General features: G+C 56.6%; 49 protein-coding genes and 1 tRNA gene. 29 read left to right on the forward strand and 21 right to left on the reverse strand.

Going from position 1 to position 56,496, the window contains the following annotated elements; genetic code table 11:
- Positions 1–17: 17 nt before the first annotated feature.
- The 10 genes from B9A24_RS08940 to B9A24_RS08985 form a co-directional block, all read right to left on the reverse strand.
- On the reverse strand, positions 18–1,382 hold the full coding sequence (locus B9A24_RS08940; protein WP_084444871.1) for a M20/M25/M40 family metallo-hydrolase: 1,365 nt from the start codon (positions 1,380–1,382) through the stop codon (positions 18–20).
- 104 nt (positions 1,383–1,486) lie between these two features.
- Complete coding sequence (locus B9A24_RS08945) at positions 1,487–2,695, reverse strand: beta-ketoacyl synthase N-terminal-like domain-containing protein (protein ID WP_084444830.1); 1,209 nt, start codon at positions 2,693–2,695, stop codon at positions 1,487–1,489.
- A 57-nt stretch (positions 2,696–2,752) separates the two neighbouring features.
- Positions 2,753–4,063, reverse strand: coding sequence for an adenosylmethionine--8-amino-7-oxononanoate transaminase (gene bioA, locus B9A24_RS08950; protein ID WP_084444831.1), 1,311 nt, complete (start codon positions 4,061–4,063; stop codon positions 2,753–2,755).
- A 362-nt stretch (positions 4,064–4,425) separates the two neighbouring features.
- Positions 4,426–5,046, reverse strand: a complete 621-nt coding sequence (gene bioD / locus B9A24_RS08955; protein WP_084444832.1) for a dethiobiotin synthase — start codon at positions 5,044–5,046, stop codon at positions 4,426–4,428.
- 317 nt (positions 5,047–5,363) lie between these two features.
- Positions 5,364–6,182, reverse strand: coding sequence for a GIY-YIG nuclease family protein (locus B9A24_RS08960; protein WP_084444833.1), 819 nt, complete (start codon positions 6,180–6,182; stop codon positions 5,364–5,366).
- Positions 6,183–6,432: 250 nt separating this feature from the next.
- On the reverse strand, positions 6,433–7,587 hold the full coding sequence (locus B9A24_RS08965) for an aminotransferase class I/II-fold pyridoxal phosphate-dependent enzyme (RefSeq protein ID WP_084444834.1): 1,155 nt from the start codon (positions 7,585–7,587) through the stop codon (positions 6,433–6,435).
- A 157-nt stretch (positions 7,588–7,744) separates the two neighbouring features.
- A complete protein-coding gene (gene bioB / locus B9A24_RS08970) occupies positions 7,745–8,728 on the reverse strand; it encodes a biotin synthase BioB (RefSeq protein WP_084444835.1) in 984 nt (327 codons plus the stop codon).
- 192 nt (positions 8,729–8,920) lie between these two features.
- The gene (rluF, locus tag B9A24_RS08975; RefSeq protein ID WP_084444836.1) at positions 8,921–9,979 is read right to left on the reverse strand and encodes a 23S rRNA pseudouridine(2604) synthase RluF; all 1,059 of its coding nucleotides are present in this window, start codon (positions 9,977–9,979) and stop codon (positions 8,921–8,923) included.
- 109 nt (positions 9,980–10,088) lie between these two features.
- Positions 10,089–11,141: a proline iminopeptidase-family hydrolase gene (locus B9A24_RS08980; RefSeq protein WP_084444837.1), complete on the reverse strand. Its 1,053-nt coding sequence runs from the start codon at positions 11,139–11,141 to the stop codon at positions 10,089–10,091.
- 617 nt (positions 11,142–11,758) lie between these two features.
- A complete protein-coding gene (locus tag B9A24_RS08985; protein ID WP_084444838.1) occupies positions 11,759–12,493 on the reverse strand; it encodes a YebC/PmpR family DNA-binding transcriptional regulator in 735 nt (244 codons plus the stop codon).
- A 341-nt stretch (positions 12,494–12,834) separates the two neighbouring features.
- On the opposite strand from B9A24_RS08985, the gene B9A24_RS08990 reads away from it, so the two are divergent.
- The 3 genes from B9A24_RS08990 to B9A24_RS09000 all read left to right on the forward strand — a co-directional run bounded on the left by B9A24_RS08990 (position 12,835) and on the right by B9A24_RS09000 (position 16,330).
- The gene (locus B9A24_RS08990) at positions 12,835–14,238 is read left to right on the forward strand and encodes an amidohydrolase family protein (protein WP_143434860.1); all 1,404 of its coding nucleotides are present in this window, start codon (positions 12,835–12,837) and stop codon (positions 14,236–14,238) included.
- Between the two features lie 86 nt (positions 14,239–14,324).
- Complete coding sequence (locus tag B9A24_RS08995) at positions 14,325–15,479, forward strand: sensor histidine kinase (protein ID WP_234997136.1); 1,155 nt, start codon at positions 14,325–14,327, stop codon at positions 15,477–15,479.
- 89 nt (positions 15,480–15,568) lie between these two features.
- Positions 15,569–16,330, forward strand: coding sequence for a LytR/AlgR family response regulator transcription factor (locus tag B9A24_RS09000; RefSeq protein WP_084444841.1), 762 nt, complete (start codon positions 15,569–15,571; stop codon positions 16,328–16,330).
- Positions 16,331–16,501: 171 nt separating this feature from the next.
- Here the strand turns inward: B9A24_RS09000 and B9A24_RS09005 are convergent, their stop codons facing one another.
- Complete coding sequence (locus B9A24_RS09005) at positions 16,502–17,512, reverse strand: MBL fold metallo-hydrolase (protein ID WP_084444842.1); 1,011 nt, start codon at positions 17,510–17,512, stop codon at positions 16,502–16,504.
- 235 nt (positions 17,513–17,747) lie between these two features.
- Here B9A24_RS09005 and B9A24_RS09010 point away from each other — a divergent pair, with 235 nt between their 5' ends.
- From B9A24_RS09010 to B9A24_RS09035, 6 genes are all read left to right on the forward strand, one after another.
- The gene (locus B9A24_RS09010) at positions 17,748–18,695 is read left to right on the forward strand and encodes an NmrA family NAD(P)-binding protein (protein ID WP_234997139.1); all 948 of its coding nucleotides are present in this window, start codon (positions 17,748–17,750) and stop codon (positions 18,693–18,695) included.
- Between the two features lie 207 nt (positions 18,696–18,902).
- Positions 18,903–19,667, forward strand: coding sequence for a hypothetical protein (locus tag B9A24_RS09015; RefSeq protein ID WP_084444843.1), 765 nt, complete (start codon positions 18,903–18,905; stop codon positions 19,665–19,667).
- Positions 19,668–19,996: 329 nt separating this feature from the next.
- On the forward strand, positions 19,997–20,626 hold the full coding sequence (locus B9A24_RS09020) for a class I SAM-dependent methyltransferase (protein WP_084444844.1): 630 nt from the start codon (positions 19,997–19,999) through the stop codon (positions 20,624–20,626).
- A 99-nt stretch (positions 20,627–20,725) separates the two neighbouring features.
- Complete coding sequence (ctlX, locus tag B9A24_RS09025) at positions 20,726–21,649, forward strand: citrulline utilization hydrolase CtlX (protein WP_084444845.1); 924 nt, start codon at positions 20,726–20,728, stop codon at positions 21,647–21,649.
- Positions 21,650–21,701: 52 nt separating this feature from the next.
- Complete coding sequence (locus B9A24_RS09030; RefSeq protein WP_143434861.1) at positions 21,702–22,511, forward strand: alpha/beta hydrolase; 810 nt, start codon at positions 21,702–21,704, stop codon at positions 22,509–22,511.
- A 25-nt stretch (positions 22,512–22,536) separates the two neighbouring features.
- Positions 22,537–23,730: an acetyltransferase domain-containing protein gene (locus B9A24_RS09035; RefSeq protein ID WP_084444847.1), complete on the forward strand. Its 1,194-nt coding sequence runs from the start codon at positions 22,537–22,539 to the stop codon at positions 23,728–23,730.
- On the opposite strand, the gene B9A24_RS09040 is transcribed toward B9A24_RS09035, so the two are convergent.
- The 5 genes from B9A24_RS09040 to pncA form a co-directional block, all read right to left on the reverse strand.
- Positions 23,690–24,283 (reverse strand): GNAT family N-acetyltransferase, encoded by a 594-nt coding sequence (locus B9A24_RS09040; RefSeq protein WP_084444848.1) that lies wholly within the window; start codon positions 24,281–24,283, stop codon positions 23,690–23,692. The genes B9A24_RS09035 and B9A24_RS09040 overlap by 41 nt on opposite strands.
- A 271-nt stretch (positions 24,284–24,554) precedes the next feature.
- Entirely contained in the window at positions 24,555–26,075 is a 1,521-nt protein-coding gene (locus B9A24_RS09045) for a malate:quinone oxidoreductase (RefSeq protein WP_084444849.1), read from the reverse strand.
- A gap of 224 nt (positions 26,076–26,299) precedes the next feature.
- Positions 26,300–27,412: a mechanosensitive ion channel family protein gene (locus B9A24_RS09050; RefSeq protein ID WP_234997141.1), complete on the reverse strand. Its 1,113-nt coding sequence runs from the start codon at positions 27,410–27,412 to the stop codon at positions 26,300–26,302.
- A gap of 42 nt (positions 27,413–27,454) precedes the next feature.
- Positions 27,455–27,973, reverse strand: coding sequence for a 2'-5' RNA ligase family protein (locus B9A24_RS09055; protein WP_084444850.1), 519 nt, complete (start codon positions 27,971–27,973; stop codon positions 27,455–27,457).
- Positions 27,970–28,611 (reverse strand): bifunctional nicotinamidase/pyrazinamidase, encoded by a 642-nt coding sequence (gene pncA, locus B9A24_RS09060; RefSeq protein WP_084444851.1) that lies wholly within the window; start codon positions 28,609–28,611, stop codon positions 27,970–27,972. The genes B9A24_RS09055 and pncA overlap by 4 nt, the downstream gene beginning before the upstream one ends.
- Before the next feature lie 206 nt (positions 28,612–28,817).
- Between pncA and B9A24_RS09065 the strand changes: the two genes are divergently transcribed.
- Together B9A24_RS09065 and B9A24_RS09070 are read left to right on the forward strand one after the other, a co-directional pair.
- Positions 28,818–29,636 carry a class I SAM-dependent methyltransferase gene (locus B9A24_RS09065; protein ID WP_200813897.1) on the forward strand — a complete coding sequence of 273 codons (819 nt, stop codon included), beginning with the start codon at positions 28,818–28,820 and terminating at the stop codon, positions 29,634–29,636.
- A gap of 225 nt (positions 29,637–29,861) precedes the next feature.
- Positions 29,862–30,989, forward strand: coding sequence for a spore photoproduct lyase family protein (locus B9A24_RS09070; RefSeq protein WP_234997144.1), 1,128 nt, complete (start codon positions 29,862–29,864; stop codon positions 30,987–30,989).
- Between the two features lie 53 nt (positions 30,990–31,042).
- Here the strand turns inward: B9A24_RS09070 and B9A24_RS09075 are convergent, their stop codons facing one another.
- Positions 31,043–32,569: a T9SS type A sorting domain-containing protein gene (locus B9A24_RS09075; RefSeq protein ID WP_084444852.1), complete on the reverse strand. Its 1,527-nt coding sequence runs from the start codon at positions 32,567–32,569 to the stop codon at positions 31,043–31,045.
- A 236-nt stretch (positions 32,570–32,805) separates the two neighbouring features.
- On the opposite strand from B9A24_RS09075, the gene B9A24_RS09080 reads away from it, so the two are divergent.
- Positions 32,806–33,609: a PhzF family phenazine biosynthesis protein gene (locus B9A24_RS09080; RefSeq protein ID WP_084444853.1), complete on the forward strand. Its 804-nt coding sequence runs from the start codon at positions 32,806–32,808 to the stop codon at positions 33,607–33,609.
- 185 nt (positions 33,610–33,794) lie between these two features.
- The gene (locus tag B9A24_RS09085) at positions 33,795–34,508 is read left to right on the forward strand and encodes a TlpA family protein disulfide reductase (protein ID WP_084444854.1); all 714 of its coding nucleotides are present in this window, start codon (positions 33,795–33,797) and stop codon (positions 34,506–34,508) included.
- 207 nt (positions 34,509–34,715) lie between these two features.
- On the opposite strand, the gene B9A24_RS09090 is transcribed toward B9A24_RS09085, so the two are convergent.
- Together B9A24_RS09090 and ruvC are read right to left on the reverse strand one after the other, a co-directional pair.
- Entirely contained in the window at positions 34,716–34,931 is a 216-nt protein-coding gene (locus B9A24_RS09090; RefSeq protein WP_084444855.1) for a KTSC domain-containing protein, read from the reverse strand.
- A 17-nt stretch (positions 34,932–34,948) separates the two neighbouring features.
- On the reverse strand, positions 34,949–35,572 hold the full coding sequence (ruvC, locus tag B9A24_RS09095; RefSeq protein WP_084444856.1) for a crossover junction endodeoxyribonuclease RuvC: 624 nt from the start codon (positions 35,570–35,572) through the stop codon (positions 34,949–34,951).
- A gap of 95 nt (positions 35,573–35,667) precedes the next feature.
- On the opposite strand from ruvC, the gene B9A24_RS09100 reads away from it, so the two are divergent.
- From B9A24_RS09100 to B9A24_RS09125, 6 genes are all read left to right on the forward strand, one after another.
- Positions 35,668–36,714, forward strand: a complete 1,047-nt coding sequence (locus tag B9A24_RS09100; RefSeq protein WP_234997146.1) for a lysylphosphatidylglycerol synthase transmembrane domain-containing protein — start codon at positions 35,668–35,670, stop codon at positions 36,712–36,714.
- A 26-nt stretch (positions 36,715–36,740) separates the two neighbouring features.
- Complete coding sequence (locus tag B9A24_RS09105) at positions 36,741–37,868, forward strand: glycosyltransferase (RefSeq protein ID WP_159452001.1); 1,128 nt, start codon at positions 36,741–36,743, stop codon at positions 37,866–37,868.
- An 82-nt stretch (positions 37,869–37,950) separates the two neighbouring features.
- Complete coding sequence (locus tag B9A24_RS09110) at positions 37,951–38,472, forward strand: c-type cytochrome (protein ID WP_084444859.1); 522 nt, start codon at positions 37,951–37,953, stop codon at positions 38,470–38,472.
- Positions 38,473–38,560: 88 nt separating this feature from the next.
- Positions 38,561–38,818, forward strand: coding sequence for a hypothetical protein (locus B9A24_RS09115; RefSeq protein WP_084444876.1), 258 nt, complete (start codon positions 38,561–38,563; stop codon positions 38,816–38,818).
- A complete protein-coding gene (locus B9A24_RS09120) occupies positions 38,818–40,014 on the forward strand; it encodes an ABC transporter permease (protein ID WP_084444860.1) in 1,197 nt (398 codons plus the stop codon). The genes B9A24_RS09115 and B9A24_RS09120 overlap by 1 nt, the downstream gene beginning before the upstream one ends.
- 103 nt (positions 40,015–40,117) lie before the next feature.
- Positions 40,118–41,356 carry a PP2C family protein-serine/threonine phosphatase gene (locus tag B9A24_RS09125; RefSeq protein ID WP_084444861.1) on the forward strand — a complete coding sequence of 413 codons (1,239 nt, stop codon included), beginning with the start codon at positions 40,118–40,120 and terminating at the stop codon, positions 41,354–41,356.
- Positions 41,357–41,415: 59 nt separating this feature from the next.
- On the opposite strand, the gene B9A24_RS09130 is transcribed toward B9A24_RS09125, so the two are convergent.
- Both B9A24_RS09130 and B9A24_RS09135 read right to left on the reverse strand, forming a co-directional pair.
- Entirely contained in the window at positions 41,416–42,891 is a 1,476-nt protein-coding gene (locus B9A24_RS09130) for an O-antigen ligase family protein (RefSeq protein ID WP_084444862.1), read from the reverse strand.
- Between the two features lie 76 nt (positions 42,892–42,967).
- The gene (locus B9A24_RS09135) at positions 42,968–44,083 is read right to left on the reverse strand and encodes a GumC domain-containing protein (RefSeq protein WP_084444863.1); all 1,116 of its coding nucleotides are present in this window, start codon (positions 44,081–44,083) and stop codon (positions 42,968–42,970) included.
- A 190-nt stretch (positions 44,084–44,273) separates the two neighbouring features.
- Here B9A24_RS09135 and B9A24_RS09140 point away from each other — a divergent pair, with 190 nt between their 5' ends.
- The 10 genes from B9A24_RS09140 to B9A24_RS09185 form a co-directional block, all read left to right on the forward strand.
- Positions 44,274–45,764, forward strand: a complete 1,491-nt coding sequence (locus B9A24_RS09140; RefSeq protein WP_159452002.1) for an oligosaccharide flippase family protein — start codon at positions 44,274–44,276, stop codon at positions 45,762–45,764.
- Between the two features lie 51 nt (positions 45,765–45,815).
- Complete coding sequence (locus B9A24_RS09145; RefSeq protein ID WP_084444865.1) at positions 45,816–46,724, forward strand: FkbM family methyltransferase; 909 nt, start codon at positions 45,816–45,818, stop codon at positions 46,722–46,724.
- A gap of 175 nt (positions 46,725–46,899) precedes the next feature.
- Entirely contained in the window at positions 46,900–48,054 is a 1,155-nt protein-coding gene (locus B9A24_RS09150; RefSeq protein ID WP_084444866.1) for a glycosyltransferase family 4 protein, read from the forward strand.
- A gap of 277 nt (positions 48,055–48,331) precedes the next feature.
- The gene (locus B9A24_RS09155; RefSeq protein WP_084444867.1) at positions 48,332–48,964 is read left to right on the forward strand and encodes a polysaccharide deacetylase family protein; all 633 of its coding nucleotides are present in this window, start codon (positions 48,332–48,334) and stop codon (positions 48,962–48,964) included.
- 134 nt (positions 48,965–49,098) lie between these two features.
- Positions 49,099–50,202, forward strand: coding sequence for a glycosyltransferase (locus tag B9A24_RS09160; RefSeq protein WP_084444868.1), 1,104 nt, complete (start codon positions 49,099–49,101; stop codon positions 50,200–50,202).
- Between the two features lie 346 nt (positions 50,203–50,548).
- The gene (locus tag B9A24_RS09165; RefSeq protein ID WP_084444869.1) at positions 50,549–51,316 is read left to right on the forward strand and encodes a TatD family hydrolase; all 768 of its coding nucleotides are present in this window, start codon (positions 50,549–50,551) and stop codon (positions 51,314–51,316) included.
- Between the two features lie 11 nt (positions 51,317–51,327).
- Entirely contained in the window at positions 51,328–52,398 is a 1,071-nt protein-coding gene (locus B9A24_RS09170) for a type I asparaginase (RefSeq protein ID WP_234997148.1), read from the forward strand.
- Between the two features lie 91 nt (positions 52,399–52,489).
- Positions 52,490–52,577, forward strand: a tRNA-Ser gene (locus B9A24_RS09175).
- Positions 52,578–53,192: 615 nt separating this feature from the next.
- Positions 53,193–53,729, forward strand: coding sequence for a class I SAM-dependent methyltransferase (locus tag B9A24_RS09180; RefSeq protein ID WP_143434862.1), 537 nt, complete (start codon positions 53,193–53,195; stop codon positions 53,727–53,729).
- 895 nt (positions 53,730–54,624) lie between these two features.
- On the forward strand, positions 54,625–56,496 hold a 1,872-nt coding region (locus B9A24_RS09185; RefSeq protein ID WP_159452003.1), incomplete at its 3' end, for an LTA synthase family protein.

Here is a 56,496-nt window from a genome sequence, read left to right on the forward strand (position 1 = left end):
ATATTTTATCCACTGATTTACCGCACCACTTTCGGCGTTACAGGCAGGCTCTCATGGCCCTCGGCATCAACGGAAGCCACGGCGAAAATGAAGTTGTCTTTGCTGTGGGGCAAATTGGCGGTGGTGGTGGTCACGAAGAATTTCTGCTGCCACACGGGGCTGCTGGTTTCGCGCATGAGCACGTAGTAGCCGGCTGGCTTTTCGCCGGCGGCGGGAGTTTCCCACTTCAGCTCGGTGCGGTTAGTCAGGTTGGCGGTGAGCACGCCCACGTTCTGGGGCGCGGCAGGCGCCCAGGCCAGGCTGGCCATCGTAGCCAGGTTGACGCCCGTGTTTTTACGCAGGTACTCGTAGTCCACGAACTCAGGCTTGTCGCCGTACTCGATGCCGTTTTCGGTGCGCAGATCCTGGTGCTGGTGGTTGAAGTTCTCGTTTACCTCCGTGAAGCGCACGGCCGTGAAGCCCTGCTGGTTGAAGGGCGTGTGGTCGCCGCCGCGCAGGAAGCGGTCGGGGCGGTACTCGATAAGTACGCCGAAGTCATTTACATACTGTTCGCCGGTGGTTTTGATGTAGCGGGCGAGCTGGCGGCTGGGCGAGTCGTTTTCGCTGCTGAGCTGGCGGCGCACCTTGGCCTCGTCGGCGGTTTCGGTGGCCGGCACGCCCTCGCTGAAGATGCGCACGTGCTTGGGGTCTTTAATCTCGGGGTCGAAGCCGGTGGAGTTGCCCACGATGTCATTATTCAGCATCCCCACGATGTTCCAGCCTTCGGCTTTGGCGCGCTTGGCCATGTGCGTCGAGCCGTAAAGACCCTGCTCTTCGCCCTGTACGGCCACGAAGATAAGCGTGCAGGGAAACTGCTTGGAGGCCATTACGCGGGCCATTTCCATCACCAGGGCCACGCCGGAAGCGTCGTCGTTGGCGCCGGGCGCATCGGCGGTGGCATTCATCACATCGGTTACGCGCGAGTCGAGGTGGCCACTGACGATGATGATGCGCTTGTCGTTGGGGTCGGTGCCTTTAAGGGTCGCCATGACGTTGGCCATCACCACGGGCTTATCAATGCGCCGGCCGTCGGGCTTCACCGTGAAGGTATCCTGCTCCACTTTCATGCGGCCATTGCTGGCTTTGGCGTACTTCTTAAACTCTGATTCCACCCAGCTGCGCGCCGCCCCGATGCCGCGCTTTTTGCTCTTGGTGTCGCTCAGCGTATGGCGGGTGCCGAAGGAGACCATCTTGCGAATGTCTTCCTCCAGCGTTTTCGCCGAAATGGCTTCCACCATTTGCTTGATAGCCAGATCAGGGGTGGAGGGAGGAGCGGTTTGGGCGCGCAGCGTGGTGAAGCTGCCGAGCGCGGCAAGCAAGAGAGTAGAGCGAAGAAAGGTCATGGGGGGCATTTTGGGGTGGTTTGGACGATGGTGTTTTTGAGAAAAGGCGCTTCTGAGTGGCGTAAAATACGGGGTAAGAGGGAATAAATACTAAACGCGGCACCTTACACCAACGACACCAAAGCGCTGGCCGCGTTGCCGCCAAAGCCGGCCGCGTTCACCAGTACGCGCCGAATCGGGCGGGTAGGCGCGGTGGCCAGATAGGTGGTGAAAGGTGGGGCGGGCCAGGTTTGGTGAGTTAGAATCTGCAAGGCAAACTCCAGACTGAGAGCTGCCGATGCGCCGAGGGTGTGGCCTGCCAGCCACTTGTTGGATACGAGCTGGGGGGCATTTTCTGACTGAAAAACCGCTTCCACCGCCCGCCGCTCGGCCGCGTCGCCGGCGGGGGTGCCAGGGCTGTGCAGCACGAGGGTATCTACGGCAGCTGGGGGGCAATTTGCCTGCCGGAGCGCCTGGCGCATGGCCGTCTGAAAATGCTGGCCGTCGGGCGAGAGACCGGTTTTGCTTGGGATGGGCTCGAAGCCAAAGCCTACACTTTCCAGCTGAAACTGCGGCGACGTATCGCCCGCCGCTCGCGCCGCGGCGAGGGCCGCCCGACTGATTTTTTCTAAGGCAAAAACCGCCGCGCCCTCGCCCAGTACAAACGTGGAGGGCGCACCAGCACCGGGGCGACAGGGCCACTGCTGGGGGGCAAAAGTGGAGTAGATGCCCAAAGCCTGCATTTGGGCCAGAGTGAAATCAGTTAGCGGCGCTTCGGCACCGCCGGCCAGAAAACGGCCGGCGAGGCCGGCGCGCAGCCAGGCTACCGCGTTGCCCAGGGCCTGAAAAGCGCTGCTGCACGTGCTGGAATGGCTCAGAGCCGCGCCGCCGTGGGCACCCGCATCATAAGCCACCCAGCTGGCCACGTTGCCCAGGGTAGTAAGCGGGGAAGCAGCCGCAGCAACCACGCCATCGGCCAGGAAATCGGCGTGAAACTGCTCCAGCCGGCCCGTAGCCCCCCGCGACGAGCCGATGCTGACGCCCAGGCCACCGTCAGCATTAGGGGTCCAGCCGGCCTGAGTTGTGGCCTGGCGGGCGGCGAGCAAGGCGAGCAGCACCGTGCGGTCGAACTGGCGGTAAGTGGCGTGGGCGTGGCGCAACGCAGTTACTGCTTCTTCCGCGGCGGCGGGTAAACCAGCAACGGGCAGCGCTCGGCTTCCTACGCTACGACTGGAAAAAGCCGGCAGGGGCGAGGAAGCCGAAAAATTGCCCCCCAGGCCCAGGGCAGATATGCTGCCCCGGCCACGAATCAGAATCAGGTTGTCGTCGGACATAGTAGGGGCGCGTGGCACGCGCCCGTCGTTGTTTGGTTGTTTAGGAGGGTCGTTCAATTAAACAACCACGGGCGCCTGCAAGGCACCCCTACGGCACACTAGCTCACGCATGGCCCGCACGGTGTCGTAGAGCAAGGTTAGCTCAGCGTCGGTGGTGCAGTAGGGGGGCATGAGGTAGATGATGTTGCCCAGGGGCCGCAGAATCACGCGGCGCTGAAGGGCCAGCTGGTACAGCTCGTCGCGGAGGCTGCTGAAGTAGGACGTGGTGGCTGGCTCCTCAAACTCCACAGCCAGCACCGTACCCAGCCGGCGCACGGCGCGTACGCCGGGCTGGCCGGTTATTTCCTGCTCGAAAGCCTGATGAGCCGCCCCGATACGGGCCAGATGCGCCGCGCAGGCTAGCTCGCGCAGCAGCTCCAGACTCGCCAACCCCGCCGCGCAGGCAACAGGATTGGCCGTGTAAGAGTGGCCGTGGAAGAAAGTTTTGAGCTTGTCATCACTCAAAAACGCCTCATATACCGCCCCCGCGCAGCTCGTGACACCCAGCGCCATGGTGCCGCCGGTCAGGCCTTTAGACAGGCACACCATATCGGGCTGCTCGGTGAGGTAGTCGCAGGCGAAAAGCCGGCCGGTGCGCCCGAAGCCGGTCATCACCTCGTCGGCAATAGCCAGAATGCCGTGGCGGTGGCAGCAGGCAATCAGCTGGTCGAGGACCTCGGCTAGGTACGTAATCATGCCGGCCGTGCCCAGCAGCAGGGGCTCGAAAATGAACGCGGCCACGTCGCCCTGGGCCGCTACGGCTTCCAGCTGAGTCAGCGCTTCGGCCTCGCGGCCCGGCACGGGCACGTCGATAAAGGCCACATCGAAGAGCAGGGGCGCGAAGGGCGCGGTAAAAGCTCCCCGGCTGCTCACGGCCATGGCTCCGAAGGTGTCGCCGTGGTAGCTGTCGCGGAAAGCCACGATGGTGCGGCGCGGCCGGGCGCGGTTGTGGTGGTACTGGAGGGCCATTTTCAGGGCCACTTCCACGGCCGTCGAGCCGTTATCGGAATAGAAGATGCGCCGCTGGTTGGGGGGTAAAATCTCCAGTAATCCTTCGGCCAGCTCTACGGCGGGCGGGTGGGTGAAGCCGGCAAACAGGACGTGCTCCAGGGTCTGGAGCTGCTGGGCTACCCGTGCCGCGATGCGCGGGTGGGCGTGGCCGTGCAGATTCACCCACCAGGAGGAAATGCCGTCGAGGTAGGCGGTGCCGTCGTCGGCAAAGAGCCAGCTGCCCTCGCCCCGCACGATGGGAATAGGCAGGGGCGCGGTTTGCATTTGGGTGTAGGGGTGCCAGAGTACGGCGTGGTCGCGGGCGGCTAGGGAAGGCATGAGGGCAAAGGTAAGGGAGGAGGCCGTTCAATGGGGGCCTCACCGCCTAACGAGTGGCCTCACCCCCCGGCCCACTCTCCAAGGGGAGAGGGGGAGCCAAGCGCTCAGCCAACGCAGCACCTTCCGCTTTCGCTCCAAGTACGGTTATCATTGTGGCCATACAGTTGTCAGTCAATTGAGTAAAAAAGCCAGTGCCTAGTGGTCGCTGGCTTTTCGTTTTAAGAATACATGGAATGGGTAACGGTTACGGAGGCGGCAGCCAACGTGGCCGCGTAGGTCAAACGGCTGGCTCCCCCTCTTTTTGGGACTTCGCGCTTTAAGCGAACCGGGGCCGGGGGGTGAGGCCACTCGTTGAACAGCTACTACTTCTCAAACCACGCCCGATACACTTCCGCATAGTGGCTTACCACGGCCGCATCTATCACCGCCTCCGGCCGCAACGGGGGCAGCACCGGAACGCCGGTATGCTGAAGAATAAACTCCTCCGTGGCCGGGTTGGGTTCGCCATTGAACACCAGCCCCCGAACCGGCAACCCCCGCCGATGCAGGGCCTCCAACGTGAGTAAGGTATGATTGATGCTGCCCAGATAATGCCGCGACACCACCACCGTAGCCAGCCCTAGCTGGGCCAGCAGGTCAACCAGTAAAAACCCCGGCGCCAGCGGCACAAAAAGCCCCCCAGCGCCCTCCACGATAAGGTGATTGGCCGTAATAGGCAGTTGAAACGCCTCGGGCTGAATGCGAATGTTCTCGGCGGCGGCGGCGGCGTGGGGCGAGGCAGGCAGCCGGAGGCGGTAAGCTTCGGGGTGAAACAGGGAAACCGGATTCCGCACCAGCCGGCGCACTTCGGCCGTGTCGGTGGTGGGGGTGAGGCCGGCCTGCACGGGCTTCCAATAGTCGGCTTGCAGGGCCTCGGTGAGGATGGCGGCTACCAGGGTTTTGCCTACGTCAGTGCCAATGCCGGTGACGAAAAGTTGTTCCAAAAAAGCAGTTTGTTAGAAAGGCGCGGTGCGATTAATAATGGCCTGTAACGGGTGGTGCCGAGATGCTTAAGCTTCGGCGGGTGCGGTAGGAATTAGGGAGATTTGGGAAGGCTAACGTTTTGGGGCTTTGCGTTTGGGCTGGACCTCTGTGTTCGGTCAGCCTACAACCAGAGCCGAATGATTTACTGATGATGAAGATAATTACTAAAGCCAAATAGTGAACGTCGTGTCCGAACAAAAGCTAATAAGGGGTTTGCCGCTGATTGCTCTTCCGTCTGCCAGCCTATTGCAAAACCGATGTTAGCAGTAGCCGTTCTTCATTCAACCAGTAACAAATCTCTGAACGTGATGTCAAATTGTTTTTCTAAAAATTCTATTGTCTTGGGTTGTCCTTGCAATGATGCTTTTACTAATTGAGATGAAAATAAGCCGCTGTTGCTTTTCCATTTTGCGTCTTTGCTATCAGCTGTTTTTATCCATTCAATTTTTACCGGGTACTCTGATTTATCGTTATCGCAATTATCAAAAATGTCTGTCACTTTGATAGGATGTTGATGTAATGATTTATTGTCTACCTTAAAATCATTTACGTTAACTGCTTTTTCAATTACCCGACCTATTCCAACATAACCATGTTTTTTTAAATAGGCGGCTACAATGTCACCTTGCTCTAATGTTCTGATAGGGTCGCTATACTTTTTGTCTTGTCCAGCAGATAAGAAACCAAAAGTTCTGCAATCGTCCCAACAGCGATGTATGCCTTCTCCGACGTTTACATAATAAAGCCCGTTTTTAAAATCAAACCCTGAAAGGTCTAAATGAAATGTATGGTGGGGTCTAAACTTTTCTGCAAAGTGCCCTGATGAGATGTTTGTCAGGTTTTTGCCAAGTTTCCATATTAAAGTTTTTTCAATAAAGAAAGCTTCTCTTTCTGTGAGGTCTTTTGCAATTACTTTGATGATAGGATCAAGCCCAGCAGCTTTTATTGCTTTAATTCTTTTTGCTTTCTCTGTATCGCTACTGTCACTTAAGTGTGCAGACTTTCTGCTTCCAATCCCTTTTCCATAGTAAAACTCTTCAAAGTTTCTTGGGTCGATATATACATAAACGTAATAGTCTGTTTTAAGGTCGGTCATATGGTTACTGCTAACATCTGTATTGCCGCAACTGGCTGAAGGCATGAGTTGCGGCAATCTCCGCTTAGCCCGCAGCTATCTTTCGTAAACCCAACCAACATCGGGTGGATAGCCGCAAGTGTTAGACTGTGACAACAATATAAGGAGTTATGGGATGCAGGAAGGGAGTGCTCACATCTTTCAGCAGCCAAAGAGGATAGTCTTGCTTCTGCTGCGGCAGTATGAGCTTAGAAAGGATGGCCTGAAAATTTTATATCGCACTAACACGCCTCAATACCGCCGCTAGCCCCTCAATCTCCGCCTCCGTATTATAGCTGTGCACAATCAACCGCAGGCGCTCGGTGCCAGCGGGCACGGTGGGGGGCAAAATGGCGCGTACATCAAAGCCCTGCGCCTGTGCGGCCTGGGCTACTGCTTTCATGTGCGCCGGTCCCGCGTGTTCTGGATAAAAGACGGGATGAATAACGTGGCTGGCCTCCGGCACATGCAGGCCAGGCACTGCGTTTAGCCTTGTTTTCAGCAAATCAGAAAGGGCAAATAGCCGCTGCCGCTCCGCCTGCATGGTAGGCAACACCTGATACGCAGCGGCCAGCGTAGCAATAGCCAGCGGGGGCAACGCGGTAGTATAAATAAAGGGCCGGCTGAAATTCAGCAGATACTCGCGCAGCACCTGGGGGCCGGCAATAATTGCCCCCTGACTGCCCAGGGCTTTGCCAAAAGTGAGAATGCGGGCAAAAACCTGCTCTTCCAGCCCCAACTCCACCACCAACCCTTCCCCTCGCGGCCCATAAATACCGTTGGTATGTGCCTCATCCACCACCAGATACAAGCCGCGCTGCTGGCAAAAAGCCGCCAGCTCGCGCAGCGGTGCCTGGTCGCCATCCATGGAGTACAGAGCCTCTACGGCCACAAAAACGGCCCCCGTAGCCCGACTCAGCCGCCGCTCCAGGTCGGCCAGGTCGTTGTGCCGGAAGCCGTAGGCCGTGGCGAAGCTGCCCCGGATGCCGTCCTTGACGGAGGCGTGGCTGGCTTCGTCGTAGAATATAGTGTCGCCGCGTCGGGGCGCGGCGGCGAAAAAGCCCAGGTTGGCGGTGTAGCCGGAATTGAAAAGTAGTGTAGCCTCCGCGCGGTGGAAATGGGCTAGCTGAACTTCCAAAGCTTCGGCGGCGGCGGAGTTCCCGGTGAGCAGGCGCGAGCCGGTGCTACCGGCGGCTAGGGGGCTTTTTTCGGCTATTGCCTGCTGAGCAGCGGCATAGAGGGCGGCGTTGTGGGCCAGACCGAGGTAGTCGTTGGAGCTGAAGTCAATTTGATTTGGCCCCGCGATTGTCAGGCGGCGGCGGGTGCCTTCGGCTTCGCGTTTGGCTAGCTGCTGGGTGAGGCGGTGGAGGAGGGGATTGACGGACATGAGTGCTTGTTCTGGCGGGGCACCTCAACCCCTAACCCCTTCTCCTCGGGGAGAAGGGGACTAGCTCTAAAAAGTAGACTTTTAGCCTAGCCTAGCAGCTGGAATAACTAAATGCTAGTTCCCCTTCTCCCCGAGGGGAAGGGGTTAGGGGTTGAGGTTAACCCAACACCGTAGCGCCCTGCGGCATGTCTTTGAACGACTTGCGCGGCTTCAAGCCCAGCGTTGCGAACATCTGCTTATCCGCGTCAAAATCCGGGTTAGGCGTGGTCAACAATTTCTCCCCCGAGAAGATAGAATTGGCCCCCGCCAAAAAGCAGAGCGCCTGCTCACTCACCGGCATTTCCTGCCGACCGGCCGAGAGGCGTACCATCGTGCGGGGCATCAGGATGCGGGCCGTGGCAATCATGCGCAGCATCTCCCACACGCTCACGCGGGGCTGCTCGGCCAGGGGTGTGCCGGCCACGGGCACCAGCGCATTCACCGGCACCGACTCGGGGTGGGCGGGCAATGTGGCCAGAGTATGTAGCATGGCAATACGATCTTCGTCGGTTTCGCCGAGACCGATAATGCCCCCCGAACAGACGGAAATACCAGCCTGCCGCACGTTTTCGAGCGTGTTCAGGCGGTCGTCGTAGGTGCGAGTGGTGATGATTTCGGAATAGTGCTCGGCGCTGGTGTCGAGGTTGTGATTGTAGGCGTAGAGGCCGGCTTGCTTGAGGCGCTCGGCCTGGTATTCGTTGATCATGCCCAGGGTGCAGCACACTTCCAGGCCCATGTCGTTTACCTGCGTCACCATGCCCAGCACGCGGTCGAAGTCGCGGTTGTCGCGCACCTCGCGCCAAGCCGCGCCCATACAGAAGCGAGTGCTGCCGGAGTCTTTGGCGCGGCGGGCGGCCTCCAGCACCACTTCATCTTTCAGTAGCGCGTGTACTTCCACGCCGGTATGGTAGCGCGCGGCCTGGGGGCAGTAGGAGCAGTCTTCGGGGCAGCCGCCGGTCTTTACCGACAGCAGCGTACATACCTGCACTTCGCCGGTCGATTGATTGGCCTGGTGTACGGCGGCGGCCTGAGTCACGAGTTCCAGCACGGGCTGGTGGTAGAGGGCTTTTACTTCGTCGAGGGTCCAGTCGGTGCGGAGCATGAAGGGGGTGGTTGAGGGTTGCTGGTTGTCAGTTGAGGGCCTGAAATGCAGCCCGCCCGCCGGAGCCTGAAGCTACGCGGCGGGCCGCAAGATACGCGGGAAGCGCAGTTTCGCTACTGTTGGACCACCCGAATCATGCGGCACGGATAGCCCACAGCTATCATGCTAGCCGGAATACCAGCGATTACGAAGCTACCGGCTGCTGCCCCGGCGTCCGGCGTTGCCCTTTGGCGCACGGTTCAGGGTCTTGGCGGCGGGCTTGCGCTTGGAGCCGGCGCTGGTGGGGCGTCCTGGCTTCCTGGGGGGCTTTTCGGCGCCAAAAGGTGGCACCGCGCCCGCTGGCTTAGGCTTGCCCGGAGCGGTTTTACCGGCGGGTTTAGCGCTGCCTGGGGCAGTGCGAGTCGAGGGCTTTCCGCCAGCCCCACCCGGTTTGCGGGCAGGTTTATCCTCACCGCCTTCCTCGCTGAACCGGGCCGGGCGGCTGCTCCATGCGGTGGTAGGCAGACCCACGCGACGCTTCGGCAGCGAGGCTTCCTTGGTGCCCGAAGAGGTTTCGGTCATTTTCATAATGCCTTCCAATTCCTTTTCAGTCAGCTCGCGCCAGTCGCCCACGCCTATGCCCTTGAGCGTGATATTCATCACCCGAATACGCTCCAGCTGCACTACTTCGTAACCAAAATGCTCGCACATCTTCCTGATCTGACGGTTCATGCCCTGAATGAGCGTGATGCGGAAAATGTAGTTGGTTTCCTTCTTTACCTCGCATTTCTGGGTCATAATGCCCATGATGGGCACCCCGCCGCGCATGCCTTCAATGAAGCTGTCAGTGATGGGCTTATCCACCATCACGATGTACTCCTTCTCGTGCTTGTTGCCGGCCCGCAGGATCTTGTTGACGATGTCACCATTGCTGGTCAGCAAAATCAGGCCCTGCGAATCCTTATCCAGGCGGCCGATGGGGAAAATCCGCTCACTATGCTTGATATAGCGGATGATGTTGTCCTTGACGCTGGTTTCGGTGGTGCTGGTGATGCCGGGGGGCTTATTGAAGGCAATGTAAATGGCATCCTCGGGGGCGCGGGGCTCAATGAGGTTGCCGTTCACCACTACGCGGTCCTTGTCGGCCACTTGGTCGCCGATATTAGCCCGCTTGCCGTTCACAAACACGCTGCCCTGCTCAATGAATTTGTCGGCTTCGCGCCGGGAGCAGACGCCGCTTTCGCTGATATATTTATTGAGACGGGTAGACATGGGAGGCAAATTTGAAGGCCAGAAAAACGAACGGCCCGCCGGAGCTACCAGCGGGCCGCAAAGATACGGGGAAGTGAGGCGGCAGAGTTGTCCTGAGCTTTGTTGCTACTTATAGCGCCACTTTTTTCTCTCCCTTATCCACGCCCTTCATAAACTTAATCAGACCAGTCATATACGTCTGCTGGTCGTCATAGAGGCTCATGTGGCTTCCATTGAGGCAGATGAGGGCGGTGCCGTTCTGCACCTGGGTAGCAATGCGGCGCATGTGTTCGGGGTCCATCGTGTCATATTTGCCCCCTATGGAGAGGACGGGCACGGTGAGCTTGGGTAGGTCCGGGGTGCGGTCCCAATTCAGCAGCTTGCCCGACACACCAAACTCACTGGGGCCCTGCATAGTCACGTAGAGCGACTGGTTCATTTTGGCGAAGGAGCGGTTTACGGGCTCGGGCCACTGGTCGAGGGGCAGGCGCAGGATGTGCTCCACGTAGAAATTGGGCAGCAACAGCTCCATATAGCGCGGGTTTTGGAAGTCCTTGCGGGCCTCGATCTGCCGGATTTCTTTCAGCACTTCGGGCTTCATTTGCTTGGCCAGCACGTTGTCGGCGTATTTGCCGTATTCAGGTATGCTCATCATCATGTTGGAAATGACGAGACCTTTTAGGTTATTCTGGTATTTGAAGGCGTATTCGGCGGCCAAAATGCCCCCCCAGGAGTGGCCCAGTAGGTAGAAGTTGTCTTTGGTCAGGTTCAGTGCCTGGCGCACCTGCTCCACTTCCTCCACGTAGCGCGGCAGGCTCCACAGAGCGGTATCCTTGGGGTTGTCGGAGTTGCCGCAGCCGAGCTGGTCGTAGTAAATAAACTCGATGCCTTCGGCGGGCAGGAAGCTTTCCATGCACTCAAAATACTCGTGGGTAGCGCCGGGGCCACCATTGAGCAGCAGCACCTTCATCCTGGGGTTATTACCAACGCGTTTCGTCCAGACGTTGAACTTGCCCTTGGGCGTGGTAATCGGAATCATGCGCACGCCGCCGTCCTGCACGCCCGTTTCCTGGCTCTGGAAGTAGCTAGTAGCTGCTGCCGAAGCTGTTTCCGTTTCCTTGGCCGGCGAGGAGCAGGCAGTAGCTAATAGCACCGCAGTACAAAAGCAGAGAAACCTAATCATAGTGTTAAAATTCGTTCAAGTTAGTTTCGTGAAATATAGAATGTACAGAGAACACTAAGGAGAAATTTATCCACATTTTCCGGTTTCGCAGGCCCGGCAAAGTGACAACTGTATGTTTTAAATAATTGAAATTAAGTTGTTTATAATCAAGATTCGAATCCATAAAATGTTTGAGCCTTGTAAAGGATGATTTATTCTGCAGAGCATTGCTTTATCTTCGTTGCACTTGCACGGTTGTCATCCCGCCAACGCATCGTCTGAAAAGACGAAGCCCCGGCTGTTGGCGCAACCGGGGCTTCAGGAAGTGGGTGGATAGCACACCCAACAACCTGAGAAGTTATGGGTAAGCGTGCAAACGAGAAACCTACTGACGAGGTCGGTTGGTTTCGCATCTCCCTAGAGATGGTGAAGGCCGCACTAGGGGGAGTCATCCGAGCTATAGTAAGTCATTGGCTCGGACATCCGTAGGATGGACGGCGGTCAGGGTTTCGACCTTGGCCGCCGCTTGTTTTACGGATGCAATATAATACTTGTTAGCATGACAAGCTGTACAAACACACAAACCGCCTCCTGAAAAAGATAAGGCTGTAATGAAGTGTTTTGGGTAGAGAATAACCTTACCCTAAGGTGTGGTACACGGCCTGCACGTCGTCATCTTCCTCAAACTTCTCAATCAGATTCATTACCTCTTCCAGCTCGTCGCCTTCCAGCGTAACGGTGGTGTTGGGAATGCGCTGGAGTTGGGCGCCGACCACGTTGAGGTGGCGCTCTTCCAGGGCTTTTTGCATGTGGCCGAAGTCGGTGAAGGCGGTTTCCACCACAATCAGCTCCTTCACGGTGCCATGCTCGTCTTCCTCCTGGTCTTCGTAGATGTCTTCGGCGCCGAAGTCGATCAATTCTAGCTCCAGCTCGTCGCGGTCGAGGCCTTCGGCGGCTAGCTTGAATACGCCTTTGCGGGTGAAGGTAAAATCGGAGGAGCCGGCGGTGCCGAGGGCACCATTGCCGCGGTTGAAATACATGCGCACGTTGGCCACGGTGCGCACGGGGTTGTCGGTAGCGGTTTCTACCACGATGGCTATACCATGGGGCGCGTATCCTTCATATACAACTTCCTGGTAATCTTTCTCTTCCTTGCTGCTGGCGCGCTTGATGGCGGCTTCCACGCGGTCTTTGGGCATGTTCACGCCCTTGGCGTTCTGCATGGCCGCCCGCAGGCGGGAGTTGGTGTCGGGGTTGGGGCCGCTTTCCTTCACGGCCATCACGATTTCGCGGCCGATGCGGGTGAAATCTTTGGACATACGGTCCCAGCGCTTCATTTTGCGGCCTTTGCGAAATTCAAATGCTCTTCCCATAGTGGTTGATTGGTGCTTAGTGCGTGGTGCGTGGGCGCGAAAGGGTGGGGCGCCGAATGGGCGCAAGTTAGCGCAAAGCCTGTCGGGGGGCAAATTTGCGCCGGAGCGCTGGCTTCCGTCTGCAGCCCGTAATCGTTGTGAGTTATTGCGCGACTAACAGGGACTGCGGACGAAAGCCCGCGCCACTCTCAGCGCTACTGGCCGCCACTCAGCCACTGCATTTGCTAGTAGCCGAAAGCCGCTGGCAAACGGGTTGGAGCCAAAGTAAGTTTGACTACCACCTAACTGCCCTCACCATGCGAATGCTGTTGCTCAGCGCTAAGGCGTTACTCCCGAAAAAAATGCTCCCTAGGTTCGTTATTTCCCGTCGGCCGGCGCTGCTGCTCGTTTTTTTTCTATTGAGCCTGGTGGCTCTGGCCCAGCACCCGGCCCGGCCGCTGGCCCGTCCCCGCGTCTACGTCCGAACCAACCCCGCCAGCCCTGCTTGGGAGCTGCGCAACGGGCAATGGTTTGATGGCAAAAGATTTCAAAAACGGGTTTTCTATGTAAAAGATGGGCTGCTTCAGCGGAGCCGGCCAGCCCACGTAGACACCGTGGTAGACCTGCGTGGGCAATGGGTAATACCGCCCTTCGCCGAGGCCCACACCCACATGCTCGATGGCACCCGCGGGCTGCCAGCCATGATTGAGAAATACCTGCGCGAGGGCGTTTATTACGTGCAGGTGCTCACCAACTCGCGCCGGGGCGCGGAAGCGGCCCGACCTTTTCTCAACCAGCCCCGTAGCGTAGATGCCGTGTACGCCAACGGCGGCCTGACCAGCACCTTGGGCCATCCGTTTATGGCTTATGAGCCACGGGCAATGGGTTTTTATGACTATACCCAATGGAAAATCAAGCAAGACACCATCGCGAAAAGCCGGTTGATGGAAAACGACGCCTACTGGTTTCTGGACAGCCTGCCCGACCTCAACGCCAAATGGCCGCGCATTCTGGCCGGCCGGCCCGATTTGCTTAAAATCTATCTGCTGGACGCTAAAAATTACGAGCGCACCCGGCGCAGCGGCCAGCTCGGCGACAAAGGCCTACGGCCCGACATAGCGGCCGAAATCGTGCGGCGGGCGCACGCGGCGGGCCTGCGCGTGTTTGCCCACGTCGAGACGGCCGACGATTTTCGGCTGGGCGTGCGCCTCGGCGTTGATGGCTTTGCCCATGCGCCCAACTACGGCGGCCGCGACTGCCCCGACCCCGCCGACTGCTACCTGACCGCGGCTGATTTGCGGGCCGCCGGCCGGCGCGGCATCATGATGACGCCCACCGTCTGGATTGGTTACAACTTCACGCCCGCCGATTCCAGCCGCCTGCGTCGGCATCAAACGGCCCAGCGTGAGTTACTGCGCAACATGGTGCGCTCCAACGTCGCGCCGCTGGTGGGAGCCGACTGGTATGGCGAAACGCCGGTGGGCGAGGCCCTGGCCTGGGAAAAGCTTGGCGCCTTCGACCACGGCACCTTGCTGCGCCTCTGGACCGAAACCACGGCGCGGGCCATTTTTCCCAGTCGGCGCATCGGGCGGCTGGCTCCGGGCTATGAAGCGTCCCTGCTGGTGCTGGGCCAGAATCCGCTGCTCGACTTTCCGGCCGCCGTGCGCGATATTCGTTTGCGCGTGAAGCAAGGGGAGCGGCTGCCGGGGCCACCCGCCGACCGCGCCGCGCAGGCAGGCACTGTCGGCACGGTGCAGCAGCCGTGAGGCCATTCATGCCTAAAATTCAGTCAGGGAAATCGTAAATTCGACTCCGCTAATTCTTCGCGTCATCTATGATTAAATTGCCCTCTATGGTCTTGCCGCCAGCCCGCTTCACCCGACGGGGCGTGCTGGCTATGCTGGCTTTTTATGTAGTGTTTGCCGTGCTCTACGCGGCCACCATTACCTACTCGGTGCAGTCGTTTCAACCCGATGCGTTTCCCGGGTATCTGGGGCGCGTGCTTCTGCTCGACTATCCGCTCAAAGCCCTCTGGACGCTGCCCGTGTGGTGGCTGTTTTTTCAAACTTCGCTCGATAAGGCGGATTGGTCAATCAAGCTCCTGGCGCACGGCCTACTGGGGCCATTGTGGGTAGTCATTTGGTTTAGTAGCTATTATCAAGCGCTTAGCTGGCTGGGCATGGGCGGAATAGGCGGCAACGGCCGAGTCTGGGACGTGTACATTCCGACCCTATTCTACTGTGTGCAATTTGGGGTGCTGCATGTGGTGCGCTTCACCCAACAACTCCGCCAGCAGAGCCAGCGCGAGCAGCAATTGCAGGCCCAGGCGCACCAAAGTGAGGTGGCAGCCCTGAAAGCCCAAATCAATCCGCACTTTCTGTTCAATACCCTCAACTCTATTAGCGCCTCCGTGCCGCCCGAGCTGGAAGCCACCCGCGAATTAATTGCCCGCCTGGCCCACACGTTTAGGTTTTCGCTGGAAGCGTCGCGGCAGGAGCAGTTGCCGCTGGGCGACGAAATAAGCTTTTTGCGGGCCTATCTGGAGTTGGAACAGTCGCGGTTTGGGGCGCGGCTACAGGTGGCGTTTGAGATCGAGGAAAGCTTGCACGCCCAGTTGCTGCCGCCCATGCTCATTCAGCCTTTAGTGGAAAATGCCGTGCGCCACGGCCTGGGCCCGAGCGTGGCGGGTGGCACCGTGCTGGTGCAAGTGAGCCGCGTAAGTGCAGGGCTGCGCGTGGTGGTGGCCGACACGGGCGTAGGGGCGAAGGCGCTGCCCGAGCAGCTGATGCACAGCGCCGGCGTAGGCCTGCGCAATACCCACGCCCGCCTGCTGGCGCTAGGGTCGGAAGGGTTGAAAATCGCCAGAAACGCCCCCCAGGGCTTGCGCGTTGGCTTTGTGCTGCCGCTCCCCGCCGCACACCAGGACCCAGAACCCAGGCTGCAACAACAGGAAGCTGCCGCAGCTAGCACTACTGCAATTCCCAGTACGCTTCAGGGGGCATTTTGACGTAATGCCAAGCTCCGGCTTGGTGGTCGCGCGGCGTGCCAACGACTACAACGATTCACCAAGCGGAAGCTTGGCGCTACAGCCTTTTTATGACGACTCTTCTCATCGACGATGAAGTGCCAGCCCGCACCATCGTCCGCCAGTACCTCGCCGATTTTCCACAGATCAATATTGTTGGGGAGTGCGCCGATGGGCTGAGCGCCGTGGAGGCCATCCGTCAGCACCAGCCCGACCTGCTGTTTCTGGATATTCAAATGCCGGGCCTCACGGGCTTCGAGGTGCTGGCCCGGCTGGAGCGTATTCCGCGCGTCATCTTCTCCACTGCCTACGACCACTATGCGCTTAGCGCCTTCGAGGCCGGGGCCGTTGATTATCTGCTGAAGCCCTACGACCGCGCTCGGTTTCGGCAGGCCGTGGAGCGGGTCCTGGCCTATGCCACTGCCCCTGATGTGGCTTTGCAACGCCTGTTGCAGCGCTTGGAAGAAACAAAAAAGCCCCCCAGCGCGGCTGTGACGCCCACGTATCCGGCCCGGTTATTCGTGCCCCATGGTACCCGACTCGTCGCCGTGCCCGTGCAGGATATTCGCTGGGTAGAGGCCGCTGGCGACTACGCTACCCTGCACACCAGGGCCGGGCAGCAGTACCTGAGTAACCTGGGCATCAGTCAGCTGGCCCAGCGCCTTGATCCGCAGAAGTTTGTGCGTATTCATCGCTCGGTGCTGGTAGCCCTGGATGCGGTGCGCGAGCTGGAGCGCGACGGCTCGGGGGGCTTTTATGCCACCCTGGAAGGTGGACGCACGGTGCGCGTCAGCCGGGGCCACGCCGACGTACTACGCCCCTTGCTAGGCTAGAAGGTTGAAGGAGTTTCTTGTTGAGTAGGGCTTCTGAAGTACAGAATATGGTCAAGCTTGCGGGGCCAAAATCAGCGCCTGCCGCAGGCCGGCAACGTGAAGGGGCGCATCACCAACGGCGGCGCCCTCCACGCAAAAGCGGCCGGACTAAGTCCGGCCGCTTTTGCGTGGCTAATAGTATTTCTCTTTGTACGGGTAGTCAGGAAAGGGCTGCTCGTGAGCTACTCTTGGTGCTGGTCTATAGCCTTTCAGTGCGCGCTTGTGCTTTTTCTTTTTCTTTTTATCACGGTTGCTCAGCAATACCGCCGCCAGCGCGGCTAGCGCCAATCCGCCGCCCAGCATGGCCGCTCGCGCCGGCAAGGTATCGGGCAGGGCAGGGGGGATAAACTGTACGCCGTTTTCATCGGTGCGGGCCGGGTTTTCTACGTAGCGGCCCTTGGCCGGCACGGGGAAGTGTAGGGCCAGCTCCCGCAGCTCATCTGCTACGTGCGGGCCCTGTACGGCCGGGCCGTGGCCGCAGCCGATGGCCTGGGGCTCCAGATTGGAAAGCTTGACGACAGATGCATGCGCTGCTTCCCAATCAAACGTAAACGGCGTGCCGGCCCGACTGATTTTTGGGATACCCAGCAGCACCGATGGGATGGAGTCGTGGTGAACGGTAGCAAAGGCATCGGCTCCGAGCAGCGTTTTATCCTCAGCCCGGAAGAAAGCCACTTGGCCGGGCGCGTGCCCCGGCACATGTAGGCATTGCCAGCCAGGCATATAGGGCGCCTCCTCGTCTTCAGACAAAGCCTGCACACCGGTCAGGTTAAACGTTTGGGGCGGGAAAAACCGGCTGGCAAAGGCCAAAGAGCCGCCTACCGTCGGGTCGGCGGGCGGATACACAGCTTTACCGGTCAGAAAAGGCATTTCTAGGGAATGCGCCAGAATGGGTACGTGCCAATGGTCGGCCAACTCCTGGGCTGAGCCGGCATGATCCAAGTGGCCGTGGGTCAGGAAGATGGCTTGGGGATGTGTGCCGGCATAAAACAGCTTATCGGCTGCCGCGATAATGGCTTTGGCCGAGCCGGGTAAGCCGGTATCCACCAGCACCCACTCGCCGGGGGCACCAGCCTCCACAAAATATACATTGACAAAGCGTTGAATGAGAAGCTGGTTGACGCCAGCAGCTACTTGTTTCATCGGTTCCGGGTTTAGTGAACTATCTATCCTGAAGCGTACGCAGATGCGGGCCGCATGGTCAACGACGGGGGGCTTTTTTGTGCCAACGCTCTGCTTATTCTGCTGGCTGTCAATAACCTTCCGCCATTTGTCACAGTACTAGCACCTGGGGCCTGTTGAGTTTACACGGCCCGAACGCACCCCCGTAGCTGACAGGCCGCTACCCGACTCTTTCCACCAAGCAATCCTCCTTATTGTGACAGCATCAACGACAGATAATACAAGCGACCCGCGTGCTCAGAAGGCAGCTATAGTGCTGGCCGGAGCCACCGGCGACCTTGGGGGACGGATTGTAAAGCACCTGCGACAGCGGGGGGCAATTGTGCGGGCGCTGGTGCGCGCGGGCAGCGCGGCCCCCGCCGTAGCATCCCTGCGCGAGCAGGGGGCAACGATTATCGAAGTTGATTTCAACGACGAAGCCCAACTGACGAAAGCGTGCTCCGGGGCAACGTGTGTGGTATCGGCGGTGTCGGGGCTGCGGGAGGTCATTGTAGAAATGCAGACGCGCCTGCTGCAAGCGGCCGTAGCCGCGGGCGTTCCCCGCTTCATCCCCTCCGATTATTGTATTGATTACACCAAGCTCCCCGTCGGCTCCAACCGCAACCTCGACCTGCGCCGGGAGTTTTCCGAGCGACTCGACAAAGCGCCTATCCGGGCTACTTCCATTCTCAACGGTATGTTCTCCGATTTGCTGACGGGACAGGCGCCGGTTATCCTGTTTAAGTTTAAGCGGGTCGTGTACTGGGGCAACGCAGATCAAGCATTGGACTTTACCACCACTGAGGACACCGCCGCCTTCACGGCCGCCGCTGCTCTCGATGCTACCACGCCCCGGTTTCTGCGCGTGGCCGGCGAGGTAGCAACTATCCGGGGCTTGCAGGTGGTGGCCAGCGCCGTCACGGGCGAGCAGTTTCGCTTATTCCGGGTTGGCGGCTTAGGCGCTTTTGGAACCCTGATTAAAGTAACCCGCGCCCTCATGCCCACGAGCGACGACGTATTTCCGCCCTGGCAGGGCATGCAGTATCTGCACAATATGTTCAGCGGCCTCCCCAAGCTAGAGCCTCTGGATAACGCCCGCTACCCCGATATCCGCTGGACTCCGGTGCGGGAGGTGCTGGCAAACCGGGAGCAGGTGCCCGAGTAAGCGGCCGATAATTCTTAGGCTGGGATCAGTCAAAAAGGCTTCCCGAACTCCGAAAACTACGTAAGCAGTACGGATCAGGTACCATAGTCATCACCCATCCGGAGCATGAGCAACCAAGCACAATCGGGACGCCTTTATTCAACCAGAAATACCACGGCCCGCCCCCCCAGGAAAGGGTTGCTTTACCTACTGTTGACCGCGGTATGTTTGCTGGTCGCCAGCTCGGCGTACTGGCTATCGAAGAAAAGCAGCGCCGAGCGCAGGCGGGAAGCACCCGTAGCCAGCACCAGGTTTCCTGCCTCTGCTACCCCCAACTCGGACGTGCCAGCGAGTGTTTCTGCTGGCCCGGATTCTGCAACCCCGGAGAATGAAATACAGGAGCCATCTGTACAAGCCAGCACTAGTGCTAAGCCGCTGGTGGGGGCCTATAAAGTGCTGCCCGCCAGAGCCTATTTTCATTCTGAACCCGCTACAAATAGCTCCACCGGCAAGTATGTACTGCGGGGCGATGTGGTGTATGCAGAAGGGGAGAGCGGTAATTTTATCAAAACGCGCTTTTTCAACTCCGACGGCGACCCGGTGGCGGGCTGGCTGAAAAAAACGGAGGTGCAACTCAGCAAATTGAGCGCGCCGTCTACACCTCTCCGCGCCACGGTGGCCAGCCCACGTCGAGCAGACGCGGCACCAGCGGCAGCACCCGCCCAACCTAAAAAGCCAGCTGTAACTGAATCGGCACCAAAAAGTGCTGCTGGTGTGGTTCGGCCGCCCGCTACTACTGGCATCGTGCGGGTAGACACCACCTACTTTTATGATTCGCCCGACCTGACTCAGCGCCGCCGCGCCTTTTGCGTTCGGGGTGATAAGATGACGCTGACTGACTCCTCCGACAAAGCCGTATTTGTCACGTTCGTAAACTGGGAAAAGGTGCGCACGTCGGGTTGGATCCGGAAAGAAGATTTGACTATCCGGTAGTTTAAGCAAGACTAGTAACAGTCATGCAGAGGCCGAACTGAAGCAGTTCGCGTGCAGATGTTGCAACCCTAATTGTTCTGCTTGATCTCGCGTCTGCCTGTTGAAGCGTTTCTACTGCTTGCTCTGTCATCCTGAGGCACGAAGGACCTGCTCCCCGGAGAATGAGTCATGCACCTGGCAGCAAGTTCTTCGTGCCTCAGGATGACAAAGACTTTGGTTAACGCTTTAAAATCTACCTGGAATAGACTGTAAGCGAGCTGCTTCGGCTTTGCAAGGCCGCCTGATTAACTGTTTGTTTATTAAAAACAGACGCTATAAAACTCGCCCTTATGGCCTTAGAACCTCTTTTTCCCGCCGACGCTTTTCGCCGCTCCGACGAAACCCCGGACGCGCAATTCTACCAGCAGCCGCGCTTCGTGACTCACATTGACGAAGGCGCAATTGCGGCCGTTACGCAGCTGTACCGCGAGTATTTTCCTGCCAACGGCACACTGCTGGATTTGATGAGTAGTTGGGTGAGTCATTTGCCCCCCGAGGTGGCGTATCAGCGCGTGGTGGGCCTGGGCATGAATGAGCAGGAACTGCGCGCTAATCCCCGCTTGGCGAGCTACGTGGTGCAGGATCTAAATCAGGAGCCGAAGCTTCCCTTTGACGAGAATGAGTTTGATGGTGCCGCCATCTGCGTATCCGTAGACTACCTGACGCGGCCCGTGGAAGTGCTGCGCGATCTGGCCCGTGTGCTCCGGCCGGAGGCACCCGTGGTGATTACGTTTTCCAACCGCTGCTTTCCGACCAAAGCCGTAGCCGCCTGGCACACCCTCGACGACCGCGGCCACTTGGCCCTCGTGCAGCAATATCTGCTGGCCGCCGGCCACTGGCACCACATTGAATTACTCGACCGCAGCCCGCAGCCACGCCGCAGCGACCCGTTGTACGCCGTGATAGGAAAGGTGAAATAGTGAGTGGGGAAATGGTGAGTTTGATGTTCTCAAGGCGCATCTTGCGTTCATGGTGCAGCCCGATTAGCAAACTCACCATTTCCCCACTCACTATTTCACATGCCGTCTGCTTCTACCGTTTTTCTCGTTCGGCCCGTCCGGTTTGCTTTTAACACCGAAACGGCGGCGTCTAATCATTTTCAGCAGACCATAGCCGGGCTGGAGCAGGAGGCAATTCAAGAGAAAGCATTGGCTGAGTTCGATGCGGCTGTGGCCAGGCTGCGCGCGCACGGCGTGCAGGTACTAGTGTTCGACGATACGCCCGCGCCACCCAAGCCCGACGCCGTGTTTCCAAACAACTGGCTCACCCTGCACCCCGACGGCCGCGTGGTGCTCTACCCGATGCACGCGCCCAACCGCCGCCCCGAGCGGCGGCCCGATATCCTGGAAGCGTTGCGTAGCCAGTTCACCATTCGGGAGGTGGTCGATTTATCGCATCATGAGCAGGAAGACCGGTTTCTGGAAGGTACGGGCAGCCTAATTTTCGACCACCAGCACCGCGTGGCGTACGCCGGCCTTTCGCCCCGCACCGATGAGGCTTTGTTTCAGCAAGTAACGAGCCTGTTGGGCTACCGCCCGGTCGCTTTCCACGCCACCGACGCGCAGGGCCACGCCATCTACCACACCAACGTGATGCTATGCGTGGGGGGCAAATTTGCAGTGGTCTGTCTGGAAAGCATCACCGACCCAGCCGAGCAAGCAGCCGTATCCGATGCGCTGGCATCCACGGGCCACGAAATCGTGGCTATTTCGCTGGCGCAGGTGGCCCATTTTGCCGGCAACCTGCTCACGCTGCAACCCGCGGCGGGCGGTCAGGAATTGCTCGCTATGTCGCAAAGCGCCCACGATGCGCTGACCGCCGACCAGCGCCAAACGCTCAGCCGCTACTGTACACTGGTTCCGCTGCCTATTCCCACCATCGAAACCATTGGCGGAGGCAGCGCCCGCTGTATGTTGGCGGAAGTATTTCTGCCCGGCGCGTAGGGGGCTTTTTGCGGTTCCATAAATCAACATTCAGCGTCTGATTAAGCAGTATATGACCATAAGAATAGCCGCCGTTCTGAGTATTGCGCTGCTGGCAAATAGCTGCGCTGATAGTAGCCAGAAAGTAAGCCACCCGACTCCAGTGCCGCAGCACGTAACCGAAACGGCGAAAGGCGAGGTGAAAAGCTACCAGCTGGCGCTATTCGACGAAGCCCGGAACCGGCCGGTTCCCATTGCCGTGTATGTGCCCGGTTCGGGTGCGAAGCTGAGCCCGGAAAAGCGAACAAAGCTCAAGCTGGCAATCCTGAATCATGGCTACGGCAGCCCTCACACGGGTTACTCTTTTATCGCCTACAATCTGGTGGCGCAAGGCTACTTCGTGGCTAGTATTCAGCACGACTTGCCCAAGGAAGCGCCCATGCCTACCACCGGCAATCCGCAGCAGGTTCGGCGGCCGTACTGGGAGCGGGGCGCGCAAAACATGCTGTTTGTGCTGCAAACCCTCAAAAAATCAAACCCAGAGCTGGACTTTAAAAACCTGCTGCTGGTAGGCCATTCCAATGGCGGCGACATGGCTATGCTGTTTGCCCTCAAGTACCCGAAGCTGGCGCGAAATATTATTTCGCTGGATAACCGCCGGATGCCCTTGCCCCGCACTCGGCGCCCGCACATTTTAACCATCCGCTCCAGCGACCAGGTAGCCGACGATGGCGTGCTGCCGACGGCCACCGAGCAGCAAAAATTCGATATTCAGATTGTCAAAATGGAAAACATGACCCATAATGACATCTGGGATGGCGCCACCGAGGAAAAAAAGCAGGAGATAAATCAGACGATTAATATCTTCCTGAAAACGAAGTAGTCAGCTTGCCTAGCCCGCCATATATATGCAACAGGTTTCTACAGAATTTTCGGTGCCTGTGGCCACTCGCGCTACCGTATCGCGGGTGCAGGCAATTGATGTGGTGCGGGGCTTGGTGATGGTTATCATGGCCCTTGACCATGTACGCGACCTTTGGAGCCCCACCACCTTTCGCCCAGAAGATCTGGCGCAGACGTCGGTCTTGCTGTTTTTTACGCGCTGGATAACCCATTTCTGCGCACCTACTTTTGTGTTTCTGTCGGGTACGAGCATTTATCTGTATCAGCAAAAACAGCCCAATAAGGGGCAGGTTAGCTGGTTCCTGCTCACGCGCGGCCTGTGGCTGGTAGCGCTAGAATTGCTGGTCATCAGCTTTATGCTGTTCTGGGGCTACTCCATGATCTTGCTGCAAGTAATATGGGTGATAGGCTGGGCGATGGTACTACTGGCCGGCCTGATCTGGCTGCCCCGCTGGCTACTAGCATTGCTGGCATTCGTCATCATTGCCGGGCACAATTTGCTGTTCAATATTCAGCCCGTTACCGCCGACAATGTAGCCTTGGCGCTGCTGCACAATGGCCCTTTCCTCTTCGATCCTGCACACCTGCCGCCTTTCTTAGTAGCGTATTCTATCGGGCCGTGGCTGGGCGTAATGCTCGCCGGCTATTTAATTGGGCCGTGGTTTAAGCTGCCGCTGCCGCAGCGTACGCGGCTACTGCACCTTGCCGGAATAGCCTTGCTTGTGCTGTTCGTAGCCTTGCGCGCCACCAACTGGTACGGCGACCCCTTACCTTGGAGCCCCCAGAATCGTGGCCTGGTTTACAGCGTGTTATCGTTCGTTAATGTCACGAAGTACCCGCCTTCGCTGCTGTTTCTGTGCCTCACGCTGGGGGTTGCTTTGCTTTTGCTCGCCAGCGTCGAAACGACCACGAACCGACTAAGTCAGTGGTTGCGCACCTTTGGGCAGGTACCGTTTTTCTATTACATCCTGCACCTGTTCCTCATCAGCTTCGGGGCGCTGATCTGGACGACTGTCGCCTTCAACAAGACCATCAACCTGTCGTTCAATCCGCCTACAGCGTGGCCTGCTGCCTATCAACCCAGCTTGTTGCGAGCGTACGTCGTGTGGGCAATAGTAGTATTGCTACTGTATCTGCCGTGCTGGTGGTATAAGAATTTTAAACAGCGACATTCGTACTGGTGGCTGTCGTATGTGTAGCGGTTGGCACTTCAGCGGGAGAATTAGCCAGCCGCCACTCGTCTTCGAGCAAGGCCATTTCTATTAATGACCAATAGCCATCCTTGTAGCGCACCACGTCGCGCATAATGCCTTCAGTCTTGAGGCCGGCTTTCTGGTAGCAGCCAATAGCGGCCTCATTGAAATCGTACACGCCCAGGCTGATGCGATGCAGACCCAACTCTTCGAAACCAACGCGCAATACGGCCTTTATCATGCCCTGGCAGTAGCCGCGGCCGCGGGCGGCGGTATTGCCAATCAGGACGCGCGTGATGCGGGCCGCTTTATTGGTTTCGCTGAAGCTGCCCAGGGAAATATGCCCCACGGTTTCGCCGGTTTCAGTGTCAATGGCCTTGTAAATAAACGCATCCGGCTCAGTCGGGTCATTCGCGCCTTCGAGGTACCAGGTGAGGCTCGCTTCCGTGAGGGGAAACGAAAACAGCGAACCGCTCCACTCTTTTAGAAGCTGCTCATTATCAATCCACTGAATAAGTTGTTTGAAATCGGCGGGGGTGAAATATTCAAGTCGAATCATGAAGAAAGCTCCGAATAGGATGGGGCACAGAGGTGCTTTTCGGGTGCTGCCAGCTGCTGCGCGCAGGTAGAGCCCACCAAAACAAAAAGCAATTTACGGTTCTGCTTGCTTAGCTTCCTAATCAGAACAAAATAGGGTCGATAACGGCGTGCACAGTAGCACTTAAACTAAGCTACAAGAGATACCAAAAGCCGCGCGCTTTCGTTCGTCTTGGCCACAAAAAAGCCCCTCAGAGCTCGTATGGGGGGCTTTTTTGTGGCTGAATAGCTTATTAGCTTCCTAAGGGCGCATTCACGCTCAGCTCCAGCACCGCGCTGGTATGGTTGCGGGTTTGCTCCACCAGCTCCGGGTTATCGGCCAACGACTGCCCGAACGTGGGAATCATCTCCCGAAACCGGGTCTGCCACTCCGGGGAGGCGGCCTGCGCGGGGAAGCATTTTTGAATGAGGCTTATCATGATGCTGACGGCTGTAGAGGCGCCGGGCGAGGCACCCAATAAAGCGGCAATGGAGCCATCGGCGGCGCTTACCATTTCGGTTCCGAACTCCAGTACGCCCCCTTGCTTTTCATCTTTTTTAATAACCTGCACGCGCTGGCCGGCTACCTCCAGCTTCCAGTCTTCGGCGCGAGCGGTGGGTAAATACTCGCGCAGGGCGGCCAGGCGGTCTTGGGGCGACTGCCGCACCTGGTTGATCAGGTAGCGGGTGAGGGGCAGGTTTTTGGCCCCCGCGATGAGCATAGGCTTAAGGTTGGTAGCCTTAATGGAGCCTGGCAAATCGAGGAAGGAGCCAAACTTCAGAAACTTGGTGCTGAAGCCTGCATAGGGGCCAAACAGCAGTTCGCGCTGCCCGTTTATCACGCGCGTATCCAAGTGGGGCACCGACATAGGCGGCGAGCCCACGCTGGCTTTGCCGTATACTTTGGCCTGGTGGCGCTCAATTACGACCGGGTTCACGCACTTCAGCCACTGCCCGCTTACCGGGAAGCCCCCAAACCCTTCACTCTCCGGGATTCCTGAGGCCAGAAGCAGTGGCAAAGTACCACCGCCCGCCCCGATAAACACGAACCTGGCGCGCAGCTTGCTTTTTTGGCCGGTGGTGCGGTTGTGGGCCCGAACGCGCCAGGTACCGTCGTCCTTGCGCCGGATTTTATCGACTTCGTAGCCGAAGTGAAACGTGACGCCGGGCTTTTCCTGCAACAGATAGAACATGCCGCGGGTGAGGGAGCCAAAGTTCACGTCGGTGCCCAGGTCCATGCGGGTGGCGGCTACTTTGGCGGCCGGGTCGCGGCCTGCCATCACCAAGGGCATCCACTCGCGCAGCTGCTCCGGGTCCTCGGAGTATTCTATGCCCTGAAACAGCGGCGACTGCACCAGGGCCGCGTGGCGCTTGCGCAGAAAGTCCACGTTTTCGGCGCCCCACACGAAGCTCATGTGCGGAATATGGTTGATAAACCGCTGAATGCCTTCGACGTGATATTGCTCGGCTAAAAAGGCCCAGAATTGCTTCGAGACCTCAAAGGACTCCGCGATACCGATGGCCTTGCTGATGTCGATGGAGCCATCGGGGCGCTGAGGCGTGTAGTTCAGCTCGCAGAAGGCCGAGTGTCCGGTGCCGGCGTTGTTCCAGGCGTCGGAGCTCTCAGCGGCGGCCACGTCGAGGCGCTCAATTACGGTTATCGTGAGGTTGGGGTCCAGCTCCTTGAGCAGGATGCCCAGGGTAGCACTCATAATGCCGGCTCCGATCAGGACAACGTCGGTAGTGAGGTCGGCGGAAGTGGTGTCTGTATTCATCGGGATAAATGGATAGTCTTCACAGCGTACGAGGGAAGGAAAGTGGCTGCCATTTTTGAACGCTAGTTGTCTGTCATCCTGAGCTTGCGAAGGGCCTTCTCACGCTTGAACAAATTGTTGTGACGGGAAAAGGCCCTTCGCAAGCCCAGGATGACAGTATAACCAACGACCGCAACGATTGAGACGCGAATACGCGTCTCTCCCTTGTTCTGTTAAACAAACCTTTACATGGTTTCGTCCGAAACACCCGAGGCGGCGGACAGCCGCCGCTCGTCGGTGTCCACTACGGAGCGGGTTTTGGGCAAGGAGCCCGGATAGTTCTGCTGAATAAAAGCTACCATCTTTTCCCGCACGTAGCACCTCAGATCGAAGACCCGGCCGGCGTCGCCGGCGCTGACTAGGGCCCGCAGCTCCATGGTGCGCTCTTTGGAATCGGTGACTTGCAGTACGCACACGCGCTTATCCCAAAGTGGGTGGTTCTCCACGATGTTCTTTAGCTCTGCTCGCACCGCCTCGACGGGAATACTGTAATCGGTGTAGATGAACACGGTGCCGGTAAGTTGGGACGTGGTGCGGGTCCAGTTCTGGAAAGGCTTCTCGATGAAATAATTCAGCGGCAATACCAGCCGCCGCTCGTCCCAGATGCGCATCACCACATACGTAAACGTGATTTCCTCCACCTTGCCCCACTCACCTTCCACTACCAGCACGTCGTCGAGGCGGATGGGCTGGGTGAAGGCTAACTGAAAGCCCGCCAGCAGGTTGCTGATGGAGCGCTGGGCGGCAAAGCCCACGATAACGCTGGCAATACCGGCCGAGGTCAGCAGGCCCGTCCCAATTTTGCGCACCGTGGCAAAGCTCATCAGCACCAGCGCCACCGCCACAAACACGATCAGCGACACCACCAGCTTGCGCACAAACTGGAGCTGGGTAAACAGCTTGCGCACTCGAAAATTATTTTCCTCATTGAGGTGATAGTGCTGGAGCACCAGATCCTCCACTACGTTCACCGTCTTAACCAGGCCCCAGGCGAAGGTGGTGATCAGGCCGGTTTCCACTACCCGGCGTAGCACCTCAAAGGGGCGGGCGGTAAGGGGTACCAGGGGCAGCATAAACGAGAGCACCAGCACCGGAAAAAAGAAGGCGCTGGGTCGACTCAGGTGCTTGACAATGGATTGGATAAGCAGCGGAGAACCGGGCCGCTTAGCGTATCTGCGCAGGGTGCCAAAGAAGATATATTTAAGGACAAGCCCGCCCGCGAGGCCACCTGCCAGTATGCCCAGCGTGGTCAGAATCTCGCGCCATTGAAAAGATATTTCCCAGGACATGTCTTTCATAATCAGTAGGGTCACCCCAGCCTATCTTATCTGAACCGCAACCTAGCCCTGCTGGAAAGCAAAGGCTTGAATAGCTTCCCACGGCCCGCCCCGGTAGGCCCACAGCTGCAGACCGGTGCCGGTAGCTTCGAAAGGCACAAAATCAGCCTTGAGCTGCTCATAAAGAGCGCGGGCCTGCGCCGGGTCCACTTTGTTTTGCACCGTTACGTGGGGCCGCAGCTTCTGCTGGTCCTGGGGCGTCAGAGCGGGTTGCCACTGCGTTTGCAGCTCCCGGTGCAGGGCTTGCAACGCTTCGTTTTCGAGGGCATACGCTACGCCGCGCCCCAAAAATCGTATGCCCGTAACCTGCAGCTTGATTGGGGGTTGCTTCTGGCAGCGGTCCGCCAGCTGCGCCACTAGGTCGGAGCGCCGGGCGCCGGGCAGGTGGTGAAAAAGCGTGACGTGGGCCGCCAGAAAATTGCGCTCGGGCGGAAAGTGCTGTTGGCGCAGCCCATTGAAAAAAGCAAACGAATTGGCATCGAGGGCAAGGGTCAGAATCAGGGGAGCGTCGGCGGAGGTCATGCGGGGAGCGGCTGGGGGGCATTTTGAGGTGAGAGCAGCTCGGTGCTGCTGATAATTTTGCCCCCCCGGCTTTGCAGGTCGGCCTTGGCCCGCTCAAAACCTTCCAGATTGATGGGGCGGGTAGCGTCTTCAATTAAAAAGGTGGCAAAGCTTTCCGCCAGTGCGTCTTTGGCCGTGAAGTGTACACAGTAATCAGCCGCTAAACCGGCTACATATACCGAGGTGATGCCCCGCCCAAAGAGGTACGCAGCTAAGCCGGTGGCTTTGCGGTGGCCGTTGTCGTAAAATCCGCTATAGCTGTCAATTTCCGGGTCGGTGCCTTTGCGGAAAATGGCTTCAATCCGGTTTGTGTTCAGCTCTGAGTGCAGCTCGGCACCCGGCGTGCCTTGCACGCAGTGCGCGGGCCACAGCACCTGGGGCAAGCCGTGCAACTTGGTTTCTTCAAAGGGCTGACGGCCAACATGATTGACGGCAAAGCTTTTATGAGTTACCGGATGCCAGTCTTGGGTGGCCACTACCAAGTCGAAGTGGGGCTGGAGCTGGTTTAATAAGGAAATAACCTGGTCACCTTCGGGTACGGCCAGCGCGCCGCCGGGCACGAAATCATTCTGAACGTCAATGAGCAATAAGGCTTTCATGCACTATTTTTACCTTAGAAGTGAGAAGTAAGCGCCTATCCAAACCATTTGTCATGCAGAACATTCCGCGCGTTAAGCCGGCGATGAAGCATCCCGCATGCTGACGTAGGGCTGCTACTGCTCCCAAACACGCGAGATGCTGCGCGCTGCGCAGCATGAGGTTCTGATTTTTGTTCCTACGATAAAACTGACCAAACAACAGTAAAATGATGGAGACGCCCGCAAACTATACCGAGCTGAACCGTCAGCTGTGGAACGCCAAAACCGCTTATCATGTCCAGTCCAGGTTTTATGACGTGGAGGGGTTTGTGGGGGGTAAATCTTCGCTGAATGACGTTGAGCTGGGGTTGTTGGGTGATGTGCAGGGTAAATCAATTTTGCATCTGCAATGTCATTTCGGGCAGGATTCGCTGTCGCTGAGCCGCCTGGGTGCCCACGTAACCGGCGTCGATTTGGCCGACCAAGCCATTGCCAAAGCCCGCGAGTTGGCGGCGCAGCTGGCGTTGCCAGCTGCGTTTGTGTGCAGCGACGTGTACGAGCTACCCCAGAATCTGCGCCAACAGTTTGATATCGTGTTTACCTCGTACGGCGTGTTGGGTTGGTTGCCGGATTTGGAGCGCTGGGCGGGCGTGGTACGTTCTTTTCTAAAGCCGGGGGGCAAATTGGTGCTGGTTGAATTTCATCCGGTGATCTGGATGTTCGACAACGATTTTACCCGCGTGCAGTACGCGTATTTCAACAAAGAAACCATTACCGAAGTCGAAACCGGAACCTATGCCGACCGCGACGCCCCGCTGGCGCATACGTCCGTATCGTGGAATCATGACTTGGGCGAAGTGCTGGGTAGCCTATTGCACAACGGACTCAACATAAAGCACTTCGCCGAGTATGATTACTCGCCTTATAACTGCTTTGCGCACATGAAGCAAGTGGGCGAGCGTAAGTATCGAATTGAGCATTTGGCTGATAAGCTGCCGATGATGTACTCTGTAGTAGCCGCCAAAGCAGAAGAAAGCCAGCGTTAAAACTTGCTCAGCTCGGTTATTACCTATCAGTAAGAAGCATAAGCTGCGGAGTATCGTGACCATCAGGGGTAAGATAAAAAATAAACGACCGAGACCAAAAGATAATGTTGTAAGTGACTGATAAACAGGTTGAAAAAGGTGCTTCAGGCTACCGCTTAATTAAGCCTTGAAGGACCTAAAACGGACCAGCAAACGTTGTCAAGAGCAAGCCAAAACCAGCTCCTGATGTTCGAAAATGCCCCCCAGCTCACCTTGTTTGATTCATTGCCTGTACTCACCGAAACACCCACTTCGCAGCCCGTATTGCTTACGCGCCCGGCGCGGGTGTGGCTGCCGAAGCGGGTGCTGTTTACCCCCGATGCGCTTGACGAGGAGTTTGGCCAGCAGATGTACGAGCGCATCAGCGCCGCCGGCCTGCCTATCGAAGTACTGAAAAGCAACCGCATTACCGGCCTGCGCGGTGCCGACGAGCGCGAAACATACCGCAATGCCAAGAACACTTTGGCCGTGGTAAAAGCCCCCCCGAGTGCTTTCCGCCTCCAGCCCATCCCGCCTTCGGCTGATTGGCAGATGAACCTGGCCGAAGGCTGTCCGGCCCACTGCCAGTATTGCTACCTGGCCGGCAGCCTGCAGGGTCCGCCGGTGGTGCGGGCGTACGCCAATCTGCCCCAGATGCTGCAAAACACGGCTCAGTACGAGCAAGCCGGCAAGCTGACAACCTTCGAGGTGAGCTGCTACACCGATGTGCTCGGTATTGAGCACCTGACCGGCAGCCTGGCCGAATGCATCCGCTATTTCGGTACCCGCGAGGGCGCCCAGCTTCGGTTTGTGACCAAATATGATCAGGTAGGATCGTTGCTCAATTTGCCCCACAACGGGCAGGTACGCGCCCGCCTGAGTTTGAATGCAGAGCCCGTAACGCGCCGTCTAGAGGGCGGTACTGCTTCACTGGAAGCGCGCTTGCAGGCTATGCGCCAATTGGCGTTGCCGCGCGAGCAGGGAGGGGGCAGCTACCGCGTAGGGGCCGTAGTGGCGCCCATTATGCCCATTCCCGACTGGCGCGATCATTACCGCCATCTCCTCGACCGCCTAGCCGCTATGCTTGACTTTGAGTGCGACTTAACGGCAGAGTTTATCAGCCACCGCTTTACGCCCGGCTCCAAGGATGTGCTCCAGCAGTGGTATCCCAATATGTCGCTGGACCTAGACGAAAGTACGCGCGCCCAGAAGCGCAATAAGTTTGGGGGCGTGAAGTACGTGTACCAGCCCGAAGATATGCGCACGCTCAAGCAGTTCTTCTTTGAAGAGTGGCGGCAACGCTTCCCGCAAGCGCCGGTGCTTTATTGGACCTGACTCCAACAAAAAAGCCCCCTAAAGTATCTGGGGGCTTTTTTGTTGGAGCCAAGCTAAGGCTGAATCACCAGCTTTTGGGTTTCCGTTCGTCCATTAGTTGAAACCCTTACGTGGTAAACGCCCGGAGTCCATGCTTGGGTAGTTACGCGCACCGTGCGCTGTCCTTCCAGGCGTTGGGTCCAGACCTGCTGGCCCAGACTATTATGTACTTGCAGTGTGCTGCCGGGCGCGGCCAATTGCGGCAGCTCGACGGCAAAGTAGGTCTGGGCCGGATTTGGGTAAACGCTGACGACTTGCTGCGCTGGTTGAAAATCGACTGACTTGATGGGCGAAAAAGCAATGCTGCCGTCGAAGTCCAGAATGGCCAGCCGGTAGTAGTTCGGGCCTGTCTGCGGGGCTTCATCCACGAAGGAGTAGGTACGGCCCTGGGGGGCATTTGCCCTCACCGAGCCGATAGCTGCCCAGGTCTGGCCGTTATCGATGCTGCGTTCCACGCGGAAATTGTCCGTGCCGATTTCGGTGGCTGTGGCCCAGTGCAACGATACGCTGGCCCGTTCGGCGCGGGCTTCGAAGCGGGTTAGCGTGACGGGCAGGGGCCGGGCGGGGAGTACCGTAGTGGCATCGCCGCGAAAAAGGCCAGTGCCGCTATTCAAAGTTACATTCAGATAATTACCAGTGGTGGCGTCAATCTGGTAGATCTGGCCAGCGTCCGGTCCACCATCAGTATTGACGGCGTACAGAGTATTGTCAAGGCCCCCAAACATAGCGCCCAGCTCGGCGCGTACGGGCAGGGGTACACTGGGCGTAATGACGCGCGCGACCGGGCTGGTAGTCACGTTGCTGACGGTTAGAAGCTGGCCTTCCACCCCCAGATAGCTTTTTAACGTTGGCGAGCCATTCTCCCGCAAAAACACCCAGTCACGCGGCCCGCCCGAAAGATCGGGGTTAGTAAGGTTAGCATTGATGGCCGCGAGATAGTTATTAATGATGGCGGCCGTGGCAGGGTCGCTGATATCAGCCCGGCGCCAAATGGGAGTCGTAGGATCGGCCGAGTTCAACCGCAGCTCACCTACGTACAGGCGCGGATTGCTTACCCGTATCCGAAACGAGGGTGGGAAAATAGTGATTACCGGCGAGGCAGTCACCACTAAGCCCGCCAGAAAATAGTTGCCATTATCGCCTCCGGTTCCGAGGAAGTTGAGGGTCGTGCTGATGTCAGTAAAGCCGGAAGTAGGCGGCGACTCAATACTTCCAGCATTAACGGTGAGCCCGCTCTCTAAATCAATCTGGTACAGGTTGGGCGCTGACAAGGGCGTTGCCAGCCTGGCGTTGAGGGCGAAGAGCTTAGTTGGGTCGGTGGAGTTGAAGCCCAGAGCGTCGAAAATGGTTTCGCTGCCATCAGTAGCCGCCACTGGCCCTATACGCTGAAATGTGCCGTCAGGCAGTATCCGTTGCAGCTGGCTGGGGTTGTTCTGAGCAGCCGGACCGCTGGAGGTAACAGCGAAGCTGCTGGCAGGTACTTGGGCTAGTACGGGGGACATTGTCGCCAGCCAGCCTAGTATGAGTAAGAGGTTTTTCATATCGAGAAGAAAAGCAGGTATGAAAGGAAGTCGTAACAATAGTTTGGCAGCGGAATTGGAAGGACAAGTAGCTGATAATGAGCTGAGTTTTTATCCGTGAATCAGTTAAGCAAAACTTAAATCATTATGGACGTACGAAATTTTTTCTATGCTGGTCATTCCTTCTACTTTTGATTTGTGCTATTTGTTCAACGGCACATCCTTTCTGTATTTTTTTGCCTCCCCCACGATCCTGTATGCTACTGCCTCTCTACCAAATAGACGCCTTCACTAACCGCATCTTCGCGGGCAACCCGGCCGCGGTGTGCCCGCTCACGGAGTGGCTTCCGGCCGAAACCATGCAGGCAATCGCGGCCGAAAATAACCTCGCCGAAACCGCTTTTTTTGCTCCCCAGGCAGGTACAGATGGCCATTTTGAAATCCGCTGGTTTACGCCGGCCGTGGAGGTGGAGCTGTGTGGGCACGCCACGCTGGCCTCGGCCCATGTGCTGTTGCGGCATCTGAATTTTAAGGGAGAAGAAATTACGTTTCACTCCAAAAGCGGCCCGCTGCGCGTGAGCCGCCAGGACAACGGCCGCCTCACGCTGGACTTTCCCAGCCGTCCGCCCCAGCCACTGGCCACCGCGCCCGAGGGCTTGGTCGATGGTCTCGGAGCTACTCCCTTAAAGCTACTGGCCGGCCCCGATCTGGTGGCTTTGTTTAATTCGGAAGCCGAGATACGGGCCATTCATCCGAATCAGCTGCACCTGGCGGAGGTGCCGTACCGGGCTGTCATCGTCACGGCGCCCGGCAGCGGCGACATCGACTTTGTCTCGCGGTTTTTTGGCCCCCGCGTGGGCGTGCCCGAAGACCCGGTGACGGGCTCAGCTCACACCACGCTCATTCCGTATTGGGCCGAAAAGCTGGGCAAAACCGAGCTACGCGCCCGCCAGGTGTCGCCCCGCGGCGGCGACCTGTGGTGCGAGCTGCGCGGCGACCGGGTGCTCATCAGCGGCTACGCTGTGACGTATTTGAAGGGTGAAATTGAGATTGAATTGTAAACCCTAAGCGCCGGCTGAGGACGTCGTTGTTCATAGTATAACACTCGCCTGCGACTTTCAGCTTATGCCTATTTTTTATTGCTTAAGCCTAACGTCTTTTAGCGTTGAATTACCGCTATCATGGTAGGCTTTTGATAACACTAAGGCGCGGGTTGTTTTACTTATTATCTTAATAATAGCTTCAAATGAAAAATCTTTTTACTCTTTGGTTAATAGGACTTCTGTCTATTATGAGTTCATGTAACAAGGTTGATAAGTCTAGCTTAACTAAGGAACAAAAAATAAAGTTGGAACAGCCGGTGACTTCTACTACGGAAGAAAGGAAATATTATCCGGTAAACTACAATGAGCTCTTAAAGGATTTTATGACGTGGTATACTTACACATATCATAATGTAAAACTATCTCGGGATTTTGTGGGGCTTGGTGCCGACTCAAGTATAATTAAAAAGGCAGATTTTCTGAAGCACCTCACAACGGGTAAGTTTATTGCTGTCAAAATAATGGCTCAAAACGATGTAGAGTATTATAAGCTGCATAAGCTAAGCGAACCTAATCTACAAATTGAGGAGACGGTAAAGCAGATGGCTCTGGCTGAAATTGCACACTTTGAAATGGAAGGGAAGGAAATGCCTGACTATAACTTTACTGATATAAATGGTGTTAGATATGATAAGAATAATACGAAAGAAAAAATTATAGTTCTAAAATGCTGGTTTATTGGATGTGTAGCCTGCGTCAAAGAATTCCCCGAATTAAATAAATTAGTTGATACGTATAAAGACAGAAGTGATATACTATTTCTAAGTTTAGCAATCGACAATAAGCAGAAGCTAATCAACTTCCTTAAAAAAAAGAATTCAATTATAGAGTGGTGCCAAGCGAAGAAGAATACATGACTCGTCAATTGCGTGTCGAGCAATATCCTACTCACATACTGATTGATAAGGATGGGAAAATAGCCAAAGTGACTACTACTATAGATGGATTGATGCCATATATAGAAAAGCTGGCTGCTAAAGCCTCTCTTTAAGGGACAAGCCTGCAACCAGTAGATGCAACAGAACGACGCACCAAACTAAAGCTTCGTTGTTCTGCGCTTCGCGTTACTTCACTTGCTCGCGGCCGTAGCCGCTTTTCTCCACCACCTGCTCCACGAAAAGCGCTTTGCCCGGCACCATCAGCAGCGCCTGATACACGGCTTCACTGGCGCCCGTGTAGCGCACTATCTGGCCGTTACGATACTCGATTTCCAGCGCGAGCGTGGCCGGGTCGTAACCTACGGCCTTGAGGGAAGTGGAGCGAACGGGCTGGCGCTTCATGCGGGTAAGATTTGGATTTACTTGGTCTTAGCGGCTGGCTTCTTGCGCGCGGCGGGCATGGCCAGCTTATCGGGGTTGTCGGCCAGAAATTTACCCCAGCTTTTGCCCCCCGCTTGCAGGTTGTTGCCCTTCTGGTAATGATGGCAAAGCGCCACGGCCAGCGCGTCGGTGGCGTCCAGAAACTTGGAGGCTTCGGCAATGGGAGGTAGCGTGAGCGTTTGGCGCAGCATGTGGGCTACCTGCTCCTTCGTAGCTGTGCCTGAGCCGGTTACCGACTGCTTCACTTTCGTGGGGGCGTACTCCACGTACGGAATCTGGCGGGAAAGGCAGGCGGCAATGGCCATGCCCTGGGCCCGGCCCAGCTTGAGCATACTCTGCACGTTTACGCCGTAGAAGGGGGCTTCGATGGCCAGCTCATCGGGCAAAAACTCGTCGATCAGCTCCAGCATCCGCTCGAATATCTTCTTGAGCTTGAGGGCGTGATTGGGGCCCATCTTCTGCATATCAATCACGTCGTAGCGCAGCACCTTCACCCGCTGGCCCTGCACCTCAATCAGGGCGTAGCCCATGATATTGGTGCCGGGGTCGACGCCCATGATAATCTTGGGCAGCAGATCGGTGGGAGTGATGGGCAGAATCATGCGGGCGGGAGAAGATGGGCGGGAGCAGGACGCGGGCCGGTTCTTGGTTTTCCCTGGGTAACTTGCCGCCTTCACCTGACTGCGCGCTACCCGCTTTGGCTCACCACCTTCTACAAAACTACACCCAAAAGCCGGAACGCGCCACCCGTCGCCGTACTTGGGGGGTGCTGGGGGGCAAATTGCTCATCACCGCCCTCACGCTGGGCCTGCTCTACCATTCCGTGTTTACCACCCCCGACACGGCCGTGGCTTGGCGCGGGCTGCTGGCTTCGGCCCTCACCGGGGCGGGGCGCGGGCCGGTGCTGGTGGCCCTGGCCCTGGTGCCCGTCAACTGGGGCCTGGAGGCCTGGAAGTGGTGGCGGCTGGCCCGGCACCTGGAGCCCGTCTCGTTTCGGCGCAGCTTCCGGGCGGTGCTGGTGGGCCTTACCCTGGGCTTCGTGACCCCCAACCGCGTGGGCGACTACGCCGGCCGCATCATGGAGCTGAAAAGCCGCCGCCTGGATGCGCTGGGGGCCGTTTTTCTGGGGAGATATTGCCAATTGGTTGTTACCATCCTGGCCGGTACGCTGGGCCTGCTGTACTTTCTGCTGACGTTTTACGTGGGCGGCTATCCGGCTACTGGTTTGGGCCTAGTGGTAGCTACTTTAGTGCTTAATGCCGCCGTGCTGCTGCCGCTATACCGCTCGCGGCTTTTGCTGTCGGCTCTGGGGCTGGTGCGGCCGCTGCGGCGGTTGCGGCCGTATCTGGCCGTCATGCCCACGTATTCGGCGCGAGCCCTGCACGCGGTACTGGCCATATCGGGGCTGCGGTACGCGGTTTTTTGCCTGCAATTTAGCTTGCTGCTGCTGGCCTACGGTGCCCGACCCAGCGCGGGGCCGGCGCTGGCTGCTATCAGCAGCACGTTTTTGCTTAAATCCCTGGTGCCCTCGCTCAACGCTTTGGCCGATGTGGGCGTGCGGGAGCTGTCGGCCACGCACCTGTTTGGGCTGCTGGGGCAGCCGGCTTTGCCGGTGCTGAGCGCCAGCCTGAGCTTGTGGGTGCTCAATATTGCGCTGCCCAGCGCGGCGGGGCTGCTGTTTGTGCTGCGGCTGAAAGTATTTCGCCAGAAAAAAGCCCCCCAGCGGCCTGTACCCACCCTATGAACGGGTGGGGGGCTTTTTTGCTGATTTTGCCAACGCTCTATGCCGTCCTGATGGTGCGGCTGCGCCAGAGCTGGCAGCTGCTGCCGACACTCCCGAAGCAAGTGAGTCCGACACCAAAGCGCGCCGCCGACGTGCCGTTGTTTTCCATCCTCATAGCAGCCCGCAACGAAGCCCTGACGCTGCCCTTTCTCCTAGATGACTTAACAGGGCAAATGCTGCCTGCTGCCCAATTTGAGGTCATTATAGTAGACGATGACTCCACGGATACTACGGCCGCCGTCGTGCGGGCGGCGGCTCAACACAGCTCCTTTGCCCTGCACCTCATCCAACTCCACCACCAGCCCGGCGCGCCCACCGGCAAGAAAGCCGCCTTGCAGGCTGCCCTGGCCGCCGCCCGCGCCCCGTGGGTCGTTTGCACCGATGCCGACTGCCGCGTAGGTCCTGCCTGGCTCAGCAGCTACGCCACCCAGCTTCAGGTGGATGCCACGGCAAACTTTGTCAGCGGACCGGTGCTGCTTACGGGCAATAACTCCCTGCTAGATAACCTGATGGGGCTGGAATTCGCGGGCCTGGTGGGCGTAGGAGCGGCCAGTATCGGTCGTGGCAGCCCCACCATGTGCAACGGTGCGAACCTGGCGTATCGCCGCGCCGCTTTCACGGCCGTGCAAGGCTTTGCCGGCAATGAGCACGTCGCCAGCGGCGACGACGAATTCCTGCTCCACAAGCTGCACGCCGCCTTTCCCGGCAGCATCCGGTTTCTGAAAACGCCGGCGGCCATCGTGCGCACGGCCGGCCCACCTACGCTCCGCGCCCTGCTGGCGCAGCGGGTACGGTGGGCCAGCAAGTGGCGCCACTACCAGCAAAAAGCCCCCCAGCGCCTGGCTTTGCTGGTATTGGGAGCCAATGTGAGTTTATTCGTAAGCTTGCTGCTGCTTTTTGTTCAGCCTCAATGGTGGCCCTGGGCTTTAGCGGCCTGGGTGTTGAAACTCAGCGCCGACGCCTGGTTCCTGACTCCCGTGCTTGGCTTTTTTGGCCGGCGGCGGTGGCTGGGCTACGTTGGGCTGCTTCAAGTAGCTTATGCGCCTTATGCGTTGCTAACCGGCTTGCTGGGCTTGCGCGGCGAGTACGTGTGGAAGGGGAGAAACATAAAATAAAGTAGGCAGAAGAGTTGAGTTTATGGCATTTGTCAGCGACCTTATCCGCTGTTAGCAATGGCCCAAAAAAGGCCCCAATGTCATGAGAAAAGCGGTACTGGCCGGGGTATTCCCGGTGGCAATTGCACTGCTGGTTTGTACCCTGGGTATTTTATTTCTCTCCGCGACGGGGCTACTACACGAGCCAAGAGCCGCTGCTTCTGCTGCCCCCAACGGCACTAAAGCAGCGGCTCTCGATTCATTGGGGCAAACGCTGACCACTCAGGATACATTAGCCGAGCCACTATCAGAAGCTGATTTGGCCGCATTTGCGGCTGGCGATGCTGTATTTAAAGGCAATTGTGTCCAATGTCATGCCATCAACGATGTCGTAGTAGGGCCAGCTTTAAGAGATATTCACAAGCGTCGCCCCATTTCTTGGCTGATTCCTTGGATTCGGAATTCCAGCAAGATGGTAGCCAGCGGAGATGAGTACTCGGTCAAAATCTTCAATCAGTACCAGAAACAGCAAATGCCCAGCTTCGCGCTGACTGACGCTGAGATTGAACAAGTGATTAAATACCTCGAAGTAGAAAGTGCAAAGGAAAGCTGGGTTGTAAATTAGTGGAGTGAGAGCCAAGCTATGACGTGCGCGAATCCCGCCCGCCAACAGTACCTTTGTTTTCTATCATTCTGCCCCGTTGCCCGCTGCCGTGACTGATTCTGAATTCGACATCCTCGACGAGCTGTACTTCGTCACTTCCTTCCGCGACTTACTGCAAAAAACCGGTTTGCCAGCCCCAGCTCTGGAAAAAGGGCTACGCAACTTGCTGGAGCAGGAGTACGTCAAATCGTTCTACCCCGCCCCGGACACCGAGCAGGCCTACGAAACCACTTCTTTCGGCGCTATCTGCCGCGACAGCTTCTATTTGGCTACTAAAGCCGGTTTGCTGGCCCATAATACCCGCTAATGGCGACGGCAGCCCCGGTTTTGACGCCCGCAGCGCCCAGTGTACCGCCGGCCCGGCCGCCTGGCTACTACGTGCGCCAACGGCTGTGGCGCAACGGGCCGGCTATGTTTGGGCTGGGCTTCATCCTGATCTGTACCCTGATAGCTTTGGCTGGCTACTGGGTGCTGCCCGATAACTCACCCAACGCCAACAACGGCTTGGTACAGCTCCAGAAAGAGCCCCCCGGCTTCTCAGCCACGGTTTTGCGTCGCCCACTACCCGAGGCAGCGCAGAGCACGGATTCGGATAATATCTTTCGTACCTGGCTCCGGGGCCGCGCGCCGCGCTTTCAGGAGGTGCCTATTGGCGGGTACGAAGTGGTGGGTGATTCAATCCTGATTCAGCCGTACCGCAACCACTCAGCCCTCGCCGATTTGCCCACGCGTTACTCGCTGGCCGAGCTGGGGGGCAAAAATGCCCCCCAGGCCGAGCTTCGGAACGTTGTAGAAAACGAACGCATCATCCCCCGGACGTACTGGCTGGGTACCGACAAATCGGGGCGCGATATGCTGAGCCGCCTGCTGCTGGGCACGCGCATCTCGCTGGGTATCGGGCTGGTGGCGGTGCTGATTTCGCTCACGCTGGGTATGCTTATCGGGGCCGTGGCCGGCTACGTGGGCGGCTGGGTCGATAGCGTGCTGATGGGGCTGATGACGGTGGTCTGGAGCATTCCGGGCATTATGCTGGTCATTGCCATTTCGCTGGCGCTAGATAGCAAGGGCGTCTGGACTTCCTTCGTGGCCGTGGGCCTTACTATGTGGGTCGATGTGGCCCGTGTGGTCAGGGGGCAAATGCTGAGCTTGCGCGAGAAAACCTTCGTGGAAGCGGGCCGGGTGCTGGGCTTGCCCCAAAGCCGCCTTATCGCCCGCCACCTGCTGCCCAACATGACGGGCCCGCTTATTGTAATTGCGACGAGTAACTTCGCGGCGGCTATTCTGCTGGAGGCGGGCCTGAGCTTTCTGGGGCTCGGCGTGCAGCCACCGGCGCCTTCGTGGGGTTTAATGGTGAATGAAGGGTTCCAGCTTTTGGGTACGCAGGCGGGCCTATGGCTCACGCTGCTGCCGGGGCTGGCTATTAGCTTACTGGTATTGAGCTTCAACCTCCTGGGTAACGGTCTGCGCGATGCCTACGACCCGAAAACGCCGATTAATGGGTAGCTTTGTCGGTTACGGGTTCGCGGTTGTGTGTTAAATTGAAGTAAATTCAGCCCAATGCCTGCTGCCCACTACGCGCCATTACCAACTGACAACCACTAATCTCATGCCTACTCCGCAGGCCATGTCGCCGGAAAAAAAGCTCTTCTTACGAGAACGGGAACTGAATGCGCTGCTGGAAATAACTCAGGCCATCAATCACGACCCCACGGAAGACGCGCTCTATAAAATCTTTCAGTTTACCCTGCTCGGACAACTCAACATTCGGCGGCTGGTACTCTATGTGAAGGAAGAAGGAGAGTGGGCCTGCATGGTATCGTTTGGGTCCGATCTGTCGGATTTTCGGCGTATTCCGCTCCCCGAGGCCATCAGTAATAACTGCACCAATACCCCATGCCCGGTGCCTGCCCTGAACTTAAGAGCGGAGTGGCAAAACCTGGAAACGGTGATTCCGGTCGTAAACAACGGGGAGGTGCTCGCCTACGTGCTCATCGGCAACGTGCAGGCCGATTATGTCAGTGATGAGGCCACCAAGTTTCTGGAAACGCTCAGCAACATCCTGATAGGCGCCATTCAAAACCGGCGCTTAGCCCGGCAGCGCATCGAGTCGGCGGCCATGCGCAAGGAAATTGAGATTGCGCAGGAAGTGCAAACCATGCTCTTCCCCCGCCAGCTCCCCAATGATGTGGGCGTGGCGGTAAGCGCCAGCTACGTGCCCCACACGGCCATCGGGGGCGATTATTACGATGTAGTAAACATCGATGCGAACCGGTTTCTGTTCTGCGTCGCCGATGTATCGGGCAAGGGCGTGCCGGCTTCGTTGCTGATGTCGAATTTTCAGGCGGGGCTGCGTACGCTGCTGCGCCAGCAGGCCGACCTCTCCACGGTCGTATCGGAGCTGAACAATCTGATTTATCGGAATGCCGTGTCGGAGAAGTTCATCACGGCCTTCTTCGGCATTTACAACCGTTCTACCCGCGAGCTCCAATACGTGAGCGCCGGCCACAATGCAGCTATTCTGCTGCCCGATTCCGGTCCGCACCAACTATTGTCGGAGGGCACGACCATGCTGGGTATCTTCGAGGACCTGCCTTTTCTGCATGTGCAGTCGCTCACGGTGCCGCCCCGTTCTCTGCTGCTCACCTACACCGATGGCCTGACGGAAGTATTCAATACGGCCGGTGAGGAATACGGAGAAGAGGGGGTAATAGCATTCCTGGGTAATGCCCGCTATCTGCCGCTGAAGGTGCTGCACCAGGAAGTGCTCAAGGAAATCGAAGCGTTCAACGAAAACGGCAACTCCTTCGCCGACGATGTCACGATTCTGAGCTGCCGGTTTAAGTAGATCGGTATTTCATAAAAAAGCCCCTCAGAATTTTTCGGGAGGCTTTTTTATGGAGTATCTTATTTGGTAAGCGCTACACGCTCATCTTTAATCCAGCCTTCCGCTCGCATCAGTAGGGCAAGAGCGATGTAAAAGAAGGACCCTACTTTGTCGACTTCCACCAGCTCATTGAGTAGCAGATGAGTGATGATGATAAAGAGCGATAAGCCGGCGGCCAGCACCACGCGTCTATTTTCAGCCGAGTGGCTGCGATGGTAGAGGCGCTCCACCATGATGAGGGCAGTAGCCACCAGAATAGCAAACAGTAGAAACCCGGGAATGCCCTGCTCGGCCAGCATGAGCAGGAAGTAGTTGTGGGTAGTCGATTGCTCGGGGTTGCGGCTCACATAGGTCCGGAAGCTAGATACCGTGTAGCGCTTGTATTCGGGGTAGAAGGTGTTGGGGCCGCTGCCCGTAATGGGACGGTCGCTGATCATGCGGGCCGCCGCTACCCATCGGTACACCCGCTCCATACCCGAAAGGTCTTCCAGATTATAGGTAGCTTCCAGGTGTTTGCCGAAGTTGTCGCCGTAGAATACGGTTTTCTCGTAGTCAGGCGCATAGAGCATGTAGTTATTCTGGCTGACAAAATAAAAGGCACTCGCCGCTGCCGCCAGGGCGGCAGCGGCGAGTGCCAACCGCGTCAGCCGCCAGCGAATAACGAAGTAAAAGCCAACCGCCAGCGGCAGCGAAGCCATTGAGGCTCTGGTGTAGGAAAGCAGCACACCTAATAGTAGCATACCAAACGCGGCCCGCCACAGCCAGCGCCAGATCAGGCCCAGATCAGGCTGCCGGCTGGCGTACAGCGCGTAGGGAATCAGCATGGACAGCGTCGCCGCGTAGGCAACGTGGTTCTTATAAAAGGGGAGAAGCGCGGGGTTTATGCCATCGAAGGAGAACCCATGACCCGCATGCCGGGCAAAGGTGTAGAGAAACGTGAGGCACGCCCCGGCAACGTGGCACGCCGCCACCCGCCACACATCGGCGGGCCGGCGCACGATGGCCAGCGTCACGAACACAAACGGCACGATATACCAAGTCTTGGCCAGCAAGTACTTGATAGACTTGGTAGTATCGACCGAGAACAGCGTGATGACGGCGGCCCAAATCAGCGCCTGCCCCATGATAATGACCAACGGGTGGACCCAGAACCGGCTTTCTACTGTGCTGCGGCCCAGCAGCATGTTCACGCCGAAGCAGGCCAGCAGCACCAGCATCAGGGGCTCGGAAGGCACGTCCATACTCAGCCCGCCGGGCAACGGAATCTCCATCGAGAAGGCCAGCGTGAACAGCAGCACATAATACACCCAGCGCCAGTCGACTGCCAGCACCGCGAGGCCTAGGGCAGCCAGGGGCAGCGCCAGCCATAGCGGCGTATCCGAAACTAGCGCGCAGACGCCGGCAATCAGCATACTAGCTACGAACGCCAGAAATAAGCGGCGGTCGGCGTTGGCAACGGCCGTATCGGTGGTCGGATAAGAAGATTTGCCCCCCATAACTTAGCTTGAAACGAAAAGCGCATAGAATGCCTCCCGCAGACGTAACGCTCACGACAGTACCAGCAGCACGCGTTTAAGGCTTCCCTATCCCGCCTAAATTCAAATTTCCTCGATAAAGCTCCAGCAGCGTGATAAAAATAACGGACAGCACGAAGGTGATCAGCACCGAGGAGATGACGATGAGGGAGCGCACGGGCTTGGCTTTGCGAATAGCAGGGTAAGCTTTCTGAACGATATAAATAGACGAAATCTTGCCACTGATAGCCAGGCGAGCGTCTTCATACGTTGCTCTGGCCGTAATAAGTCGCCTTTGAATGTCTTCGAAACGGGCATAGAGCGTCGTGACCAGATCGGCCCCTGCCACGTAGCTTTCCAGATTGATGACATTGCCCCCCGCCGTTTCGGTGAGGCCGCGCACGGCCCTACGCAAGCCGGCTACCCGCGCCACCGAGCCGCCCCCGGCCGCTAATTCGCCCTCGGCGCGCCGGAGCTCCGTTTCGGTCTCGGCCAGCTCCTTGGCCAGGTAGCGCGATTCGTAGCCCGTTTCGTTCGCCGTACTCAGGCTGCCAAAAATGCCGTAGCGCCGGCGGGCCTGTTGGAGGCTATCGCGCACTTGCGCGTATTGCTTCTCCAGAAACTGCGTTTGGTTTTGGTAAAGGGTAATGATGCTGCCCCGGTTTTCCAGGGTTAGCCGCTGGTTGGTCGAGTCGATGATCTGGACCAGCGCATTCGCAATATTCGCTGCCTGTATCTTATCCTTGTCCTGAAACGTCAGCTCGATGGCGTCGCGGTCATTGTGTACGATCGTCAGGTTGTTGTTATACTCATCCAGCACGGCTTGATCGGCCTTTTCGGTGCCGGGCTGGCCCACGTCGTAGCGCTCGTATAGGTTAAAGCGCTTGACAATCAGCTGCGCTACCGGCTGCGACTGTCCAATGGTGATAATTCGGTCCAGGTCTTCGGCCCGGCCGCCCAGCTGTAGGCGTCCGCCTTCCTTTACAATGCGGTCGGGGTCAGTGGTTTCCGGGTTGGTAGGATAAAAAATCGCGGTGGAGCGGTAGATGTTGGGCAGCAGCCAGGCGACGACGGCACTTACTACCAGGGCCAGGAGAACGGCGGTCAGAACCAGATTGCGCCACCGATGTATGACGGGCCACAAGCCCAGAAGCGAATAAGAACGGGATGACATAAAGTACGTTGGAGGGCAAATCAGCCCCCGCCCGCGACTTGCGGCAGGGGCCAAAACGGGGCAAAGCTACTCGAATTGCCTCAGAGTTAGTTCGCTCCCCAGCACAATTGCGGCCATAACCGCTTAGCCTCCCCATTTAGTACTTCATCGTAGTTCGGCCTTGGGCGAACCTTGGAGTGCCGGGCTACCTTTGCGTAGTTTTGTTGCCTTACTCAGCCCTACCTGCATCAAACGATTTCTCGGAAACATCAGCTTTGCCGTCTTGCTCAACCTGCTGGTAAAGCCGGGGTGGGTATTCGTCGAAAACCTGGTGCAGAACCAGCTTGGGCACGTAGCGTTTGGCACGTTCACGGCGCTCTCGTCGCTCACCATTATTCTGGCTACCTTCTCCGATGTGGGCCTGACGCACTACACGGTGAAGCGGGTGGCGGCCGAGCCGGCGTATCTGGCCACCTATTTTCCTACCATCCTGCCCCTGCGCGCCTCGCTCAACTTTCTGGCGCTGGGCGCTTTGCTGGTTTTGGGTTGGGTGGTCGGCTACCAGGGCGAGCAGCTTTCGTTACTGGCTATTATTGGCGCGGCCTTGCTGCTGACGCAGTACGGGCAGTTTTTGCGGGGTACGCTGCAGGCGAACCAGCGCTTCAATACCGATGCCCTGTTGTCGGTGCTGGAAAAAGTGTTGCTGCTGGGGTTAGTGCTGGTGTTATTGCCCGGCGGGTTATCCTTGTCAGATTATGTCTGGATGCGCTTCGCCGCCGCCGCTTTTGCCGCAGTTTTGCTTTACGGGCTCATGGTGCGCCTGTTTGGGCGGGTGCGCTACCGTTGGCACTGGGGCCACGCGCGCATGGTGCTGCGCGAAACGCTGCCCTTCGCCCTGATTACGCTGCTCTACGGTGCCAACGAGCGGGTAGATATGGTGATGCTGGAACGGCTGGCGTCGCCGGCCGAGGCCAGCTACTATGCCGGAGCCTACCGCTGGGTCGATGCCGTGATGATGTACGTCTGGACCATCATGCCCTTGTTTTTCGCCCGCTTCGCCGCCGCTGTACACAGCCGGTCGGAGCAGCGCGACTTGCTTTGGTTTGGGCAGCGCATTGTTACGCTGCCGCTACTGCTGGCCTGCGCCTTCGTGCTGTTTCGGGGCGAAGTGCTGTTCTGGCAGTTTACCCACAGCACCCCCGCCGAGCTGGCCCGCATGACCTTGTGTCTGAAGATATTATTTCTGAATGTGCTCGTGCATGGTTTCTTTGCCATCTACAGCTCGCTGCTCAATAGTACGCACTACGTGAAAACGGTAAGTTGGCTGGTAGCCCTTAGCCTGGCGCTCAATGTAGGCTTGAACCTGGTGCTGCTGCCCCGCTTTGGAGCCGTAGCCGCGGCCCTGAACACGCTCGGCTGCGCCGTACTGGTGTCGGGCGGCTACGTGTGGCTGGTGCAGCATCGGGCGGGGGTAGCCGTGCCGTGGCGGCTGCTGGGCAAGCTGCTGGGGGGCTTTTTACTGCTGTGCGCGGGTTGGTATGGCTTGCAGCAAACGCTGGCGCTGCACTGGCTGCTGGAGAGTTTGTTGGCAACCCTGGGCTTTGGTGTGCTCAGCGTGGCGCTGGGCCTAGTACCGTTGGCCGAGTTAAAGTCGTTTCTGCGGCCCGGAGCCGGCGCAAAAATGCCCCCCAACGCCCCCTGAAATCGCCGCTTCGCTTCCAGCTACTTGTTCTATTGTATTTGATTTGTTCCTATGAATACCGATTTGCTGCACCAACTTGAGCGCGTAGAGCAGCTGGCTACGGCCTCCAAGCTGCTGCGTCTGCTCCGGGCGCCGGGCCGCTACTTATATGCCATTGGCTTTCGGCTATTGCGCTACCGCGCCACCAAAAAGGGCGTGATGAAGCAAGCAGCCACCTTCTTCGGAACGCCCATGATGGTGGTGTTGCCGGCGGGCACCGACATCTACCTCACCGGCGGCAAGTCCCACGACTCGGAGATTCGGCTGGCTCGCTTCCTGATTCAGCGCCTTCAGCCCGGCGACGTATTCGCCGACGTAGGCGCGCACTTTGGGTATTTCTCGCTGCTGGCAGCTCGGTTAGTTGGCCCAAAGGGGCAGGTGGTTGCCTTCGAGGCGTCGGCCACGACTCACGCCGTGCTGGCCCAGAATGTAGCTGCTTCCGCCGTTGTGCAGGCGCACCACTGCGCAGTTTCTGACCAGCAGGAAACCATTTCCTTCTACGAGTTTCCTATTCTATACAATGAGTTTAACTCGCTGGACGTAACTCAGTTTGAGGATGAGAAATGGTTTAAGGAGTTCAAGCCGACCAAAATCACCGTGCCCGCCGTAACGCTCGATGCGTTTTTTGCTTCTCCCAGCCCGGTGCCCGCTGTGCTGAAAATAGACGTGGAAGGAGCAGAACTAAAGGTAATTAGGGGGGCGGCTAAGCTGCTGGAACGCGCCGCGCCGGCCGTGGTGCTGGAGTATCTGGAGCCCAAGCGTCATAATACCGGGCATCAACAAGCCGCGGCCTTGCTTCGCGAGTTAGGTTATCAGTCGCACCGCATCGGTGCGGATGGGCAGCTTATCGTCTGCGCTGACCTCGACGCCTATCTGCAAGCGGAGCAGATCGACTCCGATAATTTTGTGTTTGTCAAGTAACGAACGTTCAAGCTGTAGAGACGCGTATTCGCGTCTAATCGTTGAACGAACGGTACCGCACTTACTAAACAACGACCGCGACGATTAGACGCGATTACGCGTCTCTACATTGTTCTGGTGGTTTTTAGAAATCGGGCGCGCTAAACTTTATCCTCTCTTGCTTATTAGCCCAAAAATGCCCCCCAGTCCCCTTAACATAGCCGTCAATACTCGTTTTCTATTGCCGGGTGGCGCGCTGGAGGGCATCGGTCGGTTCACCTATGAAACACTGAGTCGGCTGGTGCACCAGCATCCGGAGTACACGTTCCATTTCCTGTTCGACCGACCCTACGACGCGCGCTATGTGTTTGCCGCCAACGTAGTCCCGCATGTGCTGGCGCCGCCTGCCCGCCATCCGCTGCTGTTCGTGGCTTGGTTTGAAGGGGCCGTGGCCGCGTGGCTCCGTCGCCACAAGCCAGCCGTATTTCTGAGCACCGATGGCTTCACCACGCTGGCTACCAGCGTGCCTCGCGTAACCGTAGTGCACGATCTGGCTTTCGAGCATTTTCCGCAGGATGTCGGCTGGCTGGTGCGCCGCTACTACCACTTCTTTATGCCTCGCTTCGTGTGGGCCTCGGCGCGGGTGGTAGCCGTATCGGAGGCAACCAAGCAGGATCTGATGCGAACCTACGGCCTCGCCGCCGACCGCATCAGGGTGATATATAATGCGCCGGGGGGCAATTTTGCCCCCCAGACCGCAATTGAGCAAGCCGCCACCCGAGCAAAGTTTAGCCAGAATCAGCCTTATATTTTGTTTGTTGGCGCCTTGCAGCCGCGCAAAAACCTGGTTAATCTGCTGCGGGCTTTCGATGCTTTCAAAACGCGAACAGGCTCAGCTACGCAGCTACTCATTGCGGGGCGACAGGCCTGGAAAGCCAGCCCCATTTTCGAGGTATACCAGCAGATGCGCCACCGCGAGGCCGTACAGCTTACCGGGCGCGTCAGCGACGCAGAACTCGTGCAGCTGTATGCCGCCGCCCGTGGCTGCGCCTACGTGCCTTATTTCGAGGGCTTTGGAATTCCTATTGTAGAAGCTCAGGCCAGCGGCTGCCCCGTTATTACATCAAACGTTAGCTCCATGCCGGAAGTAGCCGGCCCGGGAGGCGCTTTACTGGTTAATCCCTTCGACGTGGCTGACATCTCCGAAGCCCTGGAGCAGCTCGACACTAACCCTGAGCTGCGGCAGCGCTTGATAGCGCGTGGCTTGGAAAATGTACAGCGTTTTTCCTGGGAGCGCAGTGCCGAGCAGTTGTGGAGTTGTTTAGAAGAGGTAGCAAAACTTGCTACTTAGAGGCCTTACCCCCCGGCCCCGGTTCGCTTTAAGCGCGAAGTCCCAAAAAGAGGGGGAGCCTGACGATTGGTCTACGCGGCTACGTCGGCTTGCGCCTCCGCAACCACGTTAAGGGACAAATGGAAAAGCATACTTGTATTTAACTAGGTAGCCGTTCTGGAGGCGCCAGCCGACAGGGCGGCGTAGGCTGAGCGGCTGGCTCCCCCTCTTTTTGGGACTTCGCGCTTAAAGCGAACCGGGGCCGGGGGTAAGGCCCCACAACAACTAATAAAACTACATGCTCACTCGCCCGCCTGCACTTCTACACTCATTATTTCCCGGTTGCGAATGGCAGCACCCGTCGGCGGAGCGCAGCCTGTACCTGACTTTCGACGACGGACCAATTCCCGAAGAGACACCGTGGGTGCTGGATCAACTAGCTGACTACCAAGCCCACGCCACTTTTTTCTGCGTGGGCGATAATGTTCAGCGCTACCCCGGTATTGCCCAACGCGCCTTAACCGAAGGGCACCGCCTCGCCAACCATACCCAGCACCATTTGAGCGCCTGGGCCCACCCCCGCACCACCTATCTGCACGACGTAGCCCGGTGCCAGGAAACACTGACGAAGCTGGGCTTGCTGGAGGCTGAAACGCCACCGTTGTTGCGCCCTCCCTATGGTCGGCTTACCTGGCCGCTACTGCGTCAACTGCGCCCGCAGTACCGCCTCATTATGTGGTCGGTGCTGACCCAGGACTACAACCAAAACCTGCCGGCTGAGCGCTGTCTGCGTCAAGCCATTGCGGCTACTCGCCCCGGTGATATTGTCGTGTTTCACGATAGCCAAAAGGCCAGCCGCAACTTGCGCTACGTGCTGCCGCGCTACCTGACGCATTTCGCGGAGCAGGGCTTTACCTTCGCCACTCTTTAAAGTAGTGAGATAGTGAGGGGTGAAGTAGTGTGTTTGACGTTCCTAAGGCGCATACTGCGTTACAGACTGCAGCCAGAATATCAAACTCACCACTTCACCCCTCACTATTTCACCCCTCACCATCTCACCACTTCATGCTGGCGCTGCTCACAGGTTATTTTGGGATTTGGTTTGGGGTGATGCTGGTTTCTGCCCTGCTGTTTGCGCTGCGAAGGGGAACGGTGCCTGCACTCTTAGCGGAGCCGTTGCCGCGGGTCAGTATTCTGATTGCCGCCCGCAATGAAGAAGCCGCTATTGGGCGCTGCCTGAGCGCTATTCGGGCGCTGGACTACCCCGCTGAGTTAGTGGAAGTAATGCTCGGCGATGATGCCTCTACCGACCAGACCCGCGCCCGCGCCGAAGAAATAATGCAGGGCTATGGGGGGCTTTTTCGCTGTATTTCTATCCATGAACCCTTGGGGGCGGCCCGCGGCAAAGCCAATGTGCTGGCCCACCTCGCCCGCGCCGCTACCACCGACTTTTTCTTTATTACCGATGCCGATATTGCCGTGCCCCGCACCTGGCTGCGGGGCATGCTGACCTACGCCCGGCCGGGTATCGGCACGGTCACGGGTCTCACCATCGTGCGAGGCCCCCGGCTTTTCGATCGGCTTCAGGGCCTGGACTGGCTACTTTCCTTGAGTCTGGTGCAGGTAGTATCAGACTTAGGCAAGCCCGTGACGGCCATGGGCAACAACATGCTCGTTACCCGCGAAGCCTATGAGGCCACTGGTGGCTATGAAGCGCTGCCTTTCTCGGTAACCGAAGATTTCGAGCTGTTCAAGGCTACCGTGCAGCGCGGCTTTGGCTTCGGCAATGTGTTCCGACCGGAAGTGCTGGCTCTTTCCCTGCCCATCGCCACGCCTTTAGGCTTGCTCCACCAGCGCCGCCGCTGGCTGCGCGGCGTCGAGGCATTGCCCTGGGGTCTGAAGCTGGGCTTGCTCATTTACGGTAACTTTTACCTGGGCGTGCTTGCTCTGGCGTGGGTAGCTGGGCCCGGTCCGGCGCTGGTTGTGCTGGGGGGTAAAATGCTGGCTCAGGGAGCGTTAGCTACCATCGTCTTTCGGCGCGTGGGGTTGCGCGCGCCCGTAGAGCTGCTGCCTGCTTTCGAGCTTTATACCGTCTGGCTCACGGTGAGCTTGATCGGGTTTCGGCTGCTGGGGGGCAAATTTGACTGGAAAGGTCGTACGTATTCGTAAGGGCTTCACCCCCCGGCCCCCTCTCCAAGGATTCCGCGTATTAGGCGGCAAAGGGGGAGCCTGCCGACTTGTTCTACGCCGCCCTGTCGGCTTGCGCCTCCAGAACGGCTGCCAGCCTATTATTCATACACAAAAAGTCCCCAGACTTGTTTGGGGGGCTTTTTATATTATCAAATCCACCTTCAATTCATGTCGAAAAAGCGGTAGCGGTTGCGGAGGAGGCAGCCGACGCGGCCGCGCAGGCCGAACGTCAGGCTCCCCCTCTCCCGCAGGAGAGGGGGCCGGGGGGTGAGGCCCACGTTGAACAGTCGCGCCGTACATTTGCCTCACCACCCGCTTTCCACCCATGCACCTGACCGATTCGCACGCGCATATTTACTCTGAGCAGTTCAAAACCGACCGCGACGCTACCCTGCACCGCGCCTTTGAAGCCGGCGTCACCACCATCGTCATGCCCAACATCGACCACACCAGCGTCGATGTAATGCTCGAAACCGAGGCCCGTTTCCCGCGGCAGTGCTTCGCCATGATGGGCCTGCACCCGTGCTCAGTGAGTAAGCACTTCGAGAAAGAGCTCTACCAGGTAGAAGATTGGCTGGGGAAGCGTCCGTTTGCGGCGGTAGGGGAGTGCGGCCTCGATTTGCATTGGGACAAAACCTTTTTTGCCCAGCAGCAGGAAGCGTTGCGCGTACAAATCGGACTAGCCAAAAAGTTTAAGCTGCCCCTCGTGCTCCACACCCGCGAAGCTTTCACCGAAACCGCCGACCTTATCGAAGAAGCCCAGGATGGTAGCCTGGGGGGTATTTTTCACTGTTTTTCGGGCACCAAGGAAGAGGCCGAGCGCGTTATTAAGCTGGGCTTTAAGCTGGGTATCGGCGGGGTAGCAACATTTAAAAATGGCGGCTCCGACAAGGTCTTGCCCGAAATGGCGTTAGAGCATTTGCTGCTCGAAACCGACTGTCCTTACCTCGCCCCCGTACCGCACCGCGGCAAACGCAACGAGCCCGGCTATCTGCCCCTGATAGCCCGGCGCGTAGCCGAATTGCTGCAAAAAGACGTGGAAGAAGTGGCCGCCGCTACCACGCGTAACGCGCAGGCCCTGTTCAATTTATAGCCCCTTCCGCCTTGTTTCCTATTGTTGATATTCAGACCGCGGCCCACGACGGCCAGGTTAGCGCCTCTATTCTGGTGCTGTACACGGGCGGTACGGTGGGCATGGCCTACAACAAGCGGGGCGAGCTGGCTCCGATGCGCTTCCGTCAGGTCAGTAAGCTCATGCCCGAGCTGCGCCATCTGCGCATGCGCGTGTCGGTGCTGAGCCTGCCGCATCCCATCGACTCGTCTAACGTGACCGTGGCCGACTGGGCGCTGATGGCCACTATCATCGGCGACCTGTACGAGCAGTACGACGGCTTTGTGGTGCTGCACGGCACCGATACTATGGCCTACTCAGCTTCAGCGTTGAGCTATTTGCTGGAAAATCTGGCCAAGCCTGTGGTGTTTACCGGCGCGCAGGTGCCCGTAGGCCGCATCCGCACCGACGCGCGCCGCAACTTCATCACCGCCCTCGACATTGCCGCCGCCCGCCACCCCGACGGCTCGGCCCGCGTGCCCGAAGTCAGTCTGTTCTTCAATACCTTACTGCTGCGCGGCACGCGGGCCAAAAAGGTGGAGAGTCAGCATTTCGCGGCCTTCAAAAGCGAAAATTTGCCCCCCCTGGTCAAAGCCGGCATCCATCTCGACTTCAACGATGCCATCATTCGTCCCCTGCCCACGGCTCCCCTGCACATCCATACCCACCTCGACGAGAGCGTGGCCATTCTCAAGCTGTTTCCCGGCATCACCGAAAAGGTGGTAGGCGCCATTCTGGGCGTAGAAGGTCTGCGCGGCTGCATCCTCGAAACCTACGGCTCGGGCAATGCGCCTACCCAGCCCTGGTTTCTGCGCTGCCTCGAAACTGCCCAGGCCCGCGGCATCCATGTCTTAAATGTGAGTCAGTGCGAAGAGGGCCGCGTAGAGCAGGGCCGCTACGAAACCAGCGCCTCCTTGCTGGCCCGCGGCGTGCTCGGCGGCGACGACATCACCACCGAAGCCGCTATTACTAAGCTCATGTTTGTGCTGGGGCAGAAAAAAAGCCCCCCAGAGACGATTCGTCTGCTCACCAGCAACCTGCGCGGCGAAATCACGCCCGTGTAGGTGGCTGGCAGCCACTGCCAAGCAAAGCGCCGCGTAGGCTTGTTTGCGTTTGCGGAAAAAGGGGCGTTACTTTGCCACCGCTTTCCCATCCAGAGAGGTGTCCGAGTGGTCGAAGGAGCACGCCTGGAAAGTGTGTATGGCTCAAAAGGTCATCGTGGGTTCGAATCCCATCCTCTCTACAAAAAGCCCCGTTTTTAGTTAGGAACGGGGCTTTTGCTTTATTCATGGGACAGTTTATGGGTCAAACTTGTAGTTTCCATTAGTCATGGGACAAAAGAGCCTCAACATTGCAGTAGCTACTTATCTTTGTTTTACCCTCCGGATAAGTAGTTGCCATATCCTTCCTAAGATAAAAGGGCCACCACGTTATTCAACGCGGTGGCCCTTTTATCTTTTGTAATAGTCTGAACGTGAAATCAACAAATCGTCAGACGCATTAGCGCCCTTCTACTAAACCTATCTCTTCTGGGGTGAGTTGGTAAACGAGTTGATCTAATGTAGAAATCTCGGAAGGTAGCACTGATATAAAATGCTCTTCCAGATGTTATTAGATTACCTCGTCATATTGAAGTTATACCCATCTAAAGAAAATGGCACCTTAAAATGATAATGATAGGTCTGAGAACCATTTTTATGTTAATCGACAGTTCCCAGAAACCTGACAAGAGAAAAGTAAGTTGGAGACTTCGGCTACTCTTTTCATCTAGTTCAACATCGTGCTATAGAAACATTATATATTGCCACTGCAAAAACAGAATAATAGCATTTTGGATACTCTCATCTACCTAAAGAACATGCTTCGCGACAAACACGTGGCATCCTTCACACCTACATCTGGTTTTGCAATTGAGAAAATATGCAGAAAGATTAATTTTAACAAAAGGAATGTTATTGTGGAATACGGGCCAGGTACGGGCGTCTTTACTAGATATCTCCTTGCTCATTCAACGCCAGATTCCATATTAATTCTCATCGAGCGGAATGAAGACTTCGCGCACATAATGCAGGAAACCTTCCAAGATCCGAGGCTATTTATCTTTCATGAAAGCGCTGAAAATGTTGAGCAACTCTTGCTGTATTGTAACGAGCAACAAGCAGATTATATCGTGTCAGGTATTCCGTTTTCTTTTCTTCCAAGACCCTTGCGCGAGTTAATTGTTCGTAACTCATACAGATGTCTGAAAGAAGGTGGTATGTTTTTGGGCTATCAGACCTTCTTTCAAATTGATCGGTTTTTAAAAGATCATCTAGACTGTGATTTTGATAAAGTTGAAACTGAAATTTGCGTACTGAATGTGCCACCATTAAAGATTTTTGAGGCCGTTAAATAGGCTTCCGTTATAGGGATTATGCAGCAGAGACTGAATAACTAAACTTCCAAATGTATTCTGGTAGAAGCATTTTGGTCTTACTTAGAGTACTGTTTGGGTACCCGCATGAAGTGAGCAGCACAGGCTTGTGAGCTACTGGTTTTTCATTGCGTAACGCCTTGCTTGTATTTGAAGCAACTACCAGGCCTCATTGCTCCATCCCAAACAGCCCAAGTCGGGTAGCGTATGAACTGATAATAAAGCGTTTGCCGAACGGATAAAATTGTGATAAACAGCGCTCTCATGTAGACCTATAGATGAATGAGTAATTACTGTGGTTTGCGTTATTGCTCTACTTCGTCTACCCGAAGCGTCTAAATGCAGACTTCTTAACTTACTAAGGTTACAAAAATTGGTTGTGATCAGGCAGGAACAAACCGTTTGGCTTAGCAAAAGAAAGTCTAAAAATAAATAGAGATAGATCGGTAAAGCCCTTATCTTTAAAAATAACATTCGAATTAAAGCCTGCAAGCCTATCAATGCACATTGTAATAGCCAAGCTAAATAACCATTCGTACATCTGAACAATACAAACGCCGCGAGCCTCTATAACTAGAAGCTACTAATATTTTCTTGTCTTTTTAACTAACTTAATTTAGTGCAATTTAAATTATTTGTATGCTTATTGTGATTATAGTAAAATAACAAATTTATGATTTTTATTATCAATATTCCTTCGCAATAGTTTGAGAGATTATAGCCTTATGACATTATTCGGGAGCTTATCAATAGAGTAAACATCGTTTTCAAAATAATAATCAAGAAAACTTTCTAAAGTAAGCATGTATTTATGGTAAGAAAAATTTATTGTCTTACAATAAGCTTTATTGTGTTTCTGATTCTTACTAGAGCGCGGATGTTTAATTTGCTTTTTCTGCCTCCTCTTTCTGAAGTTCATAATAATCTTATAAGGCTACTCACGGTCAGCTACTACGATATAGTTTATGCGCTTGCATTAGGTGTATTATTTTCAGTCTTATCAGAATTAGCAGATAAAAACCGTAAAATAAAAAAAGGTATTTATTTCTGCTTTCTGCTTTGCATAGTTGTAAGCGTAATCTGGGTTTTAGTTAACTCATATGCTGTAAAGATATTAAACAGCCCCATAAATTACCAGATGCTATACTATTCGGATATAATGGATAGCGAATATGTCTGGGTGGCCATAGCAGAGAATTTCTCATTGATTATTTTATGTAAAGTAGCCTTTGTAATACTCCTAGTATTAGGTGGAGGTATAATGCTATATAAAGTGGCTCAAATGGGTGAAATATTTAACATTACATCTAAAATAATACTCATATCAGCATTATGCTTTTTGGTATATCTTGTCAAATTTCATCAGTTAGTTATTTACTCAAAGAAAAATCATTATGACGATTATGTTAAAACATACAACCCGATAATATTTTTTTCAAATTCATTTTTCCAATCTTTTAACAGCGAAGGTAGACTATTTACTGAATTTGATTCGGTAGAATATAAAAATAACTTTGTTAATCCGGATACCTCTGTTAAGTTAAATTTACCTGCAATACCCAGAAATCCAAAAATAAAGAACATAATCCTGTATGTTTTAGAATCAGTGTCGGCAGAATACGTGGCGGGATATGGTAGTGAGTACAATGCAACTCCGAATTTGCAGAGCTATTTGCCTGAGTCCTTGATTTTCACGGATTTCTATGCTCACAATCCCAACTCTACAAATTCCCTTTTCTCCCTATTGGGTTCAGTTTATCCATTAATGTCTTATAAAACGGTAATACTGGAACAACCTAATATAAAATTACCCACGTTAAGTTCGGAGTTGAAGCAAAGGAACTATAGGACGGCTTTCTTTCAAGCCTCTGACAACCAATATATGCGGGTAGACGAGTACTTGTCTTTTCGCAGTTTTGACAAAGTTGTTGATCACCGGCAAATACCCTGTTCAACTAAGTCATTTGTTTCTAGCGCAGAGGGTGTAGGGGAAGGCAAGGATGAAAGATGTATGGTAACTGCATTTTCAGAGTGGGCCTTAGATGCGCGCCAAGACGCCCCCTTTTTTGCAATGCTGTGGACCATTCAAACGCATTGGCCCTATTTCGTTTTTGGCCCAGAAAAAGATTTTAACGTGAAAGACCCCGCGCTGAATAGATATTTAAATGCGCTTCACCAAAGTGACGCGGCACTTGGTAACTTGCTTGCTAATTTGAAACGCAAAGGCTTGTATGAATCGACTTTAGTTATTGTTGTAGGCGACCATGGAGAGGCTTTCGGCCGCCATGGGCAGTATGGACATGGCTCAAATATTTACGATGAAAACGTAAAGGTTCCGTTAATTCTTATTAATCCCCTATTATTCAGTGGTCAGAAAAAATCAACTATAGGAGGCCATGTCGATGTAGCAGCCACGGTGATGGATATACTCGGTTTCAAGACGCCACAGGGTTGGCAAGGAACTAGCCTCTTCGATCCCTATCGGAAAAACATTGTTTGGTTGTTTTCAACCTGGACAGATTATTTTTTTGGATATCGTACCACATCACACAAAGTAATTCTCAATGCTTATTCTAATAAGACTAGTGTCTACGATGTAAAGCAGGACCCAAATGAAACCACTGATTTAGCTGACCAAAACCCGGAGTTAGTAAAACTAAGCTATCGGCGAATTGGTCAATGGGTTCAATATAATCGCGCGTTTCTCAACAATAAATTAAATAAAGAAAACAAGGATCTCTTGCAGTCT

This window comes from Hymenobacter roseosalivarius DSM 11622, assembly GCF_900176135.1.
Classification (GTDB): domain Bacteria; phylum Bacteroidota; class Bacteroidia; order Cytophagales; family Hymenobacteraceae; genus Hymenobacter; species Hymenobacter roseosalivarius.

Excerpts from the sequence above, each read along its gene's own strand:
- B9A24_RS09160 (WP_084444868.1), top strand. The coding sequence starts at position 49,099 with ATGCTGGCGCTGCTCACAGGTTATTTTGGGATTTGGTTTGGGGTGATG.
- B9A24_RS09065 (WP_200813897.1), top strand. The coding sequence starts at position 28,818 with ATGATGGAGACGCCCGCAAACTATACCGAGCTGAACCGTCAGCTGTGG.
- B9A24_RS09165 (WP_084444869.1), top strand. The coding sequence starts at position 50,549 with ATGCACCTGACCGATTCGCACGCGCATATTTACTCTGAGCAGTTCAAA.
- B9A24_RS08945 (WP_084444830.1), bottom strand. The coding sequence starts at position 2,695 with ATGTCCGACGACAACCTGATTCTGATTCGTGGCCGGGGCAGCATATCT.
- B9A24_RS09150 (WP_084444866.1), top strand. The coding sequence starts at position 46,900 with ATGCCCCCCAGTCCCCTTAACATAGCCGTCAATACTCGTTTTCTATTG.
- B9A24_RS09005 (WP_084444842.1), bottom strand. The coding sequence starts at position 17,512 with ATGAAACAAGTAGCTGCTGGCGTCAACCAGCTTCTCATTCAACGCTTT.
- bioB (WP_084444835.1), bottom strand. The coding sequence starts at position 8,728 with ATGCTCCGCACCGACTGGACCCTCGACGAAGTAAAAGCCCTCTACCAC.
- B9A24_RS09110 (WP_084444859.1), top strand. The coding sequence starts at position 37,951 with ATGAGAAAAGCGGTACTGGCCGGGGTATTCCCGGTGGCAATTGCACTG.
- B9A24_RS08980 (WP_084444837.1), bottom strand. The coding sequence starts at position 11,141 with ATGATTAGGTTTCTCTGCTTTTGTACTGCGGTGCTATTAGCTACTGCC.
- B9A24_RS09135 (WP_084444863.1), bottom strand. The coding sequence starts at position 44,083 with ATGTCATCCCGTTCTTATTCGCTTCTGGGCTTGTGGCCCGTCATACAT.
- B9A24_RS09000 (WP_084444841.1), top strand. The coding sequence starts at position 15,569 with ATGACGACTCTTCTCATCGACGATGAAGTGCCAGCCCGCACCATCGTC.
- B9A24_RS09055 (WP_084444850.1), bottom strand. The coding sequence starts at position 27,973 with ATGACCTCCGCCGACGCTCCCCTGATTCTGACCCTTGCCCTCGATGCC.
- bioA (WP_084444831.1), bottom strand. The coding sequence starts at position 4,063 with ATGCCTTCCCTAGCCGCCCGCGACCACGCCGTACTCTGGCACCCCTAC.
- B9A24_RS09035 (WP_084444847.1), top strand. The coding sequence starts at position 22,537 with ATGCAACAGGTTTCTACAGAATTTTCGGTGCCTGTGGCCACTCGCGCT.
- B9A24_RS08990 (WP_143434860.1), top strand. The coding sequence starts at position 12,835 with ATGCTCCCTAGGTTCGTTATTTCCCGTCGGCCGGCGCTGCTGCTCGTT.
- ruvC (WP_084444856.1), bottom strand. The coding sequence starts at position 35,572 with ATGATTCTGCCCATCACTCCCACCGATCTGCTGCCCAAGATTATCATG.
- B9A24_RS08940 (WP_084444871.1), bottom strand. The coding sequence starts at position 1,382 with ATGACCTTTCTTCGCTCTACTCTCTTGCTTGCCGCGCTCGGCAGCTTC.
- B9A24_RS09090 (WP_084444855.1), bottom strand. The coding sequence starts at position 34,931 with ATGAAGCGCCAGCCCGTTCGCTCCACTTCCCTCAAGGCCGTAGGTTAC.
- B9A24_RS08960 (WP_084444833.1), bottom strand. The coding sequence starts at position 6,182 with ATGACCGACCTTAAAACAGACTATTACGTTTATGTATATATCGACCCA.
- B9A24_RS09145 (WP_084444865.1), top strand. The coding sequence starts at position 45,816 with ATGAATACCGATTTGCTGCACCAACTTGAGCGCGTAGAGCAGCTGGCT.
- ctlX (WP_084444845.1), top strand. The coding sequence starts at position 20,726 with ATGCCGTCTGCTTCTACCGTTTTTCTCGTTCGGCCCGTCCGGTTTGCT.
- B9A24_RS09050 (WP_234997141.1), bottom strand. The coding sequence starts at position 27,412 with ATGAAAGACATGTCCTGGGAAATATCTTTTCAATGGCGCGAGATTCTG.
- B9A24_RS08985 (WP_084444838.1), bottom strand. The coding sequence starts at position 12,493 with ATGGGAAGAGCATTTGAATTTCGCAAAGGCCGCAAAATGAAGCGCTGG.
- B9A24_RS09040 (WP_084444848.1), bottom strand. The coding sequence starts at position 24,283 with ATGATTCGACTTGAATATTTCACCCCCGCCGATTTCAAACAACTTATT.
- B9A24_RS09155 (WP_084444867.1), top strand. The coding sequence starts at position 48,332 with ATGCTCACTCGCCCGCCTGCACTTCTACACTCATTATTTCCCGGTTGC.
- B9A24_RS09045 (WP_084444849.1), bottom strand. The coding sequence starts at position 26,075 with ATGAATACAGACACCACTTCCGCCGACCTCACTACCGACGTTGTCCTG.
- B9A24_RS09120 (WP_084444860.1), top strand. The coding sequence starts at position 38,818 with ATGGCGACGGCAGCCCCGGTTTTGACGCCCGCAGCGCCCAGTGTACCG.
- B9A24_RS08965 (WP_084444834.1), bottom strand. The coding sequence starts at position 7,587 with ATGTCCGTCAATCCCCTCCTCCACCGCCTCACCCAGCAGCTAGCCAAA.
- B9A24_RS09180 (WP_143434862.1), top strand. The coding sequence starts at position 53,193 with ATGCTTCGCGACAAACACGTGGCATCCTTCACACCTACATCTGGTTTT.
- B9A24_RS09030 (WP_143434861.1), top strand. The coding sequence starts at position 21,702 with ATGACCATAAGAATAGCCGCCGTTCTGAGTATTGCGCTGCTGGCAAAT.
- B9A24_RS09020 (WP_084444844.1), top strand. The coding sequence starts at position 19,997 with ATGGCCTTAGAACCTCTTTTTCCCGCCGACGCTTTTCGCCGCTCCGAC.
- rluF (WP_084444836.1), bottom strand. The coding sequence starts at position 9,979 with ATGTCTACCCGTCTCAATAAATATATCAGCGAAAGCGGCGTCTGCTCC.
- B9A24_RS09125 (WP_084444861.1), top strand. The coding sequence starts at position 40,118 with ATGCCTACTCCGCAGGCCATGTCGCCGGAAAAAAAGCTCTTCTTACGA.
- B9A24_RS09075 (WP_084444852.1), bottom strand. The coding sequence starts at position 32,569 with ATGAAAAACCTCTTACTCATACTAGGCTGGCTGGCGACAATGTCCCCC.
- B9A24_RS09085 (WP_084444854.1), top strand. The coding sequence starts at position 33,795 with ATGAAAAATCTTTTTACTCTTTGGTTAATAGGACTTCTGTCTATTATG.
- B9A24_RS08995 (WP_234997136.1), top strand. The coding sequence starts at position 14,325 with ATGGTCTTGCCGCCAGCCCGCTTCACCCGACGGGGCGTGCTGGCTATG.
- B9A24_RS09080 (WP_084444853.1), top strand. The coding sequence starts at position 32,806 with ATGCTACTGCCTCTCTACCAAATAGACGCCTTCACTAACCGCATCTTC.
- B9A24_RS09130 (WP_084444862.1), bottom strand. The coding sequence starts at position 42,891 with ATGGGGGGCAAATCTTCTTATCCGACCACCGATACGGCCGTTGCCAAC.
- B9A24_RS09070 (WP_234997144.1), top strand. The coding sequence starts at position 29,862 with ATGTTCGAAAATGCCCCCCAGCTCACCTTGTTTGATTCATTGCCTGTA.
- pncA (WP_084444851.1), bottom strand. The coding sequence starts at position 28,611 with ATGAAAGCCTTATTGCTCATTGACGTTCAGAATGATTTCGTGCCCGGC.